Source organism: Pseudomonadota bacterium (genome assembly GCA_026388275.1).
GTDB lineage: Bacteria > Desulfobacterota > Syntrophorhabdia > Syntrophorhabdales > Syntrophorhabdaceae > JAPLKB01.
The window spans coordinates 1-57,671 of the sequence record JAPLKB010000015.1; the positions used below are offsets into that span (position 1 = coordinate 1).

General features: G+C 42.4%; 56 protein-coding genes, 1 tRNA gene, 1 pseudogene and 1 riboswitch (1 of these 59 running past the window's edge). Of the genes and pseudogenes, 28 read left to right on the forward strand and 30 right to left on the reverse strand.

Annotated features, from left to right (window positions below; translation table 11 throughout):
- Nucleotides 1-79 precede the first annotated feature (79 nt).
- Both kdpC and NT010_03705 read left to right on the forward strand, forming a co-directional pair.
- On the forward strand, nucleotides 80-664 hold the full coding sequence (gene kdpC / locus NT010_03700) for a K(+)-transporting ATPase subunit C (protein MCX5805163.1): 585 nt from the start codon (nucleotides 80-82) through the stop codon (nucleotides 662-664).
- Nucleotides 665-720: 56 nt separating this feature from the next.
- Entirely contained in the window at nucleotides 721-2,403 is a 1,683-nt protein-coding gene (locus tag NT010_03705) for a PTS sugar transporter subunit IIA (protein MCX5805164.1), read from the forward strand.
- A 234-nt stretch (nucleotides 2,404-2,637) separates the two neighbouring features.
- Here NT010_03705 and NT010_03710 read toward each other — a convergent pair whose 3' ends face one another.
- The 6 genes from NT010_03710 to NT010_03735 all read right to left on the reverse strand — a co-directional run bounded on the left by NT010_03710 (nucleotide 2,638) and on the right by NT010_03735 (nucleotide 8,175).
- On the reverse strand, nucleotides 2,638-3,234 hold the full coding sequence (locus tag NT010_03710) for a hypothetical protein (GenBank protein ID MCX5805165.1): 597 nt from the start codon (nucleotides 3,232-3,234) through the stop codon (nucleotides 2,638-2,640).
- A 16-nt stretch (nucleotides 3,235-3,250) separates the two neighbouring features.
- Entirely contained in the window at nucleotides 3,251-4,462 is a 1,212-nt protein-coding gene (gene xseA, locus NT010_03715) for an exodeoxyribonuclease VII large subunit (protein MCX5805166.1), read from the reverse strand.
- A gap of 111 nt (nucleotides 4,463-4,573) precedes the next feature.
- A complete protein-coding gene (gene thiC, locus NT010_03720) occupies nucleotides 4,574-5,857 on the reverse strand; it encodes a phosphomethylpyrimidine synthase ThiC (protein ID MCX5805167.1) in 1,284 nt (427 codons plus the stop codon).
- Nucleotides 5,854-7,182, reverse strand: a complete 1,329-nt coding sequence (locus NT010_03725) for a bifunctional hydroxymethylpyrimidine kinase/phosphomethylpyrimidine kinase (protein ID MCX5805168.1) — start codon at nucleotides 7,180-7,182, stop codon at nucleotides 5,854-5,856. The genes thiC and NT010_03725 overlap by 4 nt, the downstream gene beginning before the upstream one ends.
- A 278-nt stretch (nucleotides 7,183-7,460) precedes the next feature.
- Entirely contained in the window at nucleotides 7,461-8,003 is a 543-nt protein-coding gene (locus tag NT010_03730) for an NUDIX hydrolase (protein MCX5805169.1), read from the reverse strand.
- A 93-nt stretch (nucleotides 8,004-8,096) separates the two neighbouring features.
- Nucleotides 8,097-8,175: transfer RNA gene (locus tag NT010_03735), tRNA-Pro, on the reverse strand.
- Nucleotides 8,176-8,272: 97 nt separating this feature from the next.
- Between NT010_03735 and NT010_03740 the strand changes: the two genes are divergently transcribed.
- Nucleotides 8,273-9,652 carry a pyruvate carboxylase subunit B gene (locus tag NT010_03740; protein MCX5805170.1) on the forward strand — a complete coding sequence of 460 codons (1,380 nt, stop codon included), beginning with the start codon at nucleotides 8,273-8,275 and terminating at the stop codon, nucleotides 9,650-9,652.
- A gap of 74 nt (nucleotides 9,653-9,726) precedes the next feature.
- Complete coding sequence (locus tag NT010_03745; protein ID MCX5805171.1) at nucleotides 9,727-9,900, forward strand: 4Fe-4S binding protein; 174 nt, start codon at nucleotides 9,727-9,729, stop codon at nucleotides 9,898-9,900.
- A gap of 252 nt (nucleotides 9,901-10,152) precedes the next feature.
- Here NT010_03745 and NT010_03750 read toward each other — a convergent pair whose 3' ends face one another.
- Entirely contained in the window at nucleotides 10,153-12,150 is a 1,998-nt protein-coding gene (locus tag NT010_03750; GenBank protein ID MCX5805172.1) for a heterodisulfide reductase-related iron-sulfur binding cluster, read from the reverse strand.
- A 258-nt stretch (nucleotides 12,151-12,408) separates the two neighbouring features.
- On the opposite strand from NT010_03750, the gene NT010_03755 reads away from it, so the two are divergent.
- Together NT010_03755 and NT010_03760 are read left to right on the forward strand one after the other, a co-directional pair.
- Nucleotides 12,409-13,356, forward strand: a complete 948-nt coding sequence (locus NT010_03755) for a peptidoglycan endopeptidase (GenBank protein ID MCX5805173.1) — start codon at nucleotides 12,409-12,411, stop codon at nucleotides 13,354-13,356.
- 177 nt (nucleotides 13,357-13,533) lie between these two features.
- A complete protein-coding gene (locus NT010_03760; GenBank protein ID MCX5805174.1) occupies nucleotides 13,534-14,682 on the forward strand; it encodes a hypothetical protein in 1,149 nt (382 codons plus the stop codon).
- A gap of 23 nt (nucleotides 14,683-14,705) precedes the next feature.
- Here the strand turns inward: NT010_03760 and bioB are convergent, their stop codons facing one another.
- Entirely contained in the window at nucleotides 14,706-15,683 is a 978-nt protein-coding gene (gene bioB / locus NT010_03765; protein ID MCX5805175.1) for a biotin synthase BioB, read from the reverse strand.
- A 299-nt stretch (nucleotides 15,684-15,982) separates the two neighbouring features.
- Between bioB and NT010_03770 the strand changes: the two genes are divergently transcribed.
- Nucleotides 15,983-16,429: a helix-turn-helix domain-containing protein gene (locus tag NT010_03770; GenBank protein ID MCX5805176.1), complete on the forward strand. Its 447-nt coding sequence runs from the start codon at nucleotides 15,983-15,985 to the stop codon at nucleotides 16,427-16,429.
- Complete coding sequence (locus NT010_03775) at nucleotides 16,426-17,895, forward strand: AAA family ATPase (GenBank protein ID MCX5805177.1); 1,470 nt, start codon at nucleotides 16,426-16,428, stop codon at nucleotides 17,893-17,895. The genes NT010_03770 and NT010_03775 overlap by 4 nt, the downstream gene beginning before the upstream one ends.
- A 22-nt stretch (nucleotides 17,896-17,917) precedes the next feature.
- On the opposite strand, the gene NT010_03780 is transcribed toward NT010_03775, so the two are convergent.
- Nucleotides 17,918-18,823 (reverse strand): tetratricopeptide repeat protein, encoded by a 906-nt coding sequence (locus tag NT010_03780; protein MCX5805178.1) that lies wholly within the window; start codon nucleotides 18,821-18,823, stop codon nucleotides 17,918-17,920.
- Between the two features lie 467 nt (nucleotides 18,824-19,290).
- Between NT010_03780 and NT010_03785 the strand changes: the two genes are divergently transcribed.
- A complete protein-coding gene (locus tag NT010_03785; GenBank protein ID MCX5805179.1) occupies nucleotides 19,291-20,517 on the forward strand; it encodes a Tm-1-like ATP-binding domain-containing protein in 1,227 nt (408 codons plus the stop codon).
- Nucleotides 20,518-20,631: 114 nt separating this feature from the next.
- On the opposite strand, the gene NT010_03790 is transcribed toward NT010_03785, so the two are convergent.
- Nucleotides 20,632-21,339: a hypothetical protein gene (locus NT010_03790; protein MCX5805180.1), complete on the reverse strand. Its 708-nt coding sequence runs from the start codon at nucleotides 21,337-21,339 to the stop codon at nucleotides 20,632-20,634.
- Between the two features lie 37 nt (nucleotides 21,340-21,376).
- Nucleotides 21,377-21,481, reverse strand: a riboswitch (cyclic di-GMP riboswitch).
- Nucleotides 21,482-21,821: 340 nt separating this feature from the next.
- On the reverse strand, nucleotides 21,822-23,666 hold the full coding sequence (locus NT010_03795) for a PEP-utilizing enzyme (GenBank protein MCX5805181.1): 1,845 nt from the start codon (nucleotides 23,664-23,666) through the stop codon (nucleotides 21,822-21,824).
- Between the two features lie 361 nt (nucleotides 23,667-24,027).
- On the opposite strand from NT010_03795, the gene NT010_03800 reads away from it, so the two are divergent.
- The 10 genes from NT010_03800 to NT010_03845 all read left to right on the forward strand — a co-directional run bounded on the left by NT010_03800 (nucleotide 24,028) and on the right by NT010_03845 (nucleotide 33,971).
- Nucleotides 24,028-24,723 carry a GntR family transcriptional regulator gene (locus tag NT010_03800; GenBank protein ID MCX5805182.1) on the forward strand — a complete coding sequence of 232 codons (696 nt, stop codon included), beginning with the start codon at nucleotides 24,028-24,030 and terminating at the stop codon, nucleotides 24,721-24,723.
- Nucleotides 24,724-24,739: 16 nt separating this feature from the next.
- Complete coding sequence (locus NT010_03805) at nucleotides 24,740-25,291, forward strand: 2-oxoacid:acceptor oxidoreductase family protein (protein MCX5805183.1); 552 nt, start codon at nucleotides 24,740-24,742, stop codon at nucleotides 25,289-25,291.
- Nucleotides 25,292-27,079 (forward strand): FAD-dependent oxidoreductase, encoded by a 1,788-nt coding sequence (locus NT010_03810; GenBank protein ID MCX5805184.1) that lies wholly within the window; start codon nucleotides 25,292-25,294, stop codon nucleotides 27,077-27,079.
- Complete coding sequence (porA, locus tag NT010_03815; protein MCX5805185.1) at nucleotides 27,076-28,227, forward strand: pyruvate ferredoxin oxidoreductase; 1,152 nt, start codon at nucleotides 27,076-27,078, stop codon at nucleotides 28,225-28,227. The genes NT010_03810 and porA overlap by 4 nt, the downstream gene beginning before the upstream one ends.
- 2 nt (nucleotides 28,228-28,229) lie before the next feature.
- Nucleotides 28,230-29,105, forward strand: coding sequence for a thiamine pyrophosphate-dependent enzyme (locus tag NT010_03820; protein MCX5805186.1), 876 nt, complete (start codon nucleotides 28,230-28,232; stop codon nucleotides 29,103-29,105).
- 44 nt (nucleotides 29,106-29,149) lie between these two features.
- Nucleotides 29,150-29,644 carry a TRAP transporter small permease gene (locus NT010_03825; GenBank protein MCX5805187.1) on the forward strand — a complete coding sequence of 165 codons (495 nt, stop codon included), beginning with the start codon at nucleotides 29,150-29,152 and terminating at the stop codon, nucleotides 29,642-29,644.
- A 3-nt stretch (nucleotides 29,645-29,647) separates the two neighbouring features.
- Nucleotides 29,648-30,970 carry a TRAP transporter large permease subunit gene (locus tag NT010_03830; protein MCX5805188.1) on the forward strand — a complete coding sequence of 441 codons (1,323 nt, stop codon included), beginning with the start codon at nucleotides 29,648-29,650 and terminating at the stop codon, nucleotides 30,968-30,970.
- Between the two features lie 223 nt (nucleotides 30,971-31,193).
- Nucleotides 31,194-32,192 carry a TRAP transporter substrate-binding protein DctP gene (gene dctP / locus NT010_03835; protein ID MCX5805189.1) on the forward strand — a complete coding sequence of 333 codons (999 nt, stop codon included), beginning with the start codon at nucleotides 31,194-31,196 and terminating at the stop codon, nucleotides 32,190-32,192.
- Between the two features lie 53 nt (nucleotides 32,193-32,245).
- Entirely contained in the window at nucleotides 32,246-33,529 is a 1,284-nt protein-coding gene (gene larA, locus NT010_03840; GenBank protein ID MCX5805190.1) for a nickel-dependent lactate racemase, read from the forward strand.
- Nucleotides 33,530-33,764: 235 nt separating this feature from the next.
- Entirely contained in the window at nucleotides 33,765-33,971 is a 207-nt protein-coding gene (locus tag NT010_03845; GenBank protein MCX5805191.1) for a hypothetical protein, read from the forward strand.
- A 68-nt stretch (nucleotides 33,972-34,039) separates the two neighbouring features.
- Here NT010_03845 and NT010_03850 read toward each other — a convergent pair whose 3' ends face one another.
- Nucleotides 34,040-34,363, reverse strand: coding sequence for a divalent-cation tolerance protein CutA (locus NT010_03850; protein ID MCX5805192.1), 324 nt, complete (start codon nucleotides 34,361-34,363; stop codon nucleotides 34,040-34,042).
- A gap of 173 nt (nucleotides 34,364-34,536) precedes the next feature.
- Between NT010_03850 and NT010_03855 the strand changes: the two genes are divergently transcribed.
- The 9 genes from NT010_03855 (at nucleotide 34,537) to NT010_03895 (ending at nucleotide 42,641) form a co-directional block, all read left to right on the forward strand.
- A complete protein-coding gene (locus NT010_03855; GenBank protein ID MCX5805193.1) occupies nucleotides 34,537-35,127 on the forward strand; it encodes a Maf family protein in 591 nt (196 codons plus the stop codon).
- Between the two features lie 60 nt (nucleotides 35,128-35,187).
- Entirely contained in the window at nucleotides 35,188-35,871 is a 684-nt protein-coding gene (locus NT010_03860) for a YggS family pyridoxal phosphate-dependent enzyme (protein ID MCX5805194.1), read from the forward strand.
- Entirely contained in the window at nucleotides 35,868-37,241 is a 1,374-nt protein-coding gene (gene argH / locus NT010_03865) for an argininosuccinate lyase (protein ID MCX5805195.1), read from the forward strand. The genes NT010_03860 and argH overlap by 4 nt, the downstream gene beginning before the upstream one ends.
- Nucleotides 37,210-38,217, forward strand: coding sequence for a hypothetical protein (locus NT010_03870; protein MCX5805196.1), 1,008 nt, complete (start codon nucleotides 37,210-37,212; stop codon nucleotides 38,215-38,217). Before argH ends, NT010_03870 begins: the two co-directional genes overlap by 32 nt.
- A 15-nt stretch (nucleotides 38,218-38,232) precedes the next feature.
- Nucleotides 38,233-39,507, forward strand: a complete 1,275-nt coding sequence (lysA, locus tag NT010_03875) for a diaminopimelate decarboxylase (protein MCX5805197.1) — start codon at nucleotides 38,233-38,235, stop codon at nucleotides 39,505-39,507.
- Complete coding sequence (gene dapF / locus NT010_03880; GenBank protein ID MCX5805198.1) at nucleotides 39,508-40,320, forward strand: diaminopimelate epimerase; 813 nt, start codon at nucleotides 39,508-39,510, stop codon at nucleotides 40,318-40,320.
- Between the two features lie 15 nt (nucleotides 40,321-40,335).
- A complete protein-coding gene (gene dapA, locus NT010_03885; protein MCX5805199.1) occupies nucleotides 40,336-41,223 on the forward strand; it encodes a 4-hydroxy-tetrahydrodipicolinate synthase in 888 nt (295 codons plus the stop codon).
- A gap of 22 nt (nucleotides 41,224-41,245) precedes the next feature.
- A complete protein-coding gene (dapB, locus tag NT010_03890; GenBank protein ID MCX5805200.1) occupies nucleotides 41,246-42,040 on the forward strand; it encodes a 4-hydroxy-tetrahydrodipicolinate reductase in 795 nt (264 codons plus the stop codon).
- Nucleotides 42,041-42,137: 97 nt separating this feature from the next.
- Nucleotides 42,138-42,641: a response regulator gene (locus NT010_03895; GenBank protein ID MCX5805201.1), complete on the forward strand. Its 504-nt coding sequence runs from the start codon at nucleotides 42,138-42,140 to the stop codon at nucleotides 42,639-42,641.
- Between the two features lie 306 nt (nucleotides 42,642-42,947).
- Here NT010_03895 and NT010_03900 read toward each other — a convergent pair whose 3' ends face one another.
- From NT010_03900 to NT010_03985, 18 genes and pseudogenes are all read right to left on the reverse strand, one after another.
- Nucleotides 42,948-44,339, reverse strand: coding sequence for an NADH-quinone oxidoreductase subunit N (locus NT010_03900; protein ID MCX5805202.1), 1,392 nt, complete (start codon nucleotides 44,337-44,339; stop codon nucleotides 42,948-42,950).
- A gap of 10 nt (nucleotides 44,340-44,349) precedes the next feature.
- Complete coding sequence (locus NT010_03905) at nucleotides 44,350-45,855, reverse strand: NADH-quinone oxidoreductase subunit M (protein ID MCX5805203.1); 1,506 nt, start codon at nucleotides 45,853-45,855, stop codon at nucleotides 44,350-44,352.
- Complete coding sequence (locus tag NT010_03910) at nucleotides 45,845-47,611, reverse strand: Na(+)/H(+) antiporter subunit D (GenBank protein ID MCX5805204.1); 1,767 nt, start codon at nucleotides 47,609-47,611, stop codon at nucleotides 45,845-45,847. Before NT010_03910 ends, NT010_03905 begins: the two co-directional genes overlap by 11 nt.
- On the reverse strand, nucleotides 47,604-47,855 hold the full coding sequence (locus NT010_03915; protein ID MCX5805205.1) for a hypothetical protein: 252 nt from the start codon (nucleotides 47,853-47,855) through the stop codon (nucleotides 47,604-47,606). The genes NT010_03910 and NT010_03915 overlap by 8 nt, the downstream gene beginning before the upstream one ends.
- On the reverse strand, nucleotides 47,852-49,324 hold the full coding sequence (locus NT010_03920; protein MCX5805206.1) for a monovalent cation/H+ antiporter subunit D family protein: 1,473 nt from the start codon (nucleotides 49,322-49,324) through the stop codon (nucleotides 47,852-47,854). Before NT010_03920 ends, NT010_03915 begins: the two co-directional genes overlap by 4 nt.
- A gap of 3 nt (nucleotides 49,325-49,327) precedes the next feature.
- Entirely contained in the window at nucleotides 49,328-49,654 is a 327-nt protein-coding gene (gene nuoK, locus NT010_03925; protein MCX5805207.1) for an NADH-quinone oxidoreductase subunit NuoK, read from the reverse strand.
- Entirely contained in the window at nucleotides 49,651-50,157 is a 507-nt protein-coding gene (locus NT010_03930) for an NADH-quinone oxidoreductase subunit J (protein MCX5805208.1), read from the reverse strand. Before NT010_03930 ends, nuoK begins: the two co-directional genes overlap by 4 nt.
- Nucleotides 50,158-50,607, reverse strand: coding sequence for a 4Fe-4S dicluster domain-containing protein (locus tag NT010_03935; GenBank protein ID MCX5805209.1), 450 nt, complete (start codon nucleotides 50,605-50,607; stop codon nucleotides 50,158-50,160). It lies immediately after the preceding gene.
- On the reverse strand, nucleotides 50,604-51,578 hold the full coding sequence (gene nuoH / locus NT010_03940; protein ID MCX5805210.1) for an NADH-quinone oxidoreductase subunit NuoH: 975 nt from the start codon (nucleotides 51,576-51,578) through the stop codon (nucleotides 50,604-50,606). Before nuoH ends, NT010_03935 begins: the two co-directional genes overlap by 4 nt.
- 80 nt (nucleotides 51,579-51,658) lie before the next feature.
- A complete protein-coding gene (locus tag NT010_03945; protein ID MCX5805211.1) occupies nucleotides 51,659-52,735 on the reverse strand; it encodes an NADH-quinone oxidoreductase subunit D in 1,077 nt (358 codons plus the stop codon).
- Nucleotides 52,736-52,819: 84 nt separating this feature from the next.
- Nucleotides 52,820-53,233, reverse strand: a pseudogene (locus tag NT010_03950) (NADH-quinone oxidoreductase subunit C).
- The gene (nuoB, locus tag NT010_03955) at nucleotides 53,227-53,739 is read right to left on the reverse strand and encodes an NADH-quinone oxidoreductase subunit NuoB (protein MCX5805212.1); all 513 of its coding nucleotides are present in this window, start codon (nucleotides 53,737-53,739) and stop codon (nucleotides 53,227-53,229) included. The pseudogene NT010_03950 and the gene nuoB overlap by 7 nt, the downstream one beginning before the upstream one ends.
- Entirely contained in the window at nucleotides 53,697-54,074 is a 378-nt protein-coding gene (gene ndhC, locus NT010_03960) for an NADH-quinone oxidoreductase subunit A (protein ID MCX5805213.1), read from the reverse strand. The genes nuoB and ndhC overlap by 43 nt, the downstream gene beginning before the upstream one ends.
- A gap of 176 nt (nucleotides 54,075-54,250) precedes the next feature.
- Nucleotides 54,251-55,270: a transglycosylase SLT domain-containing protein gene (locus tag NT010_03965; protein ID MCX5805214.1), complete on the reverse strand. Its 1,020-nt coding sequence runs from the start codon at nucleotides 55,268-55,270 to the stop codon at nucleotides 54,251-54,253.
- Complete coding sequence (locus NT010_03970; protein ID MCX5805215.1) at nucleotides 55,267-55,491, reverse strand: hypothetical protein; 225 nt, start codon at nucleotides 55,489-55,491, stop codon at nucleotides 55,267-55,269. Before NT010_03970 ends, NT010_03965 begins: the two co-directional genes overlap by 4 nt.
- 115 nt (nucleotides 55,492-55,606) lie before the next feature.
- A complete protein-coding gene (locus NT010_03975; protein MCX5805216.1) occupies nucleotides 55,607-56,314 on the reverse strand; it encodes a twin-arginine translocase subunit TatC in 708 nt (235 codons plus the stop codon).
- Nucleotides 56,284-56,907 carry a DUF502 domain-containing protein gene (locus NT010_03980; GenBank protein ID MCX5805217.1) on the reverse strand — a complete coding sequence of 208 codons (624 nt, stop codon included), beginning with the start codon at nucleotides 56,905-56,907 and terminating at the stop codon, nucleotides 56,284-56,286. Before NT010_03980 ends, NT010_03975 begins: the two co-directional genes overlap by 31 nt.
- A gap of 1 nt (nucleotide 56,908) precedes the next feature.
- Nucleotides 56,909-57,671, reverse strand: partial view of a hypothetical protein gene (locus NT010_03985; GenBank protein ID MCX5805218.1) — the 3' portion only. The gene runs 272 nt beyond the window's last position; only the last 763 of its 1,035 coding nucleotides appear in the window; its start codon lies off the right edge, out of view — the gene reads right to left on this strand; it ends in the stop codon at nucleotides 56,909-56,911.

Consider the following 57,671-nt stretch of genomic DNA (forward strand, 5'->3'; position numbering starts at 1 on the left):
ACCTTTTCCAGGCATAAAACTGGTCGACATTATCATAAACGCACTTCATCTTATATAGGATGAGGAGGAGAAAAGGAACATGAAAAACTTACTCATTGAGCTTCGCATCTCTTTAATCGCTACAGCATCCCTTGCTGTTCTCCTGTGCGGAATTTACCCACTGCTGGTATGGCTTTTGGGCCAGGGCATTTTCCCGGCAAAAGCCAACGGCTCCCTGGTCATGCGAGAAGGCAAGATTGCCGGGTCAAGCCTTATTTCACAGGGATTTGCAAGTCCCAAATATTTTCACCCCCGTCCGTCCTCAGCAGGCCAGGGCCATGATCCCGCCAACTCAGGCGGGAGCAATCTTGGACCAACCTCACAAAAATTTATAGACGCAACAAAGCAACGGGTCGTCGATTATCGCTCTGAAAACAGCCTGGGTCCTGACAGCCTCATTCCTGCCGACGCCGTCACTGCATCGGCCAGCGGCCTTGATCCTCATGTCAGCGTAGAAAATGCCCTGCTTCAGGCAACACGAATAGCAAAAACACGGGGCCTGAGTACTAATAGTGTCCTCAAAGAGATTGAGAAACACACCGAAGGTCGTGATCTTGGAATACTCGGCGAATCGAGGGTAAATGTACTCATGCTGAATATGGGACTTGACGGCACATTAAAATAATGATGTTTTTTAGTGATGGAGAAGAACATTGCACAAAAACGAAGGTAACATAATTAATGACTGAAGACAGAGCTGCATCTTTCCTCAGGCTAATCCGACGCTCCCAACGTGGAAGGCTGAAGGTTTATCTCGGATATTGCGCGGGAGTCGGGAAAACCTGTCAAATGCTTCAGGAAGGCCAGCGGCTCAAAGCAGACGGCATCGATGTTGTTATCGGACTTCTTGAAACACACGGCCGCGCAGAAACAGCCAAAATTGCCGAAGGGTTGGAATCCATACCAAGACGAAAGCAGGAATATCGGGGAATTATAGTTGAAGACATGGACCCCGACGCTATCCTGGCCCGCAAACCACAAGTTGTCCTCATTGATGAGCTTGCCCATACAAATGTACCGGGAAGCAGAAACCCGAAAAGGTATCAGGATGTTCAGGACATCCTTGCTGAAGGTATTCATGTTATTACAACAATGAATGTTCAGCACCTGGAAAGCCTTTACAATATTGTTGAAAAAGCTGTCGGGGTAAAGGTCAGGGAACGTTTACCCGATTCAGTTCTTGCCGAGGCAGATCAGATCGTTGATGTTGACCTCACTGCCGAAGACCTGAGAAGGCGTCTTGAAGAAGGCAAGATATACCCCGTTGACCGCGTTCAGACAGCTCTCACAAATTTCTTCACCTTTTCCAATCTTGAAAAGCTCCGGGAACTCACCCTTCGCGAACTCGCATCCCAGATAGATTTGAGGAGACGGGAGGTTTCTGAAGACGATATCCCCTCTACGCCAGATCAAATCATGGTCTGCCTCAGTTCACGCGGACCAAACACCGAAAAACTGCTGCGCTACACTTCACGTCTGGCAGGAAAATTCAATCGAAACTGGTATGCCGTTTACGTTCAGACGCCCTCTGAGGAAGCCACTGCCATTGATGTCCAGGTTCAGCTCTACATCTCCGAAACATTAACCCTGGCCAAACAGCTTGGCGCAATGGTCTTTACCTACAAAGGAGAAGATATAGCAGATACAATCCTTAGATTTGCCAGGGAATATCGTGTGGGTCATATTGTGATAGGCAGGTCAAAGGCAAAACCTTTTTGGGAGCGCTTCGGCAGGAATAAAAATATTTTAAATAATCTTATTAAAAACGCGGGGGGAATAACAATAATCGTACTTAATACAGGCGAAGAAGAATTTCCCCCTGCAAAATCCAGCCAAATAATATCCGAAGAATCATATGCAATCGAGCCGGTTGCTGAAATTCCTTCTTCATCTACAACTCAGTTAACATTAAGCAACCTTCTTTCACCGGATAGAATTATCATATGGGACCAACCCGTTCAGAAAGAGACGGCTCTTAGGGCGCTTATTGAAGCTGTTACAAAAAACAACGGAGCAGGCGATCCCGATGTTTTACTGGGGAATGTTTTAAAAAGAGAAGATCAGGGATCGACTTTTTTCAATGAAGGTGTTGCCTTCCCTCATGTACGAGTTCCCGGCCTGACCGTTCCACTGATTGCCTTGGGTCTTACAAAAAAGGGCGTCTCTGACGTATCCTCTAAAAATCCTATTGAACTTATATTCCTCATACTTTCTCCGGCAGAAACTCCCGATGTTCAGTTACATATCCTTGGCATCTGCAGCAGGGCAAGCCAGAACAGACACCTTCTTCAGTATTTAAAGTCTGCAAAAACAGCGGATGAGGTTGTAGGGGCAATAAAAAACATTGATATATACAGCAATTAGAAACATCATTTTAAACAGAAACGCTATATTTTCAGTCTTAGTCCAATTCTAAATCAAGGATGCAATGACTTACCCCGCTTCAGCTTGCGGGGCAATCAAGGCGGCAAGGGAACACCCGCAAGCGGGTACCCGGACGTAGGCGTACTATAATAGTACGTCGGAGGAACACCCACAAGTGGGTACCCGGACGAAGCCAACGATGATAGCGCCTTGATTTAGAATTGGAATTAGTCTCTACGCGCCCTTCTCCTGGTCTGTTGGCAGGTCTTCTTTTTCCCAGTACAGTACTTTGCGTATTCTGTCCACAATGGGTTTAATCATGTCAGGGTTTTTTATCGGCGCAGTTTCACTCCATTGCCTCCAATTGCCGAGGAGTTCGTGGTAGAGGTCTGCACATGCCTTGTGATATATAACTTGCGGTTCGGGTTTTATCTGCGCTGCGCATGCCTTAAGAGCATCATATAAAAGGTTTTTTTCTGTTTCGTTTTCTGTATTAAAAACAATTACTTTTGTGTTTTTGTTTGCGTCACCGGACCCGAATCGCCCTTTTATGTACATATCCTCGGGCATATCTTTCTCAAATTCGGATAAAAATCTTGTGCATTCATCAAGGTCCTTCATCAGGACAACTATTTTCCAGCAATTATAGGCACTTCCAAGTTCAATCTCCGTTTTTCCCGCCATGAGCTGTTCATAAAGGTTCATTATGCAGGGAACACATTTTCCATATATATCTTTCTTTGTTCTTTTCAGCCTGGCGTCGGTTTCAAAACTCACCCATCTTGTTTTGCTGTCAGCAAAATATCGTTTATCTATGTAAAGTTTTCCCATATACCAGCCTCTCCTGCTACAGACGTTTATCCGTGACAGTGCAATCGGCCTCACCTTTGTAGAGCTTTACAAGCAGTTCCTCTCCCTTTACAATCTGCTCCGCGTTGACGATGACTTCTTTTGTGTCCTTCTTTATTGTAATACTGTAGCCCCTCCTTAAGATATTGTCGGGATTCAAATCCGATATCCTCTGGCTAAGCGTTTCGACCTGTACTCTTTTATCCCTGAAATATATAGAAAAACCGTGCATCATGTTGTTCAGCAATTCGTCCAGATACATCCGGTAATCTGTAAATAGACTTTTTTTCTCCCTCAGTTCCGTAGCGCCCTGGTAAAGGAGAAACCTCGACTTTTCAAGCCTGCTGCTCATCCCCTTTTTCAATTTTTTCTCCATATCAAGGATTACATCAATAAACTCTGTCTTATTTCTTACAACAATATCTGCGGCGGCTGTCGGCGTAGGCGCTCTTAAATCTGCGGCAAAATCGGCGATTGTAAAGTCCACTTCATGTCCCACTGCTGACACAACAGGTATTTCCGAGGCGAATATGGATCTGGCAACAATTTCCTCATTGAAGGGAGCCAAATCTTCCAGAGACCCTCCACCTCTGCCAACAATGATGACATCCACCTCTTTTGTTCTGTTGAAATAATCAATCCCTTCAGCTATTTCATAACATGCATCGTCACCCTGTACCTTAACGGGGTATATTAATACAGACATGTTTTCATATTTTCCATATATAACTTTCAGTATATCCCGCACAGCAGCACCAGCAGGCGAAGTCACAATGCCGATTGCCTGCGGCAGTAAGGGCAGCTGTTTTTTCCGCTCAGCATCAAAAAGTCCTTCTTTCAACAACTTTTCTTTAAGTTTCTGAAATTTCAATTGCAAAAGTCCAAGGCCCTGCACCTCAATAGCATCGATTAGGAGTCTGTACTCGCCTCTTTTTTCATATACATCCACCCTGCCTTTGCAGATGACGGCTGTACCGTCTTCTATCATGCTTTCCGGATATTTATCCCAAAAGTTAAAGGCCACGGCTTTTATCATTGCATTATCATCCTTCAGCGTAAAATAAAGGTGCCCCGAAGGATATAACTTGAAATTGGAGATCTCTCCCTGAACCAGCACATCCTTGAATTGACTGTTAATTGATTGCCGTATCTGTGAGGTAAGAGCAGATACGGTATAGACTTGGATTTGCCAGTTTCGTTGAATTTTCATTTGTTTCGAATCATATTATTATTTGGTAAAATATTTTGGTAAAACATTCACAGTTATCAATTCATGGTTCACGGCAGACCCATTTTTTATTCTATTAAGAATCATGATTTACTATTTCTTCAAATAGTCCTTCATGATCTTCATCGAGCAGAATTCGCCGCACATGCTGCACACATCGTTGTGAAGGTTTCTCTCTTTTCTGAAATTCCTGATCTTATCGGGATCGATGGCACATTTGATCTGTCCTTCCCAGTCAAGGGCCTTTCTGTATTCGGACATAGCCCTGTCACGCTCGATGGCCTTCTGATTGCCTCTCGCCAGGTCTGCTGCATGGGCTGCAATCTTTGTCACGATAACACCCTCTCTTACGTCCGCAGGCTCAGGCAGGCCCAGGTGTTCAGAAGGAGTTACATAGCAGAGAAAATCGGCTCCGTAGTATCCTGCCAGGGCTCCGCCTATAGCTGAAGTGATGTGGTCATAGCCCGGCGCAATATCAGTCACCACAGGACCGAGCACATAAAAAGGCGCATCGTTGCAGATCCTTTTCTGAAGAAGAATATTCATCTCTATCTGGTTTATCGGCACGTGACCGGGGCCTTCGATCATTACCTGTACCCCGTTTTTTAAAGCTTCCGCGCAAAGTTCGCCCAGGATGATAAGCTCCTCGATCTGGCCCCTGTCGGTTGCATCGGCTGTACAGCCCGGCCTTAAACCATCGCCCAGACTCAATGTCATGTCGTACTTTTTTGCAATTTCAATAAGACGGTCATATTGTTCGTATAAGGGGTTTTCCTTCCCGTTTACTATCATCCATTCTGTAAGAAAGGCCCCTCCCCTGCTTACAATATCCGTTATCCTGCCCTGTTTTCTCAGCCGCTCTATTGAGTTCTGAGTAACACCGCAGTGAACTGTAACAAAATCCACACCGTCCGCCCCATGCCGTTCTATCACGTCAAAGAGATCGTCAGGTTCCATATTGGTAATAGCTTTCCTTTTTTTTACCGTCTCAACCGCTGCCTGGTATATGGGAACCGTACCCAGAGGGATGCCTGCCTCTTCTATTATGGTCTTTCTGATCTCGTCCAGGTTGCCGCCTGTACTCAGATCCATCACCACGTCCGCGCCGGCTTCTTTTGCCATCTTCAGTTTTTCAAGCTCCAATTTTATGTCTATCTTTTCCGTTGATGTCCCAATATTGGCATTTACTTTCACGCTAAGGCCTTTTCCCACTCCCTTCGGAGTAAAATTTCTATGCCTGTTATTGGCAAGGATTGTCGCTTTGCCGGAAGCAATGTATTCACACAAAAGTTTTTTATCGATACCTTCATCTGCCGCAACACGCTCCATAATTTCCGTGATCGTTCCGTTGCGTGCAGCAATCAATTGATTATTCATGGTCTTATCATCTCCATTTTTTTTATGAGCTCAAGGGGGTGTTTTGCAAACAATCTGATTATAGGTTCTTCTCCGACATCACCCAGGTCGTAGATTATGTCCGGCGGCTGATCTACCAGTTTCAAAACCTTTTCAGTCAGAAAATCGGGGATCTTCCCCTCTGATTCTTTCAGCTTTTCCGGGTCGCTTTTTCTATCAAAACACAATACATTCATATCCGATTCATGGGCCTTTTCGATAATTGCCCTGTCATACCTAACGCTAACGCAAGCTCTTATATGGGGGTAATATTTCATACAGGTAAGGATCGACCTTGCAACATGGGATGATGTACCAAATGCTGCCTCTCCCTTCATAAGTATTTTACCCTCATTCGTGCCGATTCTTCCGGGGAAAGCAGCTATATCTTCAACGCCTTCCGCATCCTTTATTGCATAACCCATGTTCATCTGGACTGCCGGTATCAGTTCCACCATATTCAATCTGCAAAGCATTTCCCCGGCTTCATTCATTGCTTGAAGCACCTTCCATCTGTCGGAAAATTTGCTGTTAATAATACCGGAAGATGCATAATAAAATCCGTCAACATCAATCCTGTAGCTATCGCCAAGTATCTCTTCCATAGCCTTCTCGGATGCAAGAAAGGCTTCTTTCTTATCATAACCACAAACAAGGAAGGCGGTCATGAGAGAGGAAAATGTACAGCCTGTGCCGTGTACCTCCCGATTTATCCTGTGTTTTTTCCAGAAGGTAAATTCCTTACCGTCAAAGAACAGATCTACGGGCTCTCCCACCAGGTGCCCCCCTTTTACGATTACAGCTCCGGGACCCATATCGAATATGTCTTTTGCGCAGCCCTCCATGTCTTCCAGTGTTTTCACTTCTTTCCCGACGATTAAAGAAGCCTCGTGCAGATTCGGGGTAACAACATCTGTCAGAGGAAAAATCATCTCTATAAGCTTCACCAGTCCCTTATCTGTTAAAAGTCCTGTTTTGTTTTTTGATTCAATGACAGGATCAACTACAAGGGGAATATTGTCGAGACCGCTCAAAAACAATGCGATCCTTTCAATATAGGCCTCATTCCATAGGGCACCCATCTTTATGCCGTCAATGGACAGTCCTTTTTTTACCAAATCAATCATTTCAATAAATTGCACATATGGTATTGGGTATACATCCTGCACACCTTGAGGTCCCTGGAGCACCAGACAAGTAGGCACGGATATACCATGAATGCCCAAAGAAGAGAATACATCGAGGTCCTTTGTAATCCCTGCCCCGGATGAAGAATCATAACCTGCTATAGTAAGAATTTTTTTCATTTGATTTTATCTGCAATAATTCTTTTGTATATTACAAATGGTCCCTCAATATAGTTTGGAAAATATATCATATTTCTCAGTAGGAGGGCTATTAAAATCAGATTAAGCCAGCAAGCCGGCATCCTGAGTATTATACAAAATTAGGAGCCCTTTGGATATTAAGCACCGTTGGGCAATCCAAACTTAGACACTATAAAAGTTGCGACGCTCTCCGTATTGCCCCTCAGAAAGACGGGGACAGGGGGAACAAAGTGGATATTTGTTATTTTGTCCATAAGTTATAAATATCCTTTTCTTGAAAAGTAATAATGAAAGGCAACTATTACCAATGCATGGTTAATCATGCCCCTGTCGATCAGGGATGGAATCTCGGGCAACGGTACGAGGACTACCTCAATGTCTTCATCGGGATCAAGGTTTCTATGGGAAGTCTTCCTTGCTTTCTCAACAAGGTATGTGTGGCAGAGATTGTTAAATATTGCCGGGTTCGGATTGACAGCCCCAAGGTACTCTACATATTCACCAGCATATCCGGTCTCTTCAAGAAGTTCCCTCAAGGCAGCCCTTTCCGGGTGTTTTTCATCAACAAGACCGCCAGGTATCTCAAGGGTTATTTCTTTTGATCCGTGCCTGTACTGCCTTATCATGACAACTTCCCTATTTTCCGTGACAGGGATAATATTTACCCAGTCCCTCGTTTCTATTGTGTAATATTTTCTAGTCACGTTGGTCCTTGGAGATGTTGCCTGAACAGCTTTTATCTTGAATATTTTGTAATCCCTGTCTGTCCTTGAATTTAAAAGTTCCCATTTTTTAATCATTTTTTTTGCAGGCCTCACGGGAATATTTAAGCAAATAATGAAAGGAGCGAGAATGCGTTCAGATCCCACCCCGTTGTTTTGACCGTGTAAAAATGGTCGGGATGACTGGATTTGAACCAGCGGCCTCTTGCTCCCGAAGCAAGCGCTCTACACCGAACTGAGCTACATCCCGTAAAATTAGAATAACATAACAGAGTTATGTAAAATTTTCCATTGATTTTTCTTAACAGGCATGATACTAATTCACACATTTTATTAGGAGGTTAACAATGGTAGAAAAAAGACCTGTAATGATTACCGATCTTACCTTGAGGGATGGCCATCAATCACTCTTTGCAACGAGAATGAAGACAGAGGATATGCTCCCCATTGCTGAGAAAATGGACAGCATCGGATTTTACTCCATGGAGGTTTGGGGAGGTGCAACCTTTGATGTAATGACACGTTTTTTAAATGAAGACCCTTGGGAAAGAGTGCGACTCCTCAAAGCAAAGATGCCCAATACTAAGTTTCAGATGCTCCTTCGCGGACAAAACCTCGTCGGATACAGAAATTATGCTGATGACGTGGTAGAGGCCTTTGTTGAAAAATCAGCAGAGGTGGGCATTGATATATTCAGGGTATTCGATGCATTAAATGACGAAAGGAATTTCATCGCAGCCTTCAAAGCAATAAAAAAATGCGGCAAGCATATACAAGGGACCCTTTCTTACTCATTAACCGAAAAAAGGCTCGGGGGCCCCATATTTAATATCGATTATTATGTCGGTAAGGCAAAAGCAATCGAGGAAATGGGGGCTGACTCTCTTTGCATAAAGGATATGGCAGGCATTATATCACCCTACGATGCATACGAACTTGTTTCAGCCCTGAAAAAGAACCTGAACATACCCATACATCTTCATACACATTATACAAGCGGTATGGCTTCCATGTCCTTATTGAAGGCAATTGAGGCAGGAGCTGACGGCATTGATACATGCCTCGCCCCCTTTGGATTGCGCTCTTCTCACTCGGCAGTTGAACCCTTTGTTGTTACCCTTCTTGATACCCCCTATGACCCGAAATTGAACCTCGAATTATTGGCTGATGTCGATGAGTACTTTGAGGGTATTATACCGAACTATATGTCCTTTGCTGATACAACAAGATTTTCAGTAATAGATATCGGCGTCCTTATGCACCAGATACCTGGCGGCATGATAAGCAACCTTGTCAGCCAGCTGAAACAGGCAAAGGCAATCCACCGTCTGAAAGAGGTCTACGAAGAAATCCCCAGAACAAGAAAGGATATGGGATTCCCCCCTCTTGTTACACCTACAAGTCAGATTGTGGGCGTTCAGGCAGTATTCAATGTTGTAGCCGGAAGGTATAAAATGATTTCCAAAGAGGTGAGGGACTACTTTTACGGCCTCTACGGAAGACCGCCGGCACCTGTTGATGAAGAGATCAGGAAGAAGGCACTGAAAGGATACGAAAAGGGTGAAATACCCATAGATATAAGGCCGGCCGATACCCTTGAGCCTGAACTTCCAAAGGCTAAAGAAGCCCTTAAAGGAATAAGCGATAAGATGGAAGATATCCTGATTTATGCATTGTATCCCATGACTGGTATGGAATTTTTGAAGAAAAAATATAAAATTCAGTAGATGTCAATTTTTTTATTGACATTATTGTTTTATTTGTTTAGGAATTTCTAATAAATATTAAAAGGAGGTAAAACATGCCTACAAAAATTGACCAGGATGCCTGCACAGGATGTGGAGCGTGCGCGGAAGTATGTCCTGTCGATGCTATAACCGTTGATGATACGGCTAAAGTCGACCCCGAGCTCTGTACAGAATGTGGGTCATGTGTCGAAGAATGCCCGGTTGAAGCAATTTCACAGGAAGAATAGCTCTCTATCTTCTTAGAAAAACAGAAAAGGGATGACTTATGCAAGATAAGTCATCCCTTTTCTGTTTATTGGGGCTTGCGTCGCCCCCTCCACCGGCCAAGCCGTCGGAGCCACCCCTTCTCGCCCGCTGTGCGGGCTATTTAATATATTGACATATTGACGTTATATGCAGCACCTCCTCCTCTATAAGCAAAAAAGCCGCCATCCCACTAATGGGCGGCGGCTTTTAATAACACAAGTTAAAAACTTTCTTTATATGCCTTTTACCACAACCTCAGACAAGTCTAATGCCTTCATGGTTTCGGACTTTTCCTTATCCTTAATGGCATCTTCCATCATAATAAGGCAATATGGGCATGCAGTTACAACAGTGTTTGCCGATATGTCAATCGCCTCTTCTATTCTCTTGTGATTAATTCTTCCATGATGTTCTTCCATCCATATTCTGCCGCCGCCACCACCGCAACAGAAACTCCTGTCATGGTTTCTGCCCATTTCAACAAAATTTCCCTGTTTCACTTTATCCACAACATGTCTTGCTTCATCAAATATACCATTTATACGTCCAAGGTAACATGGATCGTGATATGTGATAGTGCCCTCAATAGACGGATTGATTTTAAGTTTGCCTTCTTTCAGCAGCTTGGAGATAAAATCAACCTGATGGTATACTTCAAAATTCCCTCCGATTTGCGGATATTCATTCTTCAGCGTATGATAACAGTGAGGGCAGGTGGTTATAATCTTTTTTATACCCATTTCATTGAGAAGCTCTACATTGCCCTGTGCAATACCCAAGTATAATTCCTCATTTCCGCATCTTCGAGCAGGATCTCCGCAACAGGTTTCTTCCTGACCCAGAATACCAAATGATACGCCTGCCTGGGTTAATATTTTGGTAAATGCCTTTGCAACTTTTCTGTTTCTGTCGTCAAGAGAAGCAACACATCCTACCCAATACAGATATTCCACCTCTTCCTCACCGGCATTTTTTACTTCAAGACCTTCAGTCCATTCGGTTCTCTGTCTCTTTCCCATACCATAGGGGTCAACCTTCTGCTGGAGATTTTTGAAAAGTAGTCTTGTTTCAGATGTGGTTTTGCTCAACGTCAATGTAAGGTATCTCCTCATCTCGATATTCTTATCAAAGGTTGGTATTGATACAGGGCAATTAACCTGACAGGCAAGACAGGCCGTACATGACCACAAGGTTTCTTCATTGATGACAGTATCTATTATTCCATCCTCATTCTTCGCTCCTCCTGATCCAATCCGTTCCCACTCAGCCTTTAAATCCTGGATGAATTGTTTGGGTGAGAGCGGTTTTTCAGTTGCAAAAGCCGGACAAAGATCCTGGCACCTACCGCATCTTGTACAAGCATCAAGGTCAAATATCTGTTTCCATGTGAATCCTTCTATTGAATTAACGCCGAATTCTTCGGCATTTTCAAAATCCTCGATAGGAACAATTGCGCCTCTTGGATTGTCATCAACTCCTCTGAACATCATATTAAGAGAAGATGTTATAATATGGAGCAGTCTTGAGTATGCAATATAAACTATTAGGCCGAAGGAAAGTAGCATATGAAGGTACCACATAACAGCATGAGGCATGTAAGTAACACCTTTTTCTGCGCTCGGGAAAATAGATTTAAGAAACCACCCGACAAAACTCCATACCTCGTAGGGCTTCGGATCAGCGGCTAACCTTGCGGCCTCTGTAAGAAAGCCTGTAACAAGCACAGCAAGTATCCACAGAAGAACAATCAGATCATCAGGCTTATTGTCAAGCCTTGCTGGTTTTGAAACGTATCTTCTCCATATAGCCATTAGAATACCGATTATTGCAAGAATACCTGCAAGATCAGTCAAAAAGGAGAATATCAAATAAAAATCACCTTTTATGAACTCTATGCCAAAAAGAAGTCTTAGCACATCATCCTGTAAGGCAATGAGCCCGGTTGCTATAGCAAGTATGAGAAATCCCCAGAAAATGAAAAAATGCATCCATCCCGGGTAAGCCTCTCTTAAAATTGACTTATGAAAAATGCCGTTGCTGATAAAGTAGCCAATCCTTTCTCCCAGCCTCTCTGTAAAATTGATTGGGGAAGGTTTTCCTATCTTCCACATGGCGTACCTTTTTTTCAACCCGTATATTAGGGCAATAAAAGTGATTACCATCAGTGCATAAGTAATCCATCGCGCCCCTCCACCAACATTCCAGAAAATAATCCTTCCAACTTCTTCCATTGCTGCCCCCTAAGATGCTATTTTTGTTCAATATGTAATATTTTTCACAAAAGAATATTAAACAAAAAAGAACTTAAAATCAATAAAAATATGGTTTCCTTGTCTTTAAAAAGATAAATTGCATAGCGAAATATAAAGACTTTATGCATAATTGTAGAAAATTTTCTTGACATAATTTTGATTATTCTGGTAAAAGACTATATAAGCATCTAAAATTTAGGAATAGCTAAAAAAATAAAGCATTGATAAGGTAGGGTAATGAGAAGGTGTATCGTTATTATAATCTCCGTATTGTTTCTTCTTATCACCGCATCAAATAACGCATTTTCAGCTCCTGCAGCAAACAATGTAAAACAAAAAGATACTCAAATTACAACAACAAAAAATCAAACATCAGTTGAAAAATCCAGGAATCTTTCAAGCGCAAAATCAAAAAAGGTAAAAATAAGCAAGCGGACCTCCAAAAAACACATTAAAATCGCCTATAAGACAAGAAAGGAAGTTAACGACAACAGACTAAATGAGTTTGAAATTACGGAAAATGACGGCGAATTTACAGAATACAAAACAAAAAAAGGTGATACCATTGAAAAGATAGCAATAATGTTCAATGTTGACAAAAATGATATTCTTGAAGCAAACAATCTGAAAGATAAAAAGTTATCCCCCAAAAAAGTAATACTTATCCCGAAGATAACAGAAGAAGAAAAAGATGATGAATTTATAACACTTACCAATAAGCCTTTAAAACCGTGGAAAAGCAGCGAAGAGAAATACATGCTGGTAAAGGTTGCAAAAAGCTTTGTCGGAGCACCTTATAAATATGGCGGTGAGAGCGTTAAGGGCCTTGATTGCTCTGCTTATGTAAAAAAGATTTATGATATTTTTGATGTACAACTTCCGAGAAGCGCGAGGGATCAGTTCAAAACAGGCTGGAAAATAAGTAAAGATAATCTGGCAATCGGGGATCTGGTATTTTTTAAGACAAAGAGATACGCAAAATATCCGACTCATGTGGGTATTTTTATCGGGGATGGTAATTTTATACATTCCTCTTCAGGACATAACAGGTTAGGTGTAAAGATAGATTCTCTCTCATCGGATTTTTACTCCAGGACTTATATTGGCGCCACAAGGGTAAAACAAACATCGGACGAGAACGCTGAAACAACAAAAACCTTTGAGAATGCATCAAACAATTCATAATATGTGAAATACCGCTTAATAATATTAGTTTTTTCGCTTCTTATACATTTGTCCGGTTACTACATTCTTTTATACAGAATTGAGCCCTTCCAATATTTTTCTTACATAATATTATGGTGGTCTTACATAATATTCATGGATGTTTCTTATTCATTTAAAAAAAATAAGTATCTTGTTTTGAACAAAGGCCTTCCTTTTTTAATTATTATTTCCTGTGGTTTCTGGTGTATCTTCGAAGTTATCAATGTCAGAATTCAAAATTGGTTCTATATAAATCTCCCATCGGAGATATATCAACGGTATACAGGTTATCTTCTTGCATATGGGACCGTCATTCCCTCGATATATGTAACGAAAGAACTAATTTTCAGCCTTATCGGTAAAATGAACTACCACGCGGCAAGCCTTGGGTTATCAAAGGCAAAGCAAGAGCATGAAATGAATAACCCCGAAACAGGTTGCGGAGCAAATCATTTCGAAGCAAGCCCTGGGGTATTTGTCCGCAGGGCACTAAAGACAAAACCCATCTGCATAAGGAGCTACCCGGTTTATTCAATCCTGCTCGGTTTAATAACAATTTTGTTAACATGCCTGTACCCTATTTATTGTTTTCCTCTTGTATGGGTGTTTCTTGCGCTTACACTCGACGGTTATAACTATTTAAAAGGTTATGCTTCATTTATGAAGGATTTTAAAAGGGGACTTATAAGTAATACTATTGCCACAATACTCTCAGGACTTTTATGCGGCATTTTGTGGGAAACATGGAATTTCTGGTCTGTCTCAAAATGGGTTTATACAGTACCTTTTTTTGAAGATCTGAAGCTCTTTGAAATGCCTGTTCCCGGTTATATCGGATTTTTAGTTTTTAGTTTTGAAGTTGTCGCATTCTTAAATTTTTTGGAGGGGATAAAATTGCGACAACGAAACAATATCCTGATTGCGCTATCCTGTCTTATATTTTCAGTTTTTTCATTTGTTATGATAGACAAACATACGGTCTTCTCTTACGCAACAAAAGTTGAAAAGCTCACCTTTATCGAAAAAGAAAAGCTCACCTATTTTATTGCAAAAGGAGTTAAAACAAGCTACGGGATTGACCAAAGCCTTCTCGATAAGAGCGAGAGGGACAGCATAAATCTTCTTCACCTGAAAGGCATGGGAATGGCAAATTTTTTAAGACTGCAGCAACATGGAATAAACAACATAAATGCCCTTTCAATGCTCGACGACAGGGCACTTTCCAATATACTCCATGAAGGAAACCTCAGGAGAATGCGGGTGTATATTAAGGCGGCAAAAAAAGCAGCAGGCGGCAGGAATTAGACTTTCATTATCTTTGACAATATTTAATATACCGGGGAATATCCGAGGTCCCGTATCATCTCCATATCAAGGGCTGCATCCCTGCCCAGCGTTGTCAGGTAATTACCTGTCATGAGAGAATTGCAGCCGGCAACAATGCCAAGAGGTAAAAGCTGACGTAAATTTTTTTCTTTCCCTCCGCACAGTTTAATGTCCTTGTCCGGTAGTATAAATCTGTAAAGAGCGACTGTGATAAGAATTTCTATCGGTGGAAGAAGAGGGATATCCGCGAGAGGCGTGCCCGGGATAGGGTTTAAAATATTTATAGGTACGGAATCAACATCCATCTCTTTTAATGTAAGGGCAAGCTCAATTCTCTGCTCCATCGTCTCTCCCAGACCGATTATCCCTCCGCAGCACGTAGAGAGTCCTGCTCTTTTTGCATTCATTATTGTTTCTATATCCTCTTCGTAATCATGGGTAGTACAAATGTTATTAAAATTGCTCCTTGCCGTCTCAAGGTTGTGGTGATACCGGCAGAGACCTGCCTCTCTGAGTCTTTGTGCCCTTTTCAGATCAAGCATACCAAGGGAACCGCAGGGTTTGATGCCTATTTTCTCAATTGCTTTTACAGCATACTCAATTTTGTCCCATTCTTCCTGGGTTGCAATCTCCGTCCCACTTGTTACAATTCCGAAAAAATGGGCGCCGTATTCCTTTGCCTGTCTTGCTTTTTCGATCATCTCTTCTTTTGATATTAGTGGATATACTTCGGCATTTGTATGATGGTGTGCGGACTGTGCACAGAATCTGCAGTTTTCCGGACACAATCCTGACTTTGCATTTACGATACAGCAAAAGGAAACCTCTTTCCCTTTAAAATGATCCTTTATGTCTGAGGCATATCCCATAAGCATGAAAGGTTTTTTTCTGCCAATATCATAAAGTTTCAACGCACTGTTGAGGTCAATACCTCTCATTGCAATAGATTTTTCCTGTATTTGTTTAAACTTTGAATCCATTATAATCCTCCGTATAAAAATCTTCACTTATTACAAACAGAACGGGCATGAGTTGTCAACTACATTATTAAATCCAGTTGACACCGCTGTCAGTATTCTAATTTTAATTATTTTCTTTGCAGAACTCTACAGTCATCGGTAAAAACGGAATTTAAAAGATATTGAATTTAATATGTATATCCCGCTTGCCAATCCCCTTCTGAAAGTGATCGATGTCATTGCAATATGGATGTGTTTGTATTATCATTATATTATGTGGGAAGAAAAAATAAAGAGCACAGACAGGAAGGGGAAGGAATATGGAAAAAATAAGCATTGTTAAAAGGCGAAAAGCCGATGACAGCAACACAGAAAAGAATGCTGCAAATTCTTTTCGGAAAGTTATTGAACAAAAACCGGTTGAGAATAATGCCGGTACGGTAAATGCTTATGAGTTACACGATTATCCTTTGAAAAACAAAAGTGATTCACAGGACATCAACATTTCTGGAAACAATCCGTACGAAATTGAAATTAAGAAAATGGAGTCTGAAGACGGAAAGATTGTATTGAACCTGAACTTTGCATCTATGCAACCACAGAGAATGCTTACCTCTGCAGATGTTTGCATGATGCTAAAGATCAGCAAATATTTACTACAAAGACTAGTAAAAGAAAAAGAAATAGGATGCTATAAGGTTGGCAAATTAAAACGTTTTTTGCTTGACGATATACTAACCTACATACAAAGGAGTAAAGTGCTATGAATAACTCAGCCACCACCATAAATTCAGACAATACGTTGCCGGGGGCTGACTCGTCAGTCCAAAAAGTGCCCGAATATTGTCGGTACTGGGGTCTACATAAACCTGCCTTCGACAATGTTCCGGATCCTTCTATGTATGTTGATGCACATGAATCTGTGGAAAATGCCATTGCGGAAACAGTATTTGCTATAGATGAGGGAAATGAATGCATTGCTGTCATTGTTGGGGATATTGGTCTGGGGAAGACTCTGTCGCTTCGCATGATTCTTGATTCTCTCAATCAGGAGAAATATCGTATTGCCTTTATTACCAACCCGGATATGTCCTTTGTCCAGTTGCTGAAAGAAATTATCGGTCAACTGACGGGTGCGCAATGTGAGATAAGGGGAAGAGTCGAATTGCTGGAAATATTCAACAGGATTCTCTTTAAAACACATGACGAGCATAAAAAAGTGCTTATTTTTATTGATGAAGCAAATGCTCTTACCCCGACAAACCTCGAAAGCCTGAGGCTCCTTACAAACATGCAGGACGATACAAAGAACCTATTTACCATTGTTCTTGCCGGACAAATGGAGCTAGCAAAGAGATTGGAACATCCCAGACGTGCAAACCTTTATCAAAGAATCGGGACTTACAATAGAATAGAAAAAATTCCTAATATAGAACTCCTCCGCCATTATGTAGAGGCACGTCTTAAACTGGCAGGTGCATCGCGTGCTATTTTTTCTGAAAATGCATTTGAAATGCTCTGGGAATATTCTGAGCATGGTGTTCCGCGTTTAATTAACAAAATCTGCAAGCTTTCATTGAAGGCCGGAGAAACTAATGGACTAACAGAAATTACCGATAAAATTGTTGAGCAGATAGGGCAACGTTTTCAAAAGCTAACCGGCCCAATTCTACAGAAGAGAAAACCGCGAAAAAGGTCTTCTCAAACAGAGGAAAAATACCAGGATGATATTACAGATACCCCAACGGAAATTGTCTCTTTTTCACCTGAAGAAACAAAGATCTTTGAAGACCTCCCAACTGAAAATGATTATGATATTGAAGAAGAAATAGAAGAAATGAACTACCCCGCGGCAAGCCAAGGGGTAACAGAGGCAGCAGATAGATCGGAAGAAGCAGGTGCAATAAAAGAGACATCAGACGATATGCTTTCCGATAACCAGAAAGCGGGGGGAATCTTACCAACAGAAGAAGATGCCGGTAAGTTCTCTGATCTGACTGAAGAAATATGTATAAAAGATATTCGCTTTAAGGCTTTTATCCCACACAATTTATTTGAAGAAGCTCAGATTAAAACACAAGCAGAACGAGACAAAATGGCAGGCGTTCTGGCAGCCAAAACCATGGAAGACCACAAAGACCACTTTTCAACAAGCACTGTTGATCCTGTTTTTCTATGGTGTGAACTCAAAGACTATTTTTTGCAGAGGCTTATCCATGCAAAGGAGGCGTAGGAGGCTTTCCCTTCCTTACCCACTATCCTTCTATGCCCTCGAGCTCCTGGAGGAGCCTCTGCGCTTTTTTGTTTTCAGGATTTATTGACAAAACAAAAAGGAGTCTGTCTCGCACGCTCTTCCAGTTAGCTTCATCGGGATTTTTTTTGTAATGGAGATATTCGATTTGAGCAAGATTAACATGTACTTTTTCCTGTAGCAAGTCAAAGGAAAGTGATTTTTTATATGCCTTGACAGCCTCTTCGTAATTACCCATCTCATCGTAAATTAATGCAAGATTACTCCATGCTTCCCACAGGTCGGGGTTTGTTTCAAGGAGTTTCCTGAAAGATTTAACAGCCAGTGCATGATTCCCATGCTGGAGATAGATAGTCCCTATATTGAAAAGGGCTTTTGCATGGTTGGGTTCAATTTCAATAACATTATCATATTCCTCAAGGGCCTCGTCAAACATATCATGCCGGTCGTATAAAACGGCAAGACAAAAGTGGGGCGAGGTTACGCCTGGGTCAATCTCTATGGCTTTTTGATATAGCTCTATGGCTTGGTTATAATCTCCCTGTAATTCCAAAATAAAAGCAATATTTGTATGGGCCTCAACATCGCGGGGATTTAGTTGGATAGCATTTTCATACATTCGTTTTGCGCTTCCAAAACGCTCCATCTTTTCATATACATATCCCAAATTGTTGTAGACGGCAGGACTATTCGGCTCCAATTGAACAGCCTTACTGAAATACTTCAAGGCTGTTTTATAGTCTTCTTTCTTAATATAGAGAGAACCCAGATTAATATAGGCATCAACATATGTATCATCTAACTGGATAGTTTTTTTGTAAGCCTCAATCGCTTCTTCAGAAATCGAATCGATTTCATCAAGAAGGCACCCTTTCAAAAACCATTTCTGTGCATCCTTTTTTTTATCCAATATGTCACCGAAGGTTATTTTGGCTGCTAATAACAAGCACATGGTATCAAGCAGGCCGTTTCTTGTCAAGTGGAAATATTGATGCTTTACCAGATAAATACAGGTAATTATTAATAATTACCTGTTGTTGTATTGTGCATGTTTTAATACGCATATTCCATTTATAGCGATATTCGGCTTGAAGTAATACAGTGGATGGCAGGATCATGGACTGGCGCATTGGCATCGTCATTGCAGTGGCGGCCAACAAAGCCAACAAAATTTTTTTACCTGAACCAAAAAAGTGATTGGCGTTCTCAACTTTCTCGTGAGGCTCATCTAAAAAAACTTTTATGATTACTGATTTTCTGGTAAAACTACAATATAAATAGCTATCACAATATTGTCAAAAGTTGAATGGAAAACAGGTACAATAATTGAATAAAGGCAAACTTGAACAAAAAAATAAGGGGGCAAAAGGAGGGGAAATGAAAACGATATGTTTAATTGGAGCCTTTGACACCAAAGGTGCGGAATATGCCTTTGTTCGTGAGCAAATCCTTGCAAGAGGGCATAAAGTACTTACAGTTAACACTGGAATAATGGGATCAACCGACCTCTTCCCCGTGGACGTACAGGCCTACGATGTCGCACAGGCCAGCGGCGGCAGCCTTGAACAACTTCGAGAGAGGAAAGACCGCGGTGAGGCAATGAAGGTTATGTGTGAGGGCATACCGGTAATCGTTAAGTCGCTATACGATGACAATATGATTGACGGCATCATCGGTATGGGTGGCACCGGAGGAACAGCGGTCGTTACTTCTGCAATGCGCGTCCTTCCAGTTGGCATGCCAAAAGTCTGTGTCTCGACCACAGCATCAGGCGATGTTGGAACTTATGTGGGGACCAAGGATATCACGATGATCCCTTCCATCGTAGACGTGGCCGGTATTAATCGCATTTCACGCATTATTTTCGCGCGCGCAGCCGGTGCGGTCTGCGGCATGGTTGAAACTGATATCTCCGAAAGCTCAGTAGACAAACCGGTCATAGCAGCATCAATGTTCGGCAACACAACTCCCTGTGTCAACGCCTGCATGGAGAGTCTCTCGACTGAGGGTTATGAGATTCTTGTTTTCCACGCAACCGGAACCGGCGGGAAGACGATGGAAAGCCTCATAAGGGAAGGTTTAGTTGACGCTGTTCTGGATATTACAACCACTGAATGGGCAGACACTGTTTGCGGCGGGGTATTCGATGCAGGTCCCGAACGACTTGATGCAGCCGGACAAACGGGAATACCTCACCTCATCGTACCGGGATGCGTGGACATGGCCAATTTCGGTGGAATGGATACGGTACCTGAAAAATATAAGAAAGGGAACCGTACGTTCTACGAATGGACTCCATCGGTTACCCTGATGCGTACCAACAAAGAAGAAAATGAGAAAATGGGAAAAGTATTCGCGAAAAAAGCAAACGCCGCTAAGGGCCCGGTTGCATTTCTCATCCCTCTCAAAGGGGTATCCATGCTCGACAGCGACAATCAGCCGTTCTGCGACCGCGAAGCTGATAAGGCAATGTTCGATGCCATCAAGGCAAACATCATGGAAGGTATTGAGTTAGTCGAAATGGACAACAATATCAATGATCCGGAGTTCGCGGCCAAGGCAGTTGATATGATGCTGGCACTTATCAGACAAGCCAGGGGCTGAACCGGAAAACCCGCTGATCGGGACAGGATATCCCATACACATACTGTCAAGTAAATTTAAATCGTAGTTCATTATGAAAAAGGCAGGGGAATAAACCCTGCCTTTTAGAATAAATTAACCGCGGCGCCCCATACGTTTCCTGAGTAAAGCAATGCCTGCAAGACCAGGTCCAAATAAGAGAATTGCACCCGGGATCGGGACAGATGTGGTAGCGACTTGCCAAATGGTAAATGGATCATTATTCGGGTCAGTAATCGTAAAATAAAAATTTGCCGTGTCTCCTGGACTTACATGGGCTGGCCAGTCTGTTGAGGAGAAGAACATAAGTTCTCTGTTGTTGTTGTAAGGATAAGGATAGCCTAAATCCCTAAAACCACCGTCTACGAACGGGTTGCTGTGGGTATTCCCAGTACTATCATTATAGGTTGCTCCTTCCGTCATAAGAAGGAAATGGTAATCGGACCAAGTGTACGGTGTTGTATTTGTTACCACAAATTGCAGATTTAAGCCTCCCCCCGTGACATTACTAATCTCTTTTTCAAAAAACCCGCCTTGAGGATTAACAATGGCATATCCATCATGGGATGGGTAAGGGATAATTCTGACCTCATTGTAATCTTCATGAACCGTCAAGATGTATTTTCCCGTGTTAATATCGTACCAGTACTGTTGAGACACTATAGAGTTCAGGTCTGAGGTGTTCAAATCCGTAATTGTAGGTGGAGGTTGAGTACGCACCGCTTCTGCTGGAGTCACGCCCCACACACACGTCAGTGAAAATAAACAAACTAACGCGATAAAGAAATATTTTGATCTTTTCATGTTGCTTATACCCCCTTAGCATTTAAATTATATTTAATCCGGCAACCGAGGCTGTCTGACTTACGCATATCAAAGCTGTAAATTGTCTAAGACCCTCAAGGTTTTCCGTCCCGCCATTTCTGACGGTTTGGTTTTATCAGGTTGAATATTCAATCTATCTATTTATTCTGTTTAACTTAATATAACAATCAAACAGTTTTTTCTATAGGACATTTACTACACTTCATGTAGGATATTTACTACACTTCATGTAGGATATAATCGATTATTGTTCAGGTAAAATGTGATTATCATAGATCAATCACAGCAACAGATAGGAAGACAGTTCAACACTGTTGCTTATCTATTGAAAAATTGGGGTTTATTCATAAGTTGCAGGAAAAGCAGCAACGAAGATAAAAAAAAGCGGCTGCACGCGTATTGCTTTGAATCGCCTGCAGCCGCCTCTGCAAAAAAGAGGGTTATGACAATCTATCCGTGAGTTATTTAGCCCTTTCGAGTATTGTTACCAAACCTGTATCACCATCCAATTTTACCAGGTCGCCAGTTTTTATAACCTGCGTGCCTTTCCCGGTGCCGACAACTGTCGGTACGTTATATTCTCTGGCAATGATTGCAGCGTGACACATAGGGCCACCCACATCCGTTATTGTACCGGCAATTGTTGAAAATGAGGGCGTCCAGCTCGGGGAAAGACTCTTTGCTACAAGGATTTCACCGACCTGTACATTTGCAAGATCTTCGGGATTAGTTACAACCCTTGCTTTTCCCTGAACAACACCGGAACAGCCAGGATTGCCCTTTAATGTGTTTGAGTCTCCGCCTTCTCCTCCTTCATCGGATGCCAGCCAACCTGTCAACGTATCACTTGTAATACCCCAACTTACGATCGTGAAAGGTTCTGTAACAACATCCGGAGGCGTGCCAATCGCCGGCGGGGGCGACCATTCTGAAAGTTTCTTCCATACATCTTTTCTCCAGGCAATCTCTTTCGGCCAATAAGATGGTCCTCTTGATTTTACACCTGTTGTCCATCCTGTAACCATATCCCATATAGCAGCTTTGATTTCATCACGTTTTAAGAACCATACATCTTCAGTATCTTCAAAGAAACCTGCATTTTTAAGCACCTGGCCTACCTGGCGGACCTTCTTCCAGAAGATTGTGTGGAACCACTGCTCAACATAAAAGTTGTGGTCTTCTGCATATGGGAGCACTAAACGGGCCAGAGCGAGGCCCTGATCAAAGGCCTCTCTATCAACGTCAGTCTTGATAAGCGCTCTGTATTCCTCGGTAATTCTATCTCTTTCCGCAAGCGTTGCTTCTCTATTCCTGCCAAGTGTCTTGCCTTCCTTCAGAGCCATTATATTGGCTTTAATGGACGCAAATGGTATGTCGAGGCTATCGTTCCAGTTTTGATCCGTGTGAAACCAACCGGTGCCGGTAGACATATGGAACCAGGGATATCTTGCTACTTCAAGTTCCTTAAGCCATTCTTTTCCTGCAGCATTTTTGTCCAGTTCCTTCATAAGCACTTCAGCTTTTAAGGGTTTTGCAAACTCTTCTTCAAGACCGAGCTTAATTGCAAGCTTGGACAGCCTGGCAAGCTCTTCCTCAGGTCTGAACAGAACAGGGTCAAATCCGGCAGACATCTTGGTTAATGTCGGTATTGGAACACCGGGGAAAATCTGATCTGCTGTCTGAAAGAAAGTTACCTGTGCAGCATAGGCAAGATTCAGCATCTCGAAATGGTACTGCCAGCATAGAAGACCAAGATCAATAAGTTCATCCCATGCTTTCAGGAACTTATAGCCGCTTCCCACTCCAAGACCTTCCTTGATAACGCTGATATCTTCCATCTCAGGCAAATCCGTAAAATTCATTGCCTCGAGTTTCTCGATAACGCCGACTACTTTCTTCTTCCACTTCTCATATAAACTATCCCAGTTCTGGAAATAGTAACCGGCACGTTCCATGAAATGCGGCACTCTCTTTGGTATTTCTTCAGGATCAGAAACAGCTACAGGACTGATATATACGTAGCCGTTCACAACCCTGTGGTCAATGCCCATTGAGGGCGGAACAAGCCAGTGACGGGTATTGTACTGCGAAAGTGTCATGGACCATGCTTCATCCCATATAAGGTCAAAGGGATAGTGGGGGACTGTGTAGTGTAATCCGTCATAAAACCAGATCTGGCTGCTTTCAAAGGCAGCCCTTTCCGGATCATCTTTGGAAAACAGATATTGATAAGGATACATCTTCTCCCAGCCTTCTGTACCTGGGATTGTCGGAACATCATGTGGATCCATAAATGTTTTTGCCATGAGCTTCTCCTCTCTATTTGTTTTAACTATTTATGTCAATCCTAGCTGTTGTTCTATTATGCCCATCCTGCACTCCATTATGCATTCCATCTCGTGGTATAGAGTTTCATTATTTGGAACATAGCTTTATTTATAGAAGCAAATATCGAGCCAAATATAAATTGGCTGTATAATCAATATGTTATAAAGCTCAAAAGCTCAGTATCTGTCATATACGACAGATTGTAATTGAGGTATATCTCAGTTCACAAAATAACTGTCACATGTGACATAATGAAGTAAATTTCTCTGCTACTATTGCGAAGAAATTGAATGAAAAAACATTGACAAATAATTTTATACCGGGGTACAGTATCCCAATATGGAGAAATTAGTAATAAATAAAGACATAACAATACGGAGGAAAGTCTATAATCATATCCGTGAGATGATTTTAAGCGGCGCGATAGCCCCCAATGAACGGCTTATAGAGGCTAAGATTGCAGATAAGATCGGAACATCGAGGACCCCTGTAAGGGAGGCACTTCACAGTCTTGAACTTGAGAAACTCATTACATCAATGCCGAGCGTGGGTTACGCGGTTAAGCCCTTAAGCGAGGAGGATGTATCACAGATATGCGATATTCGTGCATTATTGGAAGGCCTGGCTGCACACTGGGCAATCCAAAAAGCACATGAAAAATTGATAAAGGAGTTGGCAAAAAATATTGCAGCCGCTGAAATTGAGGTTGAAAAAGGAAACATAAAGACCTTCATTGAATTGGACGGTCAGTTTCACGAGATTATTTCGAAACATAGCGGCAGTGAGCGTTTGCTCGAGTTGACACAGACTCTGAGGCGGCATATGTTGAGATACAGGGTACAGAGCATATTTTTGAAAGACGTTGTTTTGCGCGCCATAGACGGCCACAAGGGGATCCTTGAGGCGATTGAAACAGGAGACATAAAAAAGGTAAATGAGGCGATAGCTTACCACCTTGAACAATCAAAAAAAGATACACTGCGCTATGCCTTTGATAAAGACAATACAGACAAAACCCATACTATAACATCGTAAGAGAGGCAGGCAGACAATGGTTGAAATCAAATTCTACGGCAGGGGAGGACAGGGAGCAGTCATCGCGTCCCAGATACTGGCAAAGGTATTTTTCAGCATGGGGATGTACCCGCAGTGTTTTTCCCTTTTTGGCGGTGAGAGACGTGGTGCGCCTGTTGCGAGCTTCTTGAGGGTTGACGATAAAAAAATACTCTTAAAGTGCGAAATTACCAGACCGGACGAGGTAATTTTTATGGCCCCTGACCTTGTTGATGAAAAAGAGATTGATGCCATATTAAAGCCCAGGGGACTCATCCTCATCAACAATGCACTTACTACAAATGATTTTAAGGCGTTACGGAAGTTCCGCCTTGCCCTTGTGGATGCCCTCTCGATTTCCGAAGATCTGGGGTTAGGCGCTATGATCAACACGGCAATGCTCGGCGCATATGCTAAGGCAAGCGGCGCCGTACCCATGGAATATCTCGAAAAGGCTATTAAAGATACTGTTCCTGCCAGGATTGAAGAGAATATTGCTGCCGCCCGGAGGGCATATGAGCTGACCCGGCTTTTTACGGAGGTGCAATAGATGGATAAACGTGTAATAACAATTAAGGATATAGAAGCTGTCTCCCTTTTTTCAAGAGGCTCAACGGAAATATTTAAGACCGGACAGTGGAGTTCTAAAAAACCTTTTTATGTTGAGAAAATATCTCCATGCAGGGAGGCCTGTCCTGCAGGCAACGATATTGCCGGTTTTATGTCCCTTGCTGCAGAGAAGGATTTTGATCATGCGCTGGAAGTGCTTCTTCAGGAGAATCCCCTTCCCGGTGTGTGCGGCAGAGTCTGTTACCACCCCTGTCAGCTTAAATGCAACAGGGGCCAATACGATGAAGCCCTTGAAATAAGAAGTCTGGAACGCATCATCGCAGAGTCCGGCAATGCTGAGCCGAAGATGTCTAACGCTGTTGCCCATGATCCCAAAAACATTGCCGTTATCGGTTCCGGTCCGGCCGGTCTGTCGGCAGCATATTTTCTGGCGCGTTTCGGTCACAGGGTAAAAATATTCGAGAAGTATGATGAGCCCGGCGGAGTCCTGAGATATGGGATTCCCGACTACCGCCTGCCCAAGGATATGCTGAAAAAAGAGGTAAACCGGATTGTTTCTCTGGGGATAGACATAGAGACGACTGTAAATATTGACAGGAAAATGCTCGACAACATCAAATCCGCCTATGATTTTCTCTTCCTTTCCATCGGAGCATGGATTCCGAGGATCGCGGGCACTCCAGGCGAGAATGCACAGGATGTATTGCATGGACTCGATTTTCTCTCAGATAACACTAAGGGCAGCAGGTATAAACAAAAAAAGCATGTCGTAGTTATAGGCGGCGGCGATGTTGCCGTAGATGTTGCAAGAGTTGCTCTCCGTATATGCGCGCCTGGAGTTAAAATTACCATGGTTGCTCCTGAAGCTCCCGATGATTTCCCGGCTATCCCGGAAGGGATTAAGGAAGGTCATGAGGAAGGAATTAAAATGATCGGTGGGTATAAACCGGCAGAGTTTATCGTAACCGACAGGGGACTCACGCATATCCGCTTAAGCAAAACAAAAGTCCGGAAAGACCCACAGACCGATATTTACATAATGATGCCTGCAAAGGGCAAAGACCTGATGCTTGAGACTGATCTTGCAATCGTGGCAATCGGACAGATACCCGATATTAATCTTTTTTCGGCAGATATCCTCGACGGGGATTCCGGCAAGGTTTTTGTGAACGAATTCGGTATGACGCGAATCGGGAGCATTTATGCGGGAGGCGATCTGATCAAACAGAGACCTGCCGTTGTTGATGCCATTGCCTCCGGGAAAAAGGCAGCCCTTGCAATGCATTTGCAGGCATCAGGCGGCAATAAAGAAGATATAATCCAGATGCTGCGGCTTGGTGCCGGTACTTCATTATCTTTTCAGGGATATATGGATTCTGTTGAGCAAAAGATAGGGGATGAAGGGCTCAAACCGCTTGAGCCGCTTGAACAACTCAAAAGTGTTGTGCAGTTCTCGGAACTCAATACGCTGCTCTACAAAAAAACCCCACCCCACTACGGAGAGAAGATCCTTCCGAAATTGAGAATACAGGGTTTTGAGGAAGTCAATAAGGGATTGGACATATCAAGTGCGGTTGAAGAAGCAAAAAGGTGCTTTTATTGCGGGAAATGTACCCGATGTGATCTTTGTTTTCTCCTGTGTCCGGACATTTCCATAATAAAAACAGGAAATAACGGGTATAGTATTAAAACTGATTATTGTAAGGGCTGCGGCATCTGTGCCTCTACCTGCCCGAGACATGTAATTGAGATGGGGGTCGGCCAATGAAAGAGCTGTTAACAGGCAATTATGCAGTAGCAGAAGCGGTTCGTCTCGCACGGGTACAATTGGTAGCAGCCTACCCTATTACCCCCCAGACCCCTATTTATGAGAAACTCTCTGAAATGGAAATGGAAGGAAAACTCAAGGGGATTATGATGAGGATGGAGTCGGAGCACTCGGCAATGGCGGCTGTAGTGGCAGCTTCCCTTACCGGTGTGCGCACTTTCACAGCCACGGCCTCGCAGGGCATTGCCCTCATGCATGAAATGCTCCACTTTGCCTCAGGGAACAGGGTTCCTGTGGTAATGTGCAATGTAAACCGTGTAATTGCCATTCCATGGGCATTCGGAAGCGATCAATCCGACAGTCTCTCCCAGAGAGACACGGGGTGGCTGCAGTTTTACTGTGAAGACGCTCAGGAAGCCTGTGATACTGTTATACAGGCTTACAGAATTGCCGAGCAGATACTCCTTCCGATCATGGTTTGTATAGACGGTTTTTTTACTTCCCATTTTCTGGAACCTATCGAAATACCGGACCAGGCTTCAGTTGATGCATTCCTGCCGTCCTTTTCCCTGCCGACGCGGTTCGACATACATAATCCCGCATATATTGCTAACGTGATAAACGCCGACCAGTATATGCAATACCGGCAGCGGACTTTCGAAGACATGGAAAAGGCAAGACCGGTAATTAAAGAGGTGGACAGGGAATACCGGGAAATCATCGGCAGAGGTTATGATATGATAGAGACCGTTAATACGGATGACGCCGAGATCGTTCTTGTTACAAGCGGAGCCATGACGAGCACAGCCCGTATGGCCATACAGTCTCTCCGGGACAAGGGTTATAAAGCAGGGCTGCTTAAAATGAAAGCCTTCAGGCCCTTCCCGACTCAGGAGGTACAGGAGGCATTGAAAGATGTTCCCAGGGTAGCAGTGCTGGACCGCAATATCTCCATAGGGAAAGAAGGCATATGGTGTCAGGAGTTGAAGGCCGCCCTCTATCCCCTTGAGCGCCGCCCTCTTGTAACCGGTTATATTGCCGGTATCTGCGGCTCGGATGTGTCGCCGGAGATGATCGAAAACATGGTTACGGATGCCCTCAACAGAAAAGAATCCGTTGAATTGCCTGTATGGGTGCGAAGGAGTTAGGCATGGTCATTGAACAGACAGAAAAAGAATATATGCGGTCTGGCCATATGGGATGTCCGGGCTGCGGTGTGGCAAGCACCATGAGGCTTGTTTTAAAGGTGCTTGGAGAAAAAACTATTGTTGTCATTATACCCTCCTGTGCTGCCGTCATCAGCGCAGCTTACCCGAACAGTGTCATGGATGTGCCCAGTTTCCATTCGGCCTTAGAGATAGCTGCCCCGACTGCGGCAGGCATAGCTAATGCCCTGAAAATCAGGGGCGAAGAAGACACAACAGTGCTTGCATTCGCCGGCGACGGCGGGACCTTCGATATCGGGCTCCAGTCTTTATCAGCCGCTGCAGCCCGGAATGACAATTTCATTTATGTCTGTCTCGACAACGAGGCATACATGAACACAGGCATCCAGTCAAGCTCTGCAACCCCTGAGAATGCCTGGACCATGACTACCCCGGCAGGACGGCAGGGGAGAAAGAAACAGTTTATGCAGATCATCGCAGCTCACAGAATACCCTATGCTGCAACTGCTGCCATGGGTTATCCCCTGGACCTTATGGAAAAAGTGAAAAAGGCAAAAAGCATCAAGGGCACAAAGTTTATCCATACGCTTGCCCCTTGCCCTACAGGCTGGAAAATGCCTGAGGACCTCACCGCCAGATCAACGATGCTTGCTGTGGAGACAAAGCTCTTTCCCTTGTACGAGATTATAGACGGGACACAGTACCGGATCACACATGAATCTCAAGGTCTGCCGGTGGAGGAATATCTAAAAATCCAGGGACGATATCGTCAACTGAATGAGGAACAGATACGGAAGATGCAGAGAGAGGTTGATGAAAACTGGGAACAGCTTGAAGGAAAAATAAAGGTGTGTATGTAAAACACCTGTGAGTGAATGTATAAAATATTAGGGGGTTTATTTTTGTGAGGCGATTCTGGACTGCTTTTGATAAGGCGCTGGATATCATGGCAGCCCTGGCAGGGGTTATGCTTGTATTTATATGCGCTGCTGTCTGCTATACCATAGGCATGCGCTTCATCTTCAGGCAGACGACTATATGGATCACGCAGACAACCGAATATGCCCTTTTGTGGATAGTGTTCCTGGCAACGACCTGGCTGTTAAGAGAGGGCGGGCATGTCATCACCGAAATAGTATATGTTCATCTTAATAAGAAAACTCAGCAGTGTCTCGATTGCATCATGTTTATAATCGGCGGACTCGCCTGTATTATTATGGTCTATTTCAGCATTCTATACATGTATGAATGTATAGCAAACAGTGTAACGGACGTACGTGCGGTAACCGTTCCGAAATGGTCTGTTTTCTGCATTATCCCTATAGGAAGCATACTCCTTACCATACAATTTTTCAGGATGGCCTGGCAAAAATTCAGCAGCATCAGGGAAGGCGGCTAACCTATGGAATGGTGGCAAATCATATCACTTCTCTTTGGCGGCATGGTTTTGCTGCTGCTCACAGGGATACCTATCGCCTTTGCCTTTCTCATTGTCAATATGGTTGCAGCTTATTTTTTTCTTGGCGGGATACCGGGTCTTGTAGGGGTTGTCACAGGGGTTTTCACATCCATTACAACTTTTACTTTGCTTCCTGTACCCTTTTTCATTCTTATGGGTGAACTGATATTCCATACTAACCTCGGACTTGATGCGGTGAATGTGCTTGACAAATGGCTCGGCAAACTCAGGGGCAGACTCTCTATTCTCGCTATTATTATGGGAGTCATTATCGGCGCTCTTTCCGGCTCTACTATTGCTACATGTGCGCTCCTCGGGACCATCCTGCTGCCGGACATGCTGAAGCGGGGCTACAGTAAAAATATGAGCCTCGGACCGCTTATGGGGGTAGGCACCGTTGATGCCCTCATCCCTCCCAATGCGCTTACCGTAGTACTCGCAAGCCTTGCAAACATCGATGTGGGCCAGCTCCTTATTGCCGGCATCGTGCCGGGCATTATCATGTCCGGCCTTTACTTTGTTTTTGTCGTCATATGGTGTCATATCTTCCCGAACGAGGCACCCCTTTACGATGTACCCCATGTGCCTTTGAAAGAAAAGGTGCTGGCTACCGCGAAGTACCTCCTGCCATTGGGCCTTATCATCTTCATGGTTATAGGTTTCATATTTCTCGGTGTGGCAACCCCTACAGAAGCAGCCGCAACAGGGACGTTGGGGTCATTTATATTAGCCTTGGTCTACCGCCGTTTAACATGGGAAACCATGAAAAAGTCGGTCATGGGAACAGTAAAAATCACTGTTATGATATTCATGATTATTATCGTTTCCAGCACATATGGTGAGATACTGGCCTTTACCGGTGCCGCAGCAGGCATGACAAATTTCATTACAAACATTGCCGTTTCGCCGATAGTGATAATTATCGGTATGATGGTTGTGATCCTTATTATGGGCTGTTTCATGGAAACCGTTGCCATTATGATGATCACCATACCGATATATATGCCTGTCGTTAATGCCTTCGGATACAATACAATCTGGTTCGGTGTGCTCATGCTTATTGCACTGGAGACAGGCTTGATTACCCCTCCCTTCGGTGTTACCCTCTTTGTGATGAAAGGCGTGGCCCCTCCTGAAGTGACAATGGCGGATATCTGGAGGGCAGTAATTCCTTATGTAATCATAGATATATTGTGTATTGCCATCGTGCTTGCCATGCCTTCTATTGCAACCATTGTCCCGGCTCTTATGGGGATGGCAAAGTAGATGTACACGGGCAAGCCCGTAACGCACACTTCGCGGGCACGGGATACACAGATAAACTGTTTAAGCTGTTTAGAGACGATGGGTCGACGTGAGTCCCATAGAATGCAGATAAGGAGATGGCTAAAATATCGAAACAAAGATAATAGTTATAACAATTTGGATTCAAAAATAGAACGAGGTAGCAAAGGCAAATTGGTATCAATTAAAAACAAGGAGGTTTGTTATGGGAAAGAATAAATCATTTTTTCTGTTGTTTGCAGTGATGTTTATATTTCTGGCTATGGGTATTGTGAACGGAATAGTTAAAGCTGAAACGATTACACTGAAGGCGATAGCCGGATGGCCAAAAACAGCCAGTGAATATAAGGCCTTTACCATGTTTTCGGATATACTTGATCAGATGGTGGCAAAAAAGGCTCCCGGGGAGCTGAAGATACAGTTCATCGGAGGGCCGGAGGCGGTGAAATCGCCGGATCAGGTTCAGGCATTACAGCGCGGCATGGTTGATATGGTATTTACCACCACTGCCTATTATGTATCGGTCTTACCTGAAGTGGACGCATACAAACTATCTAATTTTACGCCTGCCGAAGAAAGAACAAGCGGTGCTCTGGCTTATATTAACGATCTCCATGAAAAAAAGATCGGAGTCCATATGCTTGCAAGGCTTGGTCTTGGCACAAAATTCCACCTTTATCTGAAAAAACCCATAAAGGCTGCCGATCTCAAGGGGCTTAATATTCGTGTTTCTCCTATGTATCTTCAGGCAATAAAGGGGCTTGGCGGAAACCCTGTAGTAATACCGCCTACAGAGGTATATATAGCGCTTGAAAGAAATGTTGTTGATGGTTATTGCTGGCCAGCTGTCGGGATTCGCGACTGGGGCTGGCAAAAACAGACAAAATACGTTGTAGATCCGGGATTTTACAATGTGCCGAACCCTCTTCTAATAAATCTGAAGACATGGAATAAGATCCCTAAGAAACTTCAGGATGTTTTGACAGAAGCAGCCGCAGAGGCCGAGAAAAAAGTAGTCGCTGTATTTGAAGACCTTGAAAAGAAGGAACGCCCCTTATTGTCAAAAGAAGGTATTGAAACTATTGATCTGCCCGCTGTAGAGAAGGAGAAGTTCCTGAAAACAGCCTATGATGAAGGATGGAAAGATGTTGTTGCAAAAAACCCCAAAACCGGCCCTGAGTTGAAGAAACTCTTGACTAAATAAGGGAATTTGATTCTTATATGCTCGTGCCCGTTACATTTTAATGAGGTGAAACTATGAGTTATTTTGTTTTATGTGAAGGGAAAGAGATCTGCTTTGCCCTGCCTGCCGGATGGAGTGTTATTTCTGCCGATGATATGCCTCCTGTACCAGGGGTTGCCGATGCCCTGGGAGAAATAAAGAGAGCCCTTGACAACCCCATAGGTTCGCCGGGAATCGAAGAAATTGCAAAACCAGGCATGGAGGTTGCGGTTCTCTTTGATGATCTTCAGCGACCTACTCCGGCACACATAGCCTTACCCGAAATGCTGAACAGGTTAAACATGGCCGGTATCCCGGATGAACGGGTCAGCGCTGTCTGCGCCCTTGGGACACATCCAGCCCTCAATATAGTACAATTGGAAAACAAGATAGGAACGGAGGCATTCAATCGTTTGAAGTGCAGGGTTTTTTCTCATGACCCCCATTCTTCAGAGAATGTTGTCATCGGCAAAACCCATCGCGGTACTCTGGTGGAGGTTAATCCAATTGTTGCCTTTGCTGATATGATTATCGGGGTCGGGGAGTGCATGCCCCATCCTATTGCCGGATACAGCGGGGGATGTAAAATTATCATGCCCGGTGTCTCTTCATACCGTTCTGTTGCCGATCATCATTTTACCTGGATGCGTCATAGGGGTTGCCGCGTTAATATCCTTGATGGGAATCCTTTTTACGAAGAGATCATCGATGCAGGGCGACTCTCAAGGCTTTCATTCAAACTGGATCTTATAATGAATCACAAGAAAGAGGTTATAAAGGCCTTTGCCGGCGACCCTGTGGCCGAACACCGGGAAGCGTCTCTTTATGCACAATCGCTTTACCAGGTACCGCTTCCAAAGGTTGCCGATGTAACAATAATCTCTGCTTTCCCTCTGGAGATTGGCGTTCAGGCCACAAAAGCGCTCACAATGGCAAGTTTCTGTACCCGGTCAGGGGGAACGATTATCTGGGTTGCCCCTCAGAAGGAAGCAGGACCTATTATGCCGCTTATTAAAGAGATGGCAAGCAATGAAACAGCAAGCTATTTTCATCAACGCCTGATCAGGGACGACATTCCCGATCATCTCCGGTCATTCGGCATTTCATACATTATGCAGGTGGTATATTTCAAAGAACTTGCTGAAAAATATAATGTAATTCATGTTACAGAAGGCCTCAGCACCGAACAGGTGAAGATGATGAAATTCACCCATGCACTAACTCTTCCAGAGGCTGTCGATATAGCATCACGGACAATACCTGAGGCTGATGTTGCAATTTTCCCTTCAGGAGGCAATATCATTCCTGGAATAGGTTGAACGAACTCGTTGCCACGGGGTTTTTCCTTCAGCAACGGTTCAGAAAATAGCTGCTACAAAGAAATGCAAAGGGCTATGGCTTTTTCTCTGTACTTCTGTTAAAATTCTTTTGAACAAACTGCCTCACAGCAGAGCAGCTTTGCGTCAGAGTTACAAAACTCGTTTTTACAGAACTGTTAATTTTTCGCCCGGTGCAGTTTCCGGAAAATTATTTCTATCTGACAAAGGACTTTAAATGTTTTTCTGGCTTTCGGAGAGTGACAAATATGATATTACGAGTTATGCATTCAGATACTTCATGTTCAGCAATCTAGGGATAAAAGCGTCTGTAGTTAAAGCCGTGAAAAAAGTCAGACCGGACAGAATAAGGAAAGACGGCACTCTGAAGTTATCCAAATCCACCTTCATTGAATTGGAAATGAGGATTAAGAATATGCTGTAATACCTCTGTGGTAAAAAGTCATTCCCCTTTCAAAAAACAGGATATGAGACATTTTCGGGTCAAAGCATTTATCCAGGATCAGTTTCTTCCTCCACCCATTCTGCATAACCTTTCAAGGCGGTATTTATATCAATCGCTATAATCTCCGGTAGCTCATAGTGATGTAAAAGCCTTATTTCTTTCTCAATCTTTTTGTAGTGGCTTTTTCTGCTTTTTATAATGCATTGCCATTCTTCTGCCTCTTCTATCTGTCCTTTCCACCTGTAGATACTCTTTATAGGCCCCATTACCTGCACGCTTGCAGCAAGTTTTTTCCGGACAAGCTCTTTCGCTATGTGTTCAGCCTTCCCTTTGTCGTCAATTGTTGTAACAATCTGAATAACGCCATTCATGAAGTCTCCTTTCTTGCTATCGTTTAATTCTTATTTTTACATAAATGATTCAATGATTTTTAATTTTTTTGTGAACCTATGCTGTGCACCATAAACAATCCCTCGTAAATAACATTTATCTTGAAATTATAGTGAAATTCATATACTTTTCTATTCTACAACAGGAGATAAAAATGTTTCAAGTAAATGACGGCGCATCCATAATACTCGCAAGTGAATCCACACGAAGAGTGGACATTCTACGAACTCTTGGCATATCCTTTTCCATTATACCCCCAAAAATTGACGAACAAAGAGGGAAGGACGAGTCACCCAGGGATTTTGTACTTAGGATATCTTATGAAAAAGCCAGTAAAGTCGGCAACCATTTTCCGGATAATTGGGTTATAGGAGCAGATACTATTGTTGTCCTTAAGGGTAAGATACTGGGAAAACCAAAGGGGGAAAAAGATGCCTACAACATGCTCAAAACATTAAGGGGGAAATGGCATAAGGTGTTTACAGGGTACTGTGTTCTTAACATATCAAAAAATATTGTATACCGGGATGTTGTTGAGACAAAAGTTTTTGTCAGGGATTTAACCGACGAAGAGATCCTGCGGTACATAAAGACATCCGAGCCCCTCGATAAGGCCGGTTCATATGCATTGCAAGGCAAAGGCGGTTATATGGTTAAAGAAATAAAGGGTTCCTATGCCAATGTTGTAGGCCTGCCTATCTGTGAAGTCACAGAAGCCCTGCTGTCTCTCGGTGTTCTTTCGTGAATAATAGACCCGAAACACCTGATACACGCCGGGTAATTTTTTCCGGCAAGGCATAATTTTATGGATTTACAGGCAAAAAATACGGATGATGCAATAAAAAGGGTAAGAGAAAAAATAGCCATCGCTTGTAACAGGGCCGGCAGATCCGAATCCGAAGTAAAATTGATAGGTGCTACAAAAGGCGTTGATATAGAGAGAATCCGGCAAGCTGTCCGTTCCGGACTTACAGATTTAGGAGAGAACTATATACAGGAAGCAAAGGAAAAGATTGAAGGATTTAATGAAGGAGCCTGTTGGCATATGATAGGTCACGTTCAGACAAATAAGGCAAAACATATACCAAAGCTTTTCGATTACGTCCACTCTATAGACAGATGGGAACTCCTTGAGGTGCTGGATAGATACGGGAAAAACTTGAAAGTCTTGTTTGAGCTTAACCTTGCCGGAGAAACATCCAAACATGGAGCAGAAGAAGACGGCCTGAGAAGAATACTGGAAAAGGCCGGCGAATTGAAACACATTGAGCCGGTCGGACTTATGACTATGCCACCTTTTGCCGAAAACCCCGAAGATATCAGGGGCGTATTCAGAAGACTCAATGCCCTTCTGCAAACGGTCAACAGGGAGTTTTCCCTGAATATGTCAGAACTCTCAATGGGGATGTCTTCGGATTTTGAGGTTGCTGTTGAGGAGGGCGCTACTATGGTAAGGATTGGAACTGCAATATTTGGAGAAAGAGCATGAAAGCTTGGGGCGGCAGGTTCAAAGGCAAAACAGATCCATTAATGGAAAGATTCAGTGCATCCATTGCTTTTGACAGAACTTTGTACGAATATGATATTGAGGGCAGCAGGGCTCAGGCAGAAATGCTTAAAAAAATAGGCATCCTTACTGAAAAAGAGGCCGAGGAAATCGTAACAGCGCTTGATGAGATAAAAATAGAAATTAAAAAAGGAATATTTAAATTTTCCGATGCAATGGAAGACATCCATATGCACATAGAGGCACGCCTTATCGAAAAGATTGGTGATGCCGGTAAAAAGCTTCATACCGGGAGAAGCCGGAACGATCAGGTTTCGCTTGATATGAGGATGTTTCTGAAAAAAGAGCTCGGAGATATAGACAAGCTTATTCTGCTTTTGCTCAAAACCCTTGTAAAAAAAGCAGAAAAAGAAAAAAAGACCATAATGCCCGGTTATACACATATGCAAAAAGCGCAGGTTACTACCTTTGCACACTATCTCATGGCATACTATTACATGCTGAAACGGGACAGGGAACGCATTAGGGAAGCCATGGAGCGTGTAGACGTTCTACCACTCGGGAGCGGTGCTATTGCAGGATCAACTATACCGCTCGATAGAAAGTTCCTTGGAAATAGGTTAATGTTTTCAAGGGTCTCTGAAAATAGTATGGATACGGTCTCCGACAGGGACTTTGTTATCGACTCAGTCTTCTCCTTTGCAATGATTATGATGCATCTGTCAAGACTTGCCGAAGATATGATCATATTTTCTACTGAAGAATTTTCTTTCATATCGCTGCCTGACGAACTTTGCACAGGCAGCAGTCTGATGCCGCAGAAAAAGAATCCTGATGCGCTTGAACTGCTGAGAGGAAAGGCATCCCGGGTAATTGGCGATCTTTTCAGCCTCTTTACATTACTGAAGGGGCTCCCCATGACATACAACAGAGATCTTCAGGAAGATAAAGAACCCATGTTTCATGCAGTCAATACCGTAAAGGATTCCCTTTCCATAGCAGAGTTGTGTATAAAAAAGATGAAAACAAACAAAAAAGGGATGGAAAAGGCTGTATATGAGAGCTTCATGACTGCTGTAGAGATAGCAGAATACCTTACTGTAAAGGGGACACCCTTCAGGGAGGCACACACTATAGCAGGCAGAATGGTAAGGAACTGCGAGGAAAAAGGTAAATTTCTTAGCGATATGGCACTCATTGAAATGGAGAAATATTCAAAGGTCTTCAAGAATGATATTTTCAACTATATTGACCCATACACCATTCTGAATACCAGGAAAACTGCGGGAGGAGCCTCTTTTACTGAGGTGGATAAAGAAATTGAAAAAGAAAAAATATATTGTAATTCTTAGCATCAGCATAATGGTAATGCTCCTTTTCGCATCCTGCGGGAAAAAAGGAGACCCTATGCCTAAGGGGTTGCCTATCCCTGGCGGGATCAATGATCTGACAGGAGAGGTGAAGGACGGAATGTTGTTTCTTTCCTTCTCGATACCTTCCAAAAACATAGATGGATCCGAACAGAAAGACCTTGCCGGCTTCAAGATATTCAAGGCCTGTGGGAGTTGTATGGGCACATTTGAACCTTTTAAAGATCTTAGTCTGGATAATCGGAAGGGATTTCTAATTCAGGATGGAAAGGTATCGTTTTATGATAATGAACTTATGGCCGGATTCCAATACGGATATAAGGTGTATCCGTATACGAAAAAAGGTACACGAGGAGATCCTTCCAATACATTTACAGTCAAGTGGGAAAAAACACCTGACCCCGTGAAAGATGTCTCTTTAAAAGAAAGTGACGGAAAAGTCGAGCTCTCATGGCAAAAAGAGGAGGGCTTTATGTATAATGTATACAGATATGACGATAATATTTACCCGTTGTTTCCTCTGAATAAAACACCCATTTCCATATCGTACTTTTTAGATACAGGGCTTGAAAACGAGAAAACATACGCATATGAAGTAAGAAAAGTACAGGTAAAGGAAGGTATAAAACGTGAAGGTGAAGGGATAAAAATATCAGCCACACCGAAAGACATGTCTCCTCCTGCAGTACCGTCTTTAGTAAAAGCCGAGAAAAAAGATGGTGGTGTGCTTATAACATGGAAAGAAAATACGGAAGAAGATTTCGCAGGGTATAACATATTCAGGATAAGCTCAGGAAAGGCAGAAAAGCTGAATGATGAGCCCCTTGAAGAGAATATGTACTTCGATAAAAATATTCCCGATAATAGATACATCTCGTATTATGTAACAAGCCTCGATGAAACAGGCAATGAAAGTGAACCGTCGAGGGAAGTCATCATAATCGTGAAAGAACAATAAAAGGAACGGTGTACAATGCATGATTTTGAGTATATGAAAGAAGAGTTGTATTGTGAAGAAGTACCGATATCAAAGATTGCAAAGGCTGTCGGAACGCCTGCTTATATTTACAGCCACAAAACACTGGAACGCCATTTTCTTGTTTTTGACAATGCATTCAAAGGCATACCGCATATAGTATGCTACTCCTGTAAAGCAAATTCCAATATGGCGATTCTGAAAGTTATGGGCAGACTCGGTGGCGGAACAGATATTGTATCAGAGGGCGAACTTTATCGTACTCTTTCTGCAGGAATACCGTCCGGGAAGATTGTATTTTCAGGAGCAGGAAAAACTGAGGAAGAGATAGGGGCTGCAATAAAAGCTCAAATCCTTATGATAAATATCGAGTCAAGGGATGAGCTCCATACCGTTGCAAGGGTTGCAAAAAGAATGAAAAGGCAAGTGCCCGTATCGATAAGGGTAAATCCCCAGATAGACCCTAAAACACATCCCTATATCACAACAGGTCTGAAAAAAAACAAATTCGGCATTTTATGGGACGATGCTTTCGGACTTTATAATGATATGAAGAAAGAACCATATCTTTCTCCCGTCGGCATTTCTTCACATATCGGGTCACAAATCCTTGAGCTTTCACCCTTTATAGAGGCTGTGAAATCCCTTAGAATGATGGCTGACCAGTTAAATAAAAATGGGATACCTGTCAAGTATCTTGATATCGGCGGTGGTCTTGGTATAAAATACAAGGATGAGCTTCCCCCTCATCCTGATGAGTATGCCGGTGTAATAAAAAAAGAACTGAAAGGGACCGGCATAACGCTCGTGCTTGAGCCGGGCAGACTTCTTGTTGGAAATAGCGGTATTTTTGTAACTAAACTTCTTTACATAAAGAATGCGCCGGGGAAAACATTTTACATTGTGGATGGGGCAATGAACGATCTTATAAGACCTGCACTCTATGATGCCTACCACGAAATTATACCAGTCATCAGGAAAAAAACGGGCGAGGGCAACAAGAAGATAAGGGTTGATATTGTTGGTCCTATTTGCGAGTCAGGTGATTTCTTTGCAAAAGACAGGGATATGCCTGGTCTTGAAACGGGCAACTTCCTTGCTGTAATGGGGGCAGGCGCCTATGGCTTCTCCATGTCCTCGAACTATAATTCGAGGAGAAGGGCAGCTGAGGTTCTTGTTAAGGGTGATGAATTTTTTATTATAAGGAAACGCGAGACGTTTAAAGATTTAACTAAGGGAGAATCTATTCCATCATTTCTGGAGGACATGTAGATGTCAGAATTTGAATTTTTCAAAATGAGCGCAAGCGGCAACGATTTTATACTAATCGACAATATGGACGGAAGGATAAGCAAAAAGTATAAAAAAATTGCAGATTTTGTTGCTAAAATATGCAGAAGGCGTCACTCCGTCGGCGCAGACGGTGTAATACTGATTGAGCGCTCAACAAAAGCAAACTTTCGCTGGAAATTTTTTAATGCAGACGGCTCAGAGGCGGAGATGTGTGGAAATGGCGGCAGGTGCGCTGCACGGTTTGCCTTCATAAAAGGAATTGCAGGAAAAGAGATGGCCTTTGAAACAATTGCCGGGATTATCAGAGCAGTAGTAGATGAAACAAGTGTTAAGCTTCAGCTTACAACTCCTTCTGATATAAAACTCGACTACCCGATAAACCTTGAAGAAAAAGAAATATTTTTAAGCAGTGTAAACACCGGAGTTCCCCATGCAATTCTCCTTTCCGATGACATTGACCATGTTCCAGTGGAAGAACTGGGAAGAGTTATCAGATATCACAAAGCCTTTGGCGAAAAAGGAACAAATGTTGATTTCGTACAAATTGTTGACAGAGAAAATATCCTGATCAGAACATATGAAAGGGGTGTGGAAGGCGAAACCTACGCATGCGGCACAGGGTCAGTTGCAGCAGGTGTAATCCTGGCAAAAAAGGGACTTATTGAAAGCCCCGTTAATATTATTACAAGAGGCGGGGAAACACTCAAAGTTTATATTGACGATGAGGTATATCTCGAAGGCAATGCAAGGATTATTTATACTGGCATATTGAATGACGAGGCAATCCTGTAAAAAAAAGGAGAGGTCATGGAATTAAAGGGCGTATATACGGCTCTGGTGACACCATTTAAAAATGACAAGTTAGACGAAGGTGCTCTAAAAAAACTCATTGCACTTCAGATCAAAGGCGGTGTAGACGGCTTCGTGCCTTGCGGATCTACAGGTGAAGCATCGACGCTGGACTATGAAGAGCATAAGAGGGTAATAGAATTAACGGTCGAGTGTGCAAAAAGGACTGTACCTGTTATTGCCGGAACAGGTTCCAACAGCACAAAGGAGGCAATAGAGCTTACTTCAATGGCAAAACAGGTAGGTGCTGATAAGTGTCTTCTTACAACACCATATTATAACAAGCCTACTCAGGAGGGTTTGTACAGGCATTTCAGGAAAATTGCTGAAGAAGTGGATATTCCCTTGATTTTATACAATATACCAGGGAGAACAGGCATCAACATGACACCGGAAACAGTAAAACGACTGGCTGAAATCCCAAATATTGAGGGCATAAAAGAGGCATCAGGTTCACTCGTTCAGGTTGCAGAAATTTATCGTCTGACAAAGGGGAAATTCACAATACTTTCCGGCGACGACAACCTTTTTCTTCCTATGATGAGTGTCGGCGCTGTTGGAGTGATATCAGTCCTGTCAAATATGATGCCTGCGCAAATGAAAACGCTTTATCAAACATTCCTTGAAGAGAAGGATATAGAGAAAGCAAGAGATATTAACGCTTATCTTATGCCGCTTTTCCAGGGTATTTTTATCGAGACAAATCCGATTCCTGTAAAAGAAGCTCTTTACTATATGGGCATTATCGAAGAAGAATTCAGGCTCCCCTTATGCACCATGTCCGATGCAAACAAAATCGTTATGAAGAGCTTGCTAAAAGAATACGGGCTACTGAAAAAAGAGTAAAAACAATAGGGAGCAAAATAATATGGTTAAGATAATCATCACCGGCGTATGCGGAAAGGTGGGGAGCTCCATATTCAACCTTGCCTTAAACGATAAGGACCTTGTTGTGGCAGGAGTAGTGGAGGATAAAACTCATCCTCTTATCGGCAAAGCAATAGGGCCGATAGAAGAAAAAACAGGAAATCCTCTTTATATTGAGGGAGATCTCACCAATATTATAAAAAATTGTGATGTCGTCATTGATTTTACTGAACCGAATGCCTCCCTTGAGTATTTCAGGCTTGCAAGGGAAAATAAAAAGGCAATTGTCATCGGCACAACAGGTTTTTCTGAAAGTGCACTGACAGAAATAAAAGGGGCAAGCAACGCAAGGGTAGTCATATCACCAAACATGAGTGTGGGCATGAATCTAATGTTCCAGACGGTGGAAATGCTGTCTAAAATCATGAAAGACGACTACGATATAGAAATCATAGAAATGCACCATAATATGAAAAAGGATGCACCAAGCGGAACAGCGGTAAGACTCAAAGATATTGTAAAAGCTTCCGAGCCTGCAAGAAACTGGATCGAAACATTCGGCAGAAATGGTATTGTCGGGGAAAGAAAAAAGGAAGAACTGGGCATACTTGCTTTACGGGGTGGCGATGTCGTAGGCGAGCATACAGTCATGTTCGCAGGCACCGGTGAAAGGCTTGAAATAACTCACAGGGCATATTCCCGTGAGAACTTTGCGCGTGGCGCCTTGCTTGCTGCAAAGTGGCTTACAAGTCAGACAAACGGTATTTATTCTATGAAAGATGTGCTTGGGATCTGATTAAATATTAGTGGTCTTTCTATAAAATTAATTTACTTATTATTTTATTTGTATATTAATTATTTTTCAAATTTGTTAAACTTTTCTCCTCTATTTTATGAAAAAAGACAACAAGATCAGAATGCTTATCGTTGATGATGATAAAGAAATACGTAATATTCTTTCTATTTATTTATCAAAAGACGTTGATTCCTTTATTGAAACCGCCGGAACAGGGGAAGAGGCATTTTCGATGCATGTTAATGCTCCATATGATATCGTTATTACAGATATCAATATGCCGGGTATGACAGGCATTGAGCTAATAAGAAAAATAAAAATGATGGAAGACACCGCTGAGTTTATTATAATAACGGGTTATGCCTCTGTTGATACAGCAATAGAAGCGGTCAGAGTAGGAGCATTTGATTATGTTGTAAAACCCTTTAAGTTCGATGAGCTCACAATAGTCATTAATAATGCGAAAGATAAGGTTGCTCTCAGAAAAGCAAATAAGGAGCTTGTGCAAAGGCTAAAAGACGTTTATAAAGAAATAGACAGGTATAGTAAAATAAAACTGGATAATAACTCTGCTGATTTTTCTATTCTTCTTGATAAATAAGCAACATTATCATTTCTGATATTAAATAATATATAACAAACTGCTTTTCATTTTTTCATCTGCGGCAAATATTTAGGGCGTTTGCTTTTCTCTTTGCGCGGATAACAAGGTTTATTCCATTTATAAATCACGGCGTTATCATCGTTGGCTTCGTCCGGGTACCCGCTTGCGGGTGTTCCCTTGCCGCCTTGATTGCCCCGCAAGTTGCAGCGGGGTAAGTCATTTCATCCTTTGGTTAAGAAATGGAATTAGACCTTTGCAAAATGGCATTGGTAAGATTTTGATTTTACGGATAAATTCTTTAAATTATATCGAGGCTTTGAAAATCTCAAACAAACCGAATGGGAGAATGCCCATATAAAGAATCAGAAATATAAAGAGATAGCAAAGAACTTTCTCGTGGAAAGATAGCTTGAGTGGTTCAGCTAAGGGAACATCTTTTGAATAGCTCATCCTTACAAGGTTCAAATAGAAGAAAATAGATATTACCGTATTTACGGCACCGATAAGCACAATAGGCAAATGACCTGCCTTGAATGCGCTCATGAAAAGAAAGAGTTTTCCTGTAAAACCACCGGTTGGAGGTATGCCGGCCAGCGAGAAGGCAGAAACAGCAAGAAGCAGTGCAAGAAGCGGCGATCTTTTTGATAATCCGGCAAGATCATCTATTGTCACATTTTCACCTGTTTTTGAAAGCAATATTACTACATAAAAACAGGCAAGATTCATAAACATATAAATCGCAATATAGTAAAAAACAGCGGCATTTCCTTCTTTGCTCAATGCAAGAACGCCCATCATCAGATATCCTGCATGTGCAATACCGGAATAAGCAAGCAGTCTCTTTATATCCTTCTGGACAAGCCCCACAAGGTTGCCTAATGTCATAGAAAATGCTGCAAGTACAATTAGTATATTTATAAATTGCGGAGAACCTGGAAAAGCGAGCATCGTGATCCTGATTAGCAGGGCAGCTCCTGCAAGCTTCGGAATAGTTCCGATAAACGTTGTTGTTGTATTTGAGGCACCTTCATAAATATCGGGCGACCAGAAATGCATCGGAAACAGAGAAAGCTTGAAGAAAAAACCTGTCAGTGTAAAAATAAGCGCCATGACGCCTATGGGCTGGTTTAAAAAACCTGGGAGCACAGGAATAATATCTTTCAGAAATGTTGAATGGGCAATACCATAAAGATAGCTCATACCGAAGATCATAATGCCCGTTGATACTGCCCCGAAAAAGAGGTATTTCATTGATGCTTCAATCTGTATTTTCGTCTGTGATTTTCTGAGCGGAAGGATAACATACAGACTGTAAGACGAAACTTCAAGGGATATCACTATAGAAATAAGCTCTACTGAGCTTGTCATCATCATAAGGCCCAGAGCTGAAAATCCAAGAAACATAAAATATTCAGGTAAATATTCATCCTCAATTTCATTTTTATTTTCAAACATGAATGTTACGAGGCAGAATCCAAGCAAAATAAGCATCTTGAATATCTGTGAAAATAAATCAATTCTGTATGCACCGGAGAACAATTCTCCACTTTCTGTCACGCTTAGCAGAGATGCGAAAAAAACAAGTGCTGATATTGCTTTTGCATAAGTAAGTATATTTTCTTTTTTGTTGCTGATCGAGATGAACAGAAACAGTATCGAGAAAAGGAATATATTTAATTCAGGCAGTATGAGCATAATTCATCCCTCAATTATAAGTTCGCATTTGAGTCATAAGGAATGACAGGCTTTTTTCTATTACAGCCACAAATGGCCTCGGAAAAATACCCATCCATAGTACAAAAAGCGCAAGAGGCAACAGATATATTATTTCTCTGACATTCATATCAGCAATCACTCTTTTATCAACCCTTCCCCAGATTATCTGCTTCAGAAGTCTCAGCATATATGCAGCAGCAAGAACTGCGCCCACTACCGCAAGGAAGCCGGCCAGCTTATGCTGTAAAAATGTTCCTATGAGAACATAAATTTCACCAACAAAATTGTTCGTGCCGGGAAATGCAAATGCAGATAAGGAAAAGAATCCAAAAAATCCGATATATATTGGCATGATTTTTCCAAGACCGGCATTATCGTATATCTCACGGCTGTGCGTTCTTTCATATATTATGCCTACACAGAGAAATAATGCCCCTGTGGTAATCCCGTGATTGAGCATCTGGAGCATTGCTCCTTCAAGTCCAAAGAGAGTAAAGGAGAATATCCCCAGAGTTACAAAACCCATATGGGCAACGCTTGAATAAGCGATAAGCTTTTTCATATCTGTTTGACTAAGGCATACAAAACCGCCATAAATAATGCCGATAACGGAAAGGGTGATCATCAGCGGAGCAAAATAAATGCTTGCCTTCGGGGCTATGGGAAGGCAGAACCGTAAAAATCCATATGTTCCCATTTTCAAAAGTACACTTGCAAGAAAGACGCTCCCTGCTGTAGGCGCTTCTGTGTGTGCTGCAGGAAGCCATGTATGAAAAGGAAACATAGGCACTTTAATGGCAAAAGCAATGGCAAAAGCAAGGAAAACCCATGTTTGAAAGGTCATGCTGTAGTCTTTATATGATGCGCTGAGAACGCTGAATGTCCCGTTATTCAAATATAACGCAATAATTGCGACAAGGAGAAAAACGCTTCCGAACAATGTATATATGAAGAACTTTATCGATGCGTAGTCTTTGCGAGGACCACCCCATACAGCAATCAGCAGATACATTGGGATCAGCATTGCCTCCCAGAAGATATAGAAGAGAATAAGGTCGAGCGAACAGAAAACTCCTATCATGGCTGTTTCCATGACGAGTATACAGAATAGAAACTCTTTAAACCTCTCCTTGATTGAAGTCCATGAACAGAGTATACATATCGGTGCAAGAAGAGTGGTAAGCAGGATCAGGAAAATAGTTATTCCATCTATACCAAGGGTATAATTTATGTTAAAAGTCGGTATCCATTGCATATGCTCGCCGAACTGAAAATTATATGTATCCGTTCTGAAGTTAAAGTATAAAAACAGAGATACGGCAAAAGTAATAAGGCCGGTGATAAAACCGGTAACTTTCATCGCTTTTTCGTTTTTCATGAGAAGGATCAATAAGGCTCCAAGAAGCGGGAGAAATATTGTCGTTGAGAGAATTGGAAAATCAAGAGGATTCATCATGATCAACTGTTCCATTGCTTTAAGCCTTTCACATCCCATAAATCACGAACCCCATAATCAAAAAGAGTATAAATATGGAGAATCCTATATATGCCTGAATTCTCCCTGTTTGCAGTTTTCTTACCAGTCCTCCAAAACCCCTGACGCTATATGCACTCCCGTCAACAACACCATCTATCGCATGTCTGTCAAAACTATATGACAAATCCGCATTTTTAAAGAGCAGTTTCAGTCCGAACGTTCTGTACAACTCACCCCAGAAAGCATCTATAACACTTATAATCTTTTCATCAATCCACATGAAAATACGTGCACCGTATCGATAGAAAATGTCAACATCGAGGTTCATCTTATCTTCCGGCGCAAGCTTCTTCACAAGCAGGAAGAACACGAGGCCTGTAAAAGAAAGTATTTGCAGCATCTCTGACACATGAGGCAGAGTAAAAGGATTATAATGATTAGGATAAGGTAGCAGCTGATATAAAGCCTGCGGATAAATACCTATGAAAAAGCATAATGCCGATGTAAGACCCATTGCCCAGAGCATATTTTTCGGCGGCTCTTTTGCCTTAATCGGTGCCTCGTCCTTACTGAAGAAAGCAAAATATGTAACCTTTAAACCTACAGATAAGAATGTACCGATTCCTGCAAGGTTCATGAGCATCATCAATGTGATCCTTCCCTCATGGTGTGCTGCAGCAGTAATCATTGATTTACTCACAAAACCAGAGAAAAGAGGGAACCCCGAGATTGAAACCGCCCCGACAATATAGAATATCATAGTAAGAGGCATATATTTGTATAACCCGCCCAGTTTTGAAAGCTTTGCTGTTCCTGTCATATATAATACAGCGCCTGTTCCCATAAAAAGAAGTGCTTTGTAAAGTATATGGGCAAAAGCATGTGAACATGCACCGTTTAAAGCAAGATCCGTACCGATGCCTATGCCTGCAACCATGTACCCTACCTGGCTTACTATATGGTATGCAAGGACCCTTCTCATATCATTCTCAATAACAGCATAAAAAACGCCGTATACGGTCATGGCAGTACCGAAAATAGCAAGAATTTCAAAGCCTGGAAAACCCCTTAAAAGAACATAGACGGCTGTTTTTGTGGTAAAAGCGCACATTAGCACGGCCCCTTCCACAGTCGCCTCGGGGTATGCATCGGGAAGCCAAGCATGAAGCGGTATAACCGCTGCATTGAGACAAAATCCCGCAAGTATCAGGTATTCCGGGAGGCCTGCATTTGCCTGTGCTACTCTGTCAAAAAGAAGATTTCCTGTTTTATAATAATAGAGCATCATTCCAGTAAAGAACAGGAGACCTCCGAAAACGTGTACGAGCAGATATCTGTATCCTGCATCTATCGATTTTTGCTCTTTTCTGTACCATACAAGAAATACCGATGAGAAGGCCATGATCTCCCAGAAGATAAACAACGTTAAATAATCCCCGGCGAAAACTGCTCCAAGAGAGCTGCCGATATAGAAACTGCCTGCAACGTGATGTCCGTCCTCCTTAACATGGAGTCCATAAAGTGCTCCAAGAAAAGCCATAATTACAAAAACCCATGCAAAAATAAGGCTTAACTTATCCACTCTACCGAAAATGAGCGTTGTGTTTACAAAACTGTATTTTCCGAAAATGCCTTCCTGCATGAGGGCAACATCGATGATGGAAAGGATGGGAACAAGAAGTATAAAAAACTTCTTCGCCTTTTCATTCTTGATAAAAGGCAGCAGCAGACTCCCGATAAAATAAAAGGTCGCGGGGTGTATCCACTTATCCATAATAATCCTCATTCTTTCCAAGAAATGTATGCGCTGCGCCTTTTGCAACCTTAATAAGTACGAAACATCCTATAATACCGAAGAGTGTCCAGAAGCCTGGTATATTGTCGAACAAGAAATGTCCATGGCTTCCGATATGTATAATGACATCGTAAATTATAAGAACAATTAGATAAGCAATGAGAGCCTTTTTCAGTAATTTCATATCTTTGCGCAGCATTTCTATGTATTTTAATACGTTCATGGAATAAGTCTCCCGATGAGTTGTGTAAAAAATTGAGGAAATATTCCTAATCCTACCGAAATACAGGCTGCAAGCACTAAGGGCACAACCATAGTAAGCGGCGCCTCTTTAATATTGCTCCTGCTCCAGCCGACCCCATTACCCTTAAAAAATGCCTTGATCGTTATAGGTGCAAAATATCCGGCATTCAGTATCGTACTCGTCATAAGAATAATAACAATGGGAAGGTTGTGTATCTCCATTGCACCGTTTAACAGATACCACTTACTTACAAAACCTGCGACCGGCGGTACTCCTATCATACTCAAAGATGCAATAGCAAAAGCGCCCATCGTAAAGGGCATTGCATAACCTATACCCTCCATGTCGCTTATCTTTCTCTTTTTGGTTGCCACATAAATCGCCCCTGCGCAAAAGAACAGCGTAATCTTGCTGAAACCATGATTTGCAATATGTATAATGCCGCCCATAATGCCCGACGGATCGAGGAGTGCTACTCCGATTATCACATATGACAACTGGCTCACTGTTGAATAGGCAAGTCTGGCTTTCAGATCATCCTTTGTCAGGGCTATGATCGATGCAACAAGGATTGTAAATGACACCAGATAAGCAGTATATATGCCAAGATTCAGGCTCTGCAAAAGCTCCGTACCAAAGACAGAGAGCATAACACGACATATGCAGAACACACCGGCCTTTACAACGGCAACTGCATGGAGCAGGGCGCTTACCGGCGTAGGTGCGACCATTGCAGAAGGCAGCCAGTTGTGAAGCGGCATAATTGCGGCTTTTGCAAACCCGAAAAGAAACAATACATATGTTACAGTAATCCAGACGCTGTCCGTCCCTTTTGCAAAAATCCCTTTAGTTATGTTATCCGAAAAATCCAGAGTGCCTGTTAATACATATGTCAATATTGTCGCAGGCAGCAGCAGGCCCTTTGATGTTCCCATCAGATAAACTATATATTTCTTTGCACCGGCGTAGCCTTCGGAGTCCTGGTGGTGGGCAACAAGCGGATAGGTAAAGATGGTGATGACTTCGTAGAACAAATAGAGAGAAAAGAGACTTCCCGAAAAAGAAACGCCTTGTGCGCCGAGTATTGCAATAGCAAAGCAGGTGTAATATCTTGTCTGAGCATGCTCATCAAGAGCCCTCATATAGCCTATATTGTAAAAGGTAGCGAATATCCACAGAAAAGATGATATAATCCCGAAAACAAGGGAAAGGGCATCCACTCTGAAATTCAATGATATACCCGGTGCTATCGTGGAAACCGTATAAAGAATCTTGTTGCCGTTCATTATGTCGGGCACCATACTCGCAACAGCGAGGAAGGTAAGGATAGAACCTGCAACAGACCAGAATTCCCTCACATTCTTCCGTTTTCCTGAGAGCATGATAAGGATCGCGACAAAAAAGACAATCAGTATCGGGATAAGAGGTTTTGCACTATCGATGATCATAAGTTAATCCTTCATCTCCTTTAACTTTCCGCCTTCAATATGTCCGAACTTCCTGAAGATCAAAATTATAATACCCAGGGCAACTGCTGTTTCAGCTGCAGCAATCCCCATAATAAAAAGTGTAAATATTTGCCCGTATGTATTATCAGGCGAAGCAAATCTGTTAAATGCGACAAGGTTCAACCCTGCTCCGTTCATTATAAGCTCTATGGATATAAGCATCCCGATAAGCGTTTTTCTGTACAGAATGCCGAGTATGCCGGAGCATAAAAGAAAAAGGGCTATGAACAGGTATATATAAAGATTATTAAAGATAAATGTGCCTGTCATTTTTCCCTCCTCGAAAAGAGTGCGAGCATGATGGCACCGATAATGCTTACGACAATCAACAGGGAAATAAGTTCAAAAGGGAGCATAAGCTTATCAAGAAGCGCCCGGCCGATATCTTTTGTTGACAGAGTGAATTCCTGAACCTTCCCGCTTACCCATAGTCCCCTGATAATACCCTTATATAGTACTACAAAAGAAAGGATTGATATGATAATCGATGCAATGAGTTTTCCGGTAGTTGTCCACTCTTTAGGCCTTTTGGACATGGGGCCGGCAAGCATAATTGCAAAAGCGATAAGGATTGTAATTGCGCCTACATAAATAAGTATCTGCATCATTGCCAGAAAAGGTGCATTCAGGTAGATATAGAGGCCTGCTATACCAAAAAGGGTAACGACAAGCCCGATCATTGCGTAAATGAGCGAACCCGATAAAACCGTTACCAGGGCTCCTACCATGGTAACCAGCATTATGACGATAAATATGTATTCAGCGAAGTTCATTTATGCTTTTATCCTTTTCTGGAACTCTTTTACAAGGTCGTAATGAAAGTCTTCTTTGCTGAAACTTGCAGGGTTGTAATCTGCTGAAAAAGCAAGTGCATCAGCAGGGCATGTCTCAACGCATAAACCACACTGGCTGCATGTTGTATAATTGAGAATATAAACAGTAGCCGTTTTTTTCTTTTCGCCCTCAAGTTTTTCACCTTCCACCTGCTTAATGGATTTAGATGGACAATTCCGCTCGCACATTCCGCAGACAATGCATTTTGTCCTCTCAGGGCGTTCCTCGTCTGCCACAAGCTTGGTATGACCTCTGAATCTTGGAGATATCTCTACTGTTTGTCTCGGGTATTGAACTGTAACTACAGGGCTGAAAAATGCCTTTGTCGTTACACACATTCCGCTGATGAGGGAGATGGCACCCTGAATTATATCAATAATATACTTCATAATTTAAGAAGCCCCCCTGTTACAAGAAGGTTCAAAAATGACACAGGAATCAGTATCTTCCAGGAAAAATTCAGAAGCTGATCAAAACGGACTCGTGGGAATGTCCAGCGGAACCACATGATAACTGCGACAAGAAAGTACGTTTTGATAAAAAACCAGACAATACCCGGAAGAAAAGGTCCGAGATAACCGCCAAGAAAGAAAACCGTGGCAATTGCGCTAATAATCATGATGTTCGTATATTCGGCAAGGAAAAAGAGAGCAAAACGCATACCGGAATATTCTGTGTGAAAACCGGCAACAAGTTCGCTTTCTGCCTCAGGCAAATCAAAGGGTGTCCTGTTCGTTTCAGCCAAACCGGCAATAAAGTAAATAAGAAAAGCAAAAAATTGCCATTTCCAGATGAACCAGCCTTCCCTCTGTGCTTCCACTATATCTTTCAGAGACAGAGAATTTGTCATAAAAATTACAGGCAGAATAGAAAGTAAAAGCGGTATCTCATAGGCAATGTTCTGTGCCACGCTTCTTAATGCACCGATAAGTGAGTATTTATTGTTTGAGCCCCATCCTGCAAGGAGAATCGAGAGTACCGACAAAGAAGAAAATGCAAGGATAACAAGTATTCCGACATTGATGTCCTTTACCTGCAAACATGCATCAAAGGGTATGACAACAAAGGATACAAGCACAGGGATAAAAATCAGTACCGGTGCAAGGAAATAAAGCGGCCTATCAACATTTGCGGGCGTGAGAAGCTCTTTTGCGAGAAGCTTGATGCCGTCAACGATAGGCTGAATCAAACCATATGGGCCTACTTCTTTTGGGCCTATCCTTCTTTGTATATGGCCCGAAATCTTCCGCTCCAGCCATGTAAGCATAAGGGCATTAACCACTACAAGGATAAGGACGCCGATAAGACCGATAATCAACCTCACCGTCTCTTTCCCAACTATCTGTATTATCTCGTTCATTGCCTACTCATCCTTATTTAAGCTAAGGGTGCAGGTTAAGGCCTGCGATTTTATTTGCGCTGCTGTAAACAAACAATATATCATCTGTCTATCTCCGGGATAACAAGATCATAGCTTCCCAGTGTCGCAATGGCATCCGCTATGAGTGTCCCCTGTGCAAGGTACGGGAATGTCATGAGGTTGGAGTAGGAAGGCACCCTCCATCTCATCCTGTAAGGCGTATCGCTCTCATCGCTCACGACATAGACACCAACTTCGCCGCGCGGAGATTCTACAGTATGATAAACATCGCCTTTTGGGGGTTTAAGCTTTTTTGGCACCTTCTCTGCTTTAAATGGTCCTGAGGGAAGTTTCCCAATGGCTTCTTCGATAATTTTGAGGCTTATTTCCATCTCCCTTATCCGAATCATGTACCGATCCATATTATCACCGGTTGCACCGACTGGTATTTCGAAATCAACCTTGTCATATGCTGCATAAGGCTCTGCCTTCCTTATATCAAAGGGGATGCCTGTACTCCTGATGACCGGTCCGGAACATCCGTATTGTGTCGTCATAGCCGGTTCGAAGATGCCTATGCCTTTAACCCTGTTTATGAAGATCACGTTCTTCGTAACAAGCCGCTCATACATCCCGAATCTTCCACGTAAATGTTTAATGAACTGCTTCGTGGCATCAATAAAGGCATCATCAACATCATTATAGAGTCCGCCAAAACGGAAATAACAATAAGTAAGTCTTGATCCTGCGATGCCTTCAAGGATATCAAGAATATGTTCCCTGTCTTGGAAGGTATACAGAAAAGGTGTTAGCCCGCCAAGATCAGCAACAAAGGCGCCAACCCAGAGGAGATGGCTTGAGATCCTGTTCAATTCTGCGGTAATGGTTCTTATATACTGTGCGCGTTCCGGGACCTCTATGTTGCAGAGCTTTTCAATGGTTGTTACGTGTCCGAGGTTGAAATTCAGAGCCCCGAGGTAATCCATTCTGGGCGGGTTAGGAAGGAACTGGGCATAGCTTCTGTTTTCTGCCATCTTTTCGTGCATCCTGTGGAGATAGCCCAGTACAGGCTCTGCGCTTATGATATACTCACCGTCCATATTGACAACAACCCGTAAAACCCCGTGAGTACTCGGGTGCTGCGGGCCCAGATTCATAAAGAAACCGTCTTCATATTCTTTAGGTTTGAAAGAACTCAGTAATATTTTATCATCTTCAGTTACAGGAACCAGATTCTTGCGAAGAGGATAACAGTCTATGCCATCGTGAAGAAAAAGATATACGAGGTGAGGGTGGCCCTCAAAAAAGACGCCGAAGAATTCGTGGATTTCCCTTTCATACCAGTGCGCCATTGTATAGATATGAGAAATTGTCGGCGCTGAAGGTTTATCGGGCTCAACTTTTAAGGTAACCTTTACACGGCAAAGTTCTTTATGGTTGTTAAAGAAATAGACAAGCTCAAGGTATTCCACATAATCAACACAGCAAAGGTCTTCAATATAGAACCCTTTTTTGTTAAAAAATTCTGCAATGGCTGTAAGATTCCCTTTCTGCGCTTCTATTGCGAGATGATAACCCCTCTCAACGTAGGAGATTTCAGATATGTCAACGTCTTTCAGCGTGTTTTTGATATCTTCGAGTGTTTTGTTTACCATTTCTTTTCCGGTACAGGGAAACGCCGTGTTCCCGTTATCTTTTCTTCAAGTTTCATAAGCGCTTCGAGCAGCGCTTCGGGTCTTGGGGGACATCCCGGGACATATACGTCAACAGGTATCAGCTTATCAATGCCTTCAATGATGTTATATTGTCCCTCAAATGCAAAAGGACCGCCTGATATTGCGCAATTGCCCATTGCTATCACCCATTTAGGCGAAGGCATCTGTTCAAAAAGCGTAACTACGGTGGGCGCCATCTTTTTTGTCACAGTACCATTTACAATCATTAAATCTGCCTGTCTCGGACTTGGCCTGAAAACCTCTGCACCGAAGCGGGCTATATCAAAACGAGCCATAGCCGCAGCCATCATTTCTATAGCACAACAGGCAAGGCCGAAAGTCATAGGCCATATGGAATTTGCTCTTGCGAGATTTATAAACTTGTCAGCAATGGCAAATTGAATTATAGGATCCTTCGTTTCCAGGTAAAAACCCCCTTTCCCCATGCATAAATTACTGCTAAAACAAGAATGCCGACAAATATAAGCAAAGAATAAAATTCATAAACATTCCCGCCCTTTGTATAGCTTAACGCCAGAGGGAACAGGTAGAGAATGTCTACATCAAAGGCAATAAATATAAGAGCATATACGTAATAAACGACGCTGTATCGTATCCATGCGCCGCCGAATGGTTCTATGCCGCATTCATACGTGTCAAGCGTCTTTTTTCCGATTGTACGCGGGGAGATCAGATAGGAAATGACAACAGGTGCTATGGTAAATAAAACTGCAACGATTAAAAAGATGAGCACGTAATAAAATTCTGTTAATGTGTTCATGACTGATAATAATATTCTACAATTGGCAAACAGATGTCAACATAAAAACACATAGTTTGTATTATTTTTCACATAAAACTTTGATGTAGTGGTAATTATTTGCTTATTTTTGATTATTTATCACAAGCAATGGGGGGTATATAAATCTTTATTTGCTTTATTTAATTTGTTTTGTATTATTTTTCACGAACAACTTTTATATATGGATATTCTTTGAGTCTTTTAAGGAATGTCTCCTGTTTCTCGTAAGGCACATTTATACTGTATGTTCCCTTGGGCAATCTATATTTATTTAAATGCAGGTTATTATCCCTGTAGGTCTTAAAGGATACATCCATACACTTTGAAAGAATAGACACATGTATGTCTTTATCCGTCTCGATAAGCACTTCATAAATCATAACGGGTTTATACATATCTTTCTCGTCTATTTTCAGGCCATATCTTTCCCTGTTCAGGACAATTTCTTTAAAGGCCATAATTCTGAATATATACCTTTCCGTTTCCTGCGGGAGGAACATTTCAAAAAAATCTTTTGTATTCTGATTCTCAATGGCTTCCCTCAACCTGCCGGCGCCTGCATTGTATGCAGCCATAGCAATAAGCCAGTCCCCGAATTCCGCATTGAGCTTTTTCAGGTGTGTCAGCGCTGATCTGGTTGCTTTTTTTACATTGTATCTTTCATCAACGTTATCATCAATGTAAAGTCCCTCTTTCTTTCCTGTTTCCTTCATAAATTGCCACAGGCCTACGGCATTTGCACTGGATTTTGCTCTGGGGTTTAAGTAGCTTTCTGCTATTACAAGATAGATAAGATCTGAAGGAAGTGACATTTTTTGTGTTTCCTGGTTAATCATATTCAGGTACTTGAAATATTTTTTTACAATTATTGTAAGAAGTCCTTTATCTTCAAGAATCTGGAAGAATTCTCTCTCAAATCTTTCTCTTATATCGTCACTGAAAATAGGTATCTTTTTGTCACAGAGGATGAGCGTTTCCGGCAGTCCATCCAGGCTGTAAATGTTAACCTCTTTTTTTAACCGAGCCACCTCAGCCTCAAGTTCGGAAACCCTTTTATCAAGCGGGAGATTTTTCTTCTGGGCAGTCTGTGCCCATCCGAAAGGGCAGGCGATTAAAACTGTTAACACTACAATTAAAAAAATCCTTGATGTATTGGAGGCTAAAATCCTTTTCATTTCTCTTCTTTTGCCATCTTGTTCGCTATTGTTATTCTGTTGTTCATACGTTCCATGAGCGCCCTGATATCAGTCTGGAGCGAGCTTAAACCATCATATTTTTTTCTGTATATTATATCGAGCTCTTTTTTCCAGTATTCCACAATTTCAGCTTCTTTTTTCAACATTTCATTTTCAAATTTTTTTTTGAGCTCTCTGATGAGTTTTTCATTCATTTCCATAAAGCACTCTCTCCCTTGTCGATACGATTTGCCTGCAGAACACCAGCTTGTGATGAGAACAACACAGGAATTACAGGCATGATATCAATTGTATATAGATAGGTCAACAAACATTTTACCCCATTGGTCTGTCTTTTCTCTCATTCATCTTCATAAGCAGTATCCCTATTTCATAGAGAATATATGCGGGCACGGCCAGGAGCATCATGTTGTACACATCCGGCGTGGGCGTAATGACTGCCGCGGCTATAGTGATAACAAGGATTGCACATCTCCTTGTTCTTGTGAGTGTCTTTGATTTCACAATGCCTTTTTTATTCAGCCCCAGAAGGATCACGGGCACTTCAAAGGCAATACCGAAGGCAAATATCATGGCCGAAGCAAAGCTGACAAACCTCTCCACGGATATCATCGCCTTTAGTGCATTTCCTTCATAGCTGAGGAGGAATTTTATGCCTGACTGCAGGACTATGCTGTAGCAGAATATCCCACCGACATAGAAAAGTATTATTGAAAAGATAATTAACAGGTAGCTTTCAAAGGGCTTTAAGCCGACAGCGCCTCTGAATTCATGCCATAAAAGGAAGATAATAAAAGGAAATGAAAAAAATACACCGCCATAAATTGCCAGTTCAACTGACGAGAAAAAGACTTCGGGGATGGTAAAATAGTAAACCTTAATATCAACAGTCTTAAGGAGAAGATGTAAAATATTCTTGAAGAAGATAAAACATAGCGTGCTTGATACCGCAACAACAATCAGGGCTTTTAGGACAAACCTTTTCAGGCCTGTCAGCAGGTAGACGACTTTTTCTCTTTCCATTTCATCTCAATCCGTGATGTGCCAAGGGAAACTATATATTTAACGGCATCTTCAACAGACATATCAATGGGGGTCAGTTCTTCCTCGGGCAGGAAAATCAGATATCCCGATGTGGGATTGGGTGTTGTAGGGACAAAGACGGCGCAGAGTTCTCCCTTGTCTCCGGACTGTATGCGTTTTGTGATAAAGCCTATGGCATAGCGGCCCTTGAAAGGAAAATCAACAAGAACAACCTCCTTAAATGATTGCATTTTTTCCGATGAAAAGGCGTCTATCATGTCTTTGATGGAGCCATAGATACCTTTTACAAAAGGGATTTTTCTGATCGTGGCTTCGCCGTAAGCAAGCATTTTTTTGCCTATATAATTGGACGCCAGCACACCTGTCAAATATGTAAGAATGATGAAAATAAAAAAACCGGTTCCCTGTATGTACACACCTGTACCGGTTATGTTTGACATTATATTCCTTATAACAGGAGAAATGAATGTATCAACGGATATGACTACCGTATATATAATATATATGGTAACAACAAGGGGAATAAGGATGAAAAGCCCGGTAAGAAATGTTTTTTTCAGATGTTTTTTCATTTCAGAAATATTTTTTCAGCTCTTTGCAAAGCTCCTCCGGAAGAGTTACGCATACAGGTTCGTCAAGGAGCGCCTGAAAAAAGTTCAGATCAGGCGCATAATCCCTCGTATTAAGAAATGTTCTTGCTATCAGGCGGAAATGACAGGGGAAATACGTCTGGCCTTCAGGCCCGAAGACCAATGATGCGTTAAAGCTGTATATGTCAGTATCTGTGTAATAATGAAAGACCTTCAAGAGACCCGATACAAGCTCATTTATGTGCTTCTCCGTAAAAGCACTGACAGAAAATACTTCGGGGAAGATACACATTATTTCGCCGAATATGCCCAAAGACACAAAAGAGGACAGCCAGGCAGAATCTCCGATTGAGCCGATATACCTCTCGTCCAGCTTTTTTTCTTCTTTTATGAGTTCCGGCCAATAGCTTGTTCCGTGGGATTTATAAAACTTTTCCGAGGCTGCCAGTTCATCATTAAACTGATTCCCGGGACAATCAGTGGCAAAATACTGCTGGTGAGGGTGAACCAGTCCCCCGCCGGAAGGAGGCATATAATTCCATGTCATTATATTATATGGTAATGATGCATCTACAATCTTGAGTTTATTAAAGAATTCAATGCCGAGGGAAAGGGCATCGCTCAATATTGCTTCTGTGAAGCCCTGCAAAGGCACAACGTGCTCGTCGGTCATTATTGTTACACCGCTGTATATGTCGTAGGGGAAAAGGTTCGGGACAAGAACAGCCTGATTTCTTTTAAGGCTG

What these genes read in the sequence shown, in the direction of transcription:
- kdpC (MCX5805163.1), top strand. Translation starts at nt 80, where the DNA reads ATGAAAAACTTACTCATTGAGCTTCGCATCTCTTTAATCGCTACAGCA.
- NT010_03705 (MCX5805164.1), top strand. Translation starts at nt 721, where the DNA reads ATGACTGAAGACAGAGCTGCATCTTTCCTCAGGCTAATCCGACGCTCC.
- NT010_03710 (MCX5805165.1), bottom strand. Translation starts at nt 3,234, where the DNA reads ATGGGAAAACTTTACATAGATAAACGATATTTTGCTGACAGCAAAACA.
- xseA (MCX5805166.1), bottom strand. Translation starts at nt 4,462, where the DNA reads ATGAAAATTCAACGAAACTGGCAAATCCAAGTCTATACCGTATCTGCT.
- thiC (MCX5805167.1), bottom strand. Translation starts at nt 5,857, where the DNA reads ATGAATAATCAATTGATTGCTGCACGCAACGGAACGATCACGGAAATT.
- NT010_03725 (MCX5805168.1), bottom strand. Translation starts at nt 7,182, where the DNA reads ATGAAAAAAATTCTTACTATAGCAGGTTATGATTCTTCATCCGGGGCA.
- NT010_03730 (MCX5805169.1), bottom strand. Translation starts at nt 8,003, where the DNA reads ATGATTAAAAAATGGGAACTTTTAAATTCAAGGACAGACAGGGATTAC.
- NT010_03740 (MCX5805170.1), top strand. Translation starts at nt 8,273, where the DNA reads ATGGTAGAAAAAAGACCTGTAATGATTACCGATCTTACCTTGAGGGAT.
- NT010_03745 (MCX5805171.1), top strand. Translation starts at nt 9,727, where the DNA reads ATGCCTACAAAAATTGACCAGGATGCCTGCACAGGATGTGGAGCGTGC.
- NT010_03750 (MCX5805172.1), bottom strand. Translation starts at nt 12,150, where the DNA reads ATGGAAGAAGTTGGAAGGATTATTTTCTGGAATGTTGGTGGAGGGGCG.
- NT010_03755 (MCX5805173.1), top strand. Translation starts at nt 12,409, where the DNA reads ATGAGAAGGTGTATCGTTATTATAATCTCCGTATTGTTTCTTCTTATC.
- bioB (MCX5805175.1), bottom strand. Translation starts at nt 15,683, where the DNA reads ATGGATTCAAAGTTTAAACAAATACAGGAAAAATCTATTGCAATGAGA.
- NT010_03770 (MCX5805176.1), top strand. Translation starts at nt 15,983, where the DNA reads ATGGAAAAAATAAGCATTGTTAAAAGGCGAAAAGCCGATGACAGCAAC.
- NT010_03775 (MCX5805177.1), top strand. Translation starts at nt 16,426, where the DNA reads ATGAATAACTCAGCCACCACCATAAATTCAGACAATACGTTGCCGGGG.
- NT010_03785 (MCX5805179.1), top strand. Translation starts at nt 19,291, where the DNA reads ATGAAAACGATATGTTTAATTGGAGCCTTTGACACCAAAGGTGCGGAA.
- NT010_03790 (MCX5805180.1), bottom strand. Translation starts at nt 21,339, where the DNA reads ATGAAAAGATCAAAATATTTCTTTATCGCGTTAGTTTGTTTATTTTCA.
- NT010_03795 (MCX5805181.1), bottom strand. Translation starts at nt 23,666, where the DNA reads ATGGCAAAAACATTTATGGATCCACATGATGTTCCGACAATCCCAGGT.
- NT010_03800 (MCX5805182.1), top strand. Translation starts at nt 24,028, where the DNA reads ATGGAGAAATTAGTAATAAATAAAGACATAACAATACGGAGGAAAGTC.
- NT010_03805 (MCX5805183.1), top strand. Translation starts at nt 24,740, where the DNA reads ATGGTTGAAATCAAATTCTACGGCAGGGGAGGACAGGGAGCAGTCATC.
- NT010_03810 (MCX5805184.1), top strand. Translation starts at nt 25,292, where the DNA reads ATGGATAAACGTGTAATAACAATTAAGGATATAGAAGCTGTCTCCCTT.
- porA (MCX5805185.1), top strand. Translation starts at nt 27,076, where the DNA reads ATGAAAGAGCTGTTAACAGGCAATTATGCAGTAGCAGAAGCGGTTCGT.
- NT010_03820 (MCX5805186.1), top strand. Translation starts at nt 28,230, where the DNA reads ATGGTCATTGAACAGACAGAAAAAGAATATATGCGGTCTGGCCATATG.
- NT010_03830 (MCX5805188.1), top strand. Translation starts at nt 29,648, where the DNA reads ATGGAATGGTGGCAAATCATATCACTTCTCTTTGGCGGCATGGTTTTG.
- dctP (MCX5805189.1), top strand. Translation starts at nt 31,194, where the DNA reads ATGGGAAAGAATAAATCATTTTTTCTGTTGTTTGCAGTGATGTTTATA.
- larA (MCX5805190.1), top strand. Translation starts at nt 32,246, where the DNA reads ATGAGTTATTTTGTTTTATGTGAAGGGAAAGAGATCTGCTTTGCCCTG.
- NT010_03845 (MCX5805191.1), top strand. Translation starts at nt 33,765, where the DNA reads ATGTTTTTCTGGCTTTCGGAGAGTGACAAATATGATATTACGAGTTAT.
- NT010_03850 (MCX5805192.1), bottom strand. Translation starts at nt 34,363, where the DNA reads ATGAATGGCGTTATTCAGATTGTTACAACAATTGACGACAAAGGGAAG.
- NT010_03855 (MCX5805193.1), top strand. Translation starts at nt 34,537, where the DNA reads ATGTTTCAAGTAAATGACGGCGCATCCATAATACTCGCAAGTGAATCC.
- NT010_03860 (MCX5805194.1), top strand. Translation starts at nt 35,188, where the DNA reads ATGGATTTACAGGCAAAAAATACGGATGATGCAATAAAAAGGGTAAGA.
- argH (MCX5805195.1), top strand. Translation starts at nt 35,868, where the DNA reads ATGAAAGCTTGGGGCGGCAGGTTCAAAGGCAAAACAGATCCATTAATG.
- lysA (MCX5805197.1), top strand. Translation starts at nt 38,233, where the DNA reads ATGCATGATTTTGAGTATATGAAAGAAGAGTTGTATTGTGAAGAAGTA.
- dapF (MCX5805198.1), top strand. Translation starts at nt 39,508, where the DNA reads ATGTCAGAATTTGAATTTTTCAAAATGAGCGCAAGCGGCAACGATTTT.
- dapA (MCX5805199.1), top strand. Translation starts at nt 40,336, where the DNA reads ATGGAATTAAAGGGCGTATATACGGCTCTGGTGACACCATTTAAAAAT.
- dapB (MCX5805200.1), top strand. Translation starts at nt 41,246, where the DNA reads ATGGTTAAGATAATCATCACCGGCGTATGCGGAAAGGTGGGGAGCTCC.
- NT010_03895 (MCX5805201.1), top strand. Translation starts at nt 42,138, where the DNA reads ATGAAAAAAGACAACAAGATCAGAATGCTTATCGTTGATGATGATAAA.
- NT010_03900 (MCX5805202.1), bottom strand. Translation starts at nt 44,339, where the DNA reads ATGCTCATACTGCCTGAATTAAATATATTCCTTTTCTCGATACTGTTT.
- NT010_03905 (MCX5805203.1), bottom strand. Translation starts at nt 45,855, where the DNA reads ATGGGATGTGAAAGGCTTAAAGCAATGGAACAGTTGATCATGATGAAT.
- NT010_03910 (MCX5805204.1), bottom strand. Translation starts at nt 47,611, where the DNA reads ATGGATAAGTGGATACACCCCGCGACCTTTTATTTTATCGGGAGTCTG.
- NT010_03915 (MCX5805205.1), bottom strand. Translation starts at nt 47,855, where the DNA reads ATGAACGTATTAAAATACATAGAAATGCTGCGCAAAGATATGAAATTA.
- NT010_03920 (MCX5805206.1), bottom strand. Translation starts at nt 49,324, where the DNA reads ATGATCATCGATAGTGCAAAACCTCTTATCCCGATACTGATTGTCTTT.
- nuoK (MCX5805207.1), bottom strand. Translation starts at nt 49,654, where the DNA reads ATGACAGGCACATTTATCTTTAATAATCTTTATATATACCTGTTCATA.
- NT010_03930 (MCX5805208.1), bottom strand. Translation starts at nt 50,157, where the DNA reads ATGAACTTCGCTGAATACATATTTATCGTCATAATGCTGGTTACCATG.
- NT010_03935 (MCX5805209.1), bottom strand. Translation starts at nt 50,607, where the DNA reads ATGAAGTATATTATTGATATAATTCAGGGTGCCATCTCCCTCATCAGC.
- nuoH (MCX5805210.1), bottom strand. Translation starts at nt 51,578, where the DNA reads ATGAACGAGATAATACAGATAGTTGGGAAAGAGACGGTGAGGTTGATT.
- NT010_03945 (MCX5805211.1), bottom strand. Translation starts at nt 52,735, where the DNA reads ATGAATCTGGGCCCGCAGCACCCGAGTACTCACGGGGTTTTACGGGTT.
- nuoB (MCX5805212.1), bottom strand. Translation starts at nt 53,739, where the DNA reads ATGGGGAAAGGGGGTTTTTACCTGGAAACGAAGGATCCTATAATTCAA.
- ndhC (MCX5805213.1), bottom strand. Translation starts at nt 54,074, where the DNA reads ATGAACACATTAACAGAATTTTATTACGTGCTCATCTTTTTAATCGTT.
- NT010_03965 (MCX5805214.1), bottom strand. Translation starts at nt 55,270, where the DNA reads ATGAAAAGGATTTTAGCCTCCAATACATCAAGGATTTTTTTAATTGTA.
- NT010_03970 (MCX5805215.1), bottom strand. Translation starts at nt 55,491, where the DNA reads ATGGAAATGAATGAAAAACTCATCAGAGAGCTCAAAAAAAAATTTGAA.
- NT010_03975 (MCX5805216.1), bottom strand. Translation starts at nt 56,314, where the DNA reads ATGGAAAGAGAAAAAGTCGTCTACCTGCTGACAGGCCTGAAAAGGTTT.
- NT010_03980 (MCX5805217.1), bottom strand. Translation starts at nt 56,907, where the DNA reads ATGAAAAAACATCTGAAAAAAACATTTCTTACCGGGCTTTTCATCCTT.